Genomic DNA, 57671 nt, shown 5'->3' with positions numbered 1-57671 from the left:
TTTATGCCGTTATGGGATGGATTGTATTATTGGCGTTAGGGCCGTTGGCTTCCAATTTGGGCTCGCAGGGCTTTTCCTGGTTGGCAGCAGGTGGTGCAATTTATACCGCTGGAATTGTTTTCTTTGTGTTTGACGAGCGTTTTCGTCATTGGCACGGTATCTGGCATCTATTCGTGCTGGCTGGCAGCGCAGCGCATTTTTTTGCGATCTCCCAGTATGTCGTGACGTAAGGTGAAGTACAAAGATCGCTGAAACAATGGGGGACGGACTATCTGGATGAACAGCAGGAGAAAGCATCCCAAATAGCCATGCCCCGATTCATGCCCCCAAAATACCTTGGCGCAGCTTGGAACGCTGGGCAACAAAAAAGCCCCAAAGCATTGATCTTTGGGGCTTTTCTTGGCACAGCGTGGAGCTGTGTGCATGTATTCTGGTAGGCAGTACTGGATTCGAACCAGCGACCTCTACGATGTCAACGTAGCGCTCTAACCAACTGAGCTAACCGCCTGCGGTGAAGAAATGAAATAATAGATCTTCCCTATGGGGCTGTCAACACTATTTCGTGTTTTTCTATAAAAAAGATGATCTTTTTTTTATGGACTCTCTGCAAAATTAGCTCCTCAGGCCAAAGAAATCGTGCAATCCTTTGTTTTATAAGTACTAAACAAAAAAACAAGCAGATTTTCAGAAATTCACGCCCCGCCTGGCTAGGCAGAGCAATGAAACATATGGATACACACAATCTGTCTCCAGCCAGCATCAAGCTAGCCCATCACCACACGATTTTTCTATCCAAGTTCTTCGGGCAAAAATAAAATAATTGCTTTACGCCTGCAGATCATCGATCTCGTCTGAAACGGATCTGCGGCCGCTACGGGACACCTACGCACATGACTTGCTCTTCTCTCCCGCCTACCCCGACTCAACTGCTGGATTTACCTGGCGTTCAGGAAACCACACTGGAGACGGTGCTTTATACGCCTCCCAATGACGAGATTTTTGATGAAAACCCCTGTTTAAGCTGCGGCGTGTGCTGTTCACATTTTCGGGTCTCTTTTTACAGCGGTGAACTAAGCGGTGAAACGGGCGGTACGGTGCCGGTCGAGTTGACCACCCAGGTTGGTCCATTACGCGCCTGCATGAAGGGAACCGAGCAAGGTGAAGGTCGTTGTATCGCCTTGCGCGGAACGTTGGGCCAGCCCGGGATTCATTGCGCTATTTATCCGGATCGCCCCACCCCCTGTCGTGACTACCAAATCTGGGAGCTGGATGGCAGCCCCAATGTGGATTGCCAGCGTTTGCGCAGCAAGCACGGCCTACCTTTGCTGCCTAGTCGTCCTTTGCCTGCTCCACCTGCTTTGCCGGAGCATGATGAGGCGGCCTGAAATCGCTCAGTACTACAGTAGTGCCTCAACGCAAAACCATCGTAAATAACTTGCGATGGTTTTTTTATAAAGAATCAGTTCAATCAGCACACCGGCAAGCAGGCTAAATACGCTACCATGCACGGTTTGTAGGGCCGCCCGGCCCTGCGCTTTCGGGAGTCGAAGTAAATGAAATACCGCAAGCTGGGCAATACAGACCTGGACGTCAGCCTGATTGGTTTGGGCACCATGACGTACGGGGAACAGAACAGCGAGGCCGATGCGCACGCTCAACTGGATCTTGCCCTGGAACTGGGTGTGAATCTGGTGGATACCGCCGAGATGTACCCTGTTCCCCCCATGGCGGCCACGCAAGGTTTGACCGAGCAATATATCGGCACCTGGCTGGCTAAAACCGGCCGCCGCAAGGACATTGTTCTGGCCAGCAAAATTGCCGGTCCCCAACGTGACCCCAAGCGCCCTGGTCATATCCGCAATGGCGGCACCAGCCTGGATCGCAAGAATCTGGAGCAAGCCCTGCATGACAGCCTGCGTCGGCTGCAAACAGACTATCTGGACCTGTATCAATTGCACTGGCCAGATCGCAGTACGGTGACGTTTGGACAGCGTAGCTACCCGTGGAAAGAAGAAGACACCATCCCTATCGAAGAGACCCTCTCGGTACTGGACGAGTTTGTGCGTCAAGGCAAGGTGCGTCACATCGGTGTGTCCAATGAAACGCCTTGGGGTGTCTCACGCTTTCTGGAGTTGTCTCGCTCGCGCTCCCTGCCTTTGATTGCCACCATCCAGAACCCCTACAACTTGCTGAACCGCGTGTTTGAAGAAGGTCTGTCCGAATTTTGCCGTTATGAGGGCCTGGGTCTGCTGGCGTATTCGCCATTGGCAATGGGTGTGTTGACGGGTAAATATGACAACGGCGCTCGCCCCGAAAAAGGACGTTTGACCTTGTACAACCGCTTTACCCGCTACGATGCACCGCGTGCCCGTGAAGCCGCGCTGGCCTACAACGAGCTGGCTCGCGAATACGGTTTGACGCCCACTCAATTGGCCCTGGCCTGGGTGAATCAGCAAGCCTTTACCAGCAGCAATCTGATCGGTGCGACCACACTGGAACAACTGCGCGAGAACATCGCCAGTGCGGATGTTCAACTGAACGATGAGCTGATCGCCAAGATCAACGCGATTCATCACCACACACCGAATCCCGCGCCTTAACAGGATCTCCCCCTGCTTTGGGCACATAAACCCAAAGCAGGGCACCCCTCTTTTTTATTCCTCTGTTCCGTTCTTGCGCTTGCACAATGCTGATTTTTTATTTATGCTCAAAAAAAGCATAACAAGAGAGACATACGACTTCCCGTTCAGAAATTCCCATTTCCCATTTTTTTCATCTATTTATGCTCAAAATGAGCATCAAGGACAAACATGATACAGCGCTATCCCATTGATGTCTGCCAGCCGGACGCCAAGGACGCTTTGAGTCGTCAAATCACCTGGCATGACGTCCCTCCCAAACTCAGCGTGCAAAGCGATAAAGCCGCGCTGAAGCAAGCCTTAGCCAAGCAGTTGAAGGAGCAAGACGCCGTGCTGGTCGCCCACTATTACACGGACCCCGATATTCAGGATCTAGCCTTGGAGACTGGCGGCTGCGTGGGTGACTCCCTGGAGATGGCGCGCTTTGGGCAGGAGCATACGGCCAGCACAGTGTTGGTGGCCGGCGTGGGTTTCATGGCCGAATCGGCCAAGATTTTGAGCCCTGACAAACGTGTGTTGGCTGTACATGACGAGGCGACGTGTTCGCTGGATCTGGGTTGCGCCCCCGAGGATTTCAAGCAGTTTTGTGCTGCGCATCCAGACCGGGAAGTGGTGGTGTATGCCAATACCAGCGCAGCCGTCAAAGCACAGGCGGATTGGGTTGTGACGTCCTCCATCGCCCTGGACATCGTGCGGCATTTACACGCACAAGGGAAAAAGATTCTGTGGGCACCGGATCGTCATTTGGGCTCCTATATCCAAAAACAAACCGGCGCAGATATGCTGCTCTGGCAAGGCTCCTGCCTGGTGCATGACGAATTCAAGGCCGATGGTTTGAAGGCTGTGATGAGTGAGCACCCTGATGCCCAGGTTCTGGTTCATCCCGAATCACCCGCTTCTGTTGTTGCGCTGGCGAATGTGGTTGGCTCGACAACGCAGCTACTGCGCGCTGCCATCAATCATTCTGCCGACACCTTTATCGTCGCCACCGATCAAGGAATCTTGCATGCCATGCGCCAGCAGGCGCCGGGCAAAACCTTTCTGGCAGCACCAACTGCGGGCGAGAGTGCCACCTGCAAAAGTTGTGCCTATTGCCCCTGGATGGCGTTGAACAGTCTGGAGGCTTTGCGTCAACGTCTCAGTCAACCAGGCCCTGGTATTCAAGTGGCCTCGGATCTACGTGAGGGCGCACGACGCTCCTTGCAACGCATGATGGATTTTGCGGCTGCTCAGCAAAGCAATTTACGCGTCAGTGCGGACTTGGCCGAGCACAGCCAGCAATTCCAACATGTAGGAGCCGCTTAATGCAGTCAGGCTCAACACAGACGCAGGTGCTGATCATCGGTGCGGGGCTGGCAGGCACCAGTCTGGCCCTGTCCTTGCCTTCCTCGATGCATGTCACTTTACTCAGCAGCGCCCCCGTTCCTTGCGGGGCCAGCCCGATGGCCTTGGGCGGTCTGGCGGCTGTGCTCAGTGCCCAGGACAGCCTGGAACAACACATTGAAGACACACTGGAAGCCGGCGCTCGGCACTCGGATAAGGAGGCAGTACGCGGGATTTTGCAAGCCGCACCAGATGCAGTGCATTGGCTACTGGAAAGGCAGGTGCCTCTGGACAGAACCGAAGATGGCCAATTGCATCTGACCCGTGAGGGTGGGCACAGTCGGCGGCGCATCGTGCATGCGGCCGATGCCAGCGGCTACGCCATCATGCAGGCTTTGGCTCCTCAATTGGCTAAAGCCCCTCATGTTCAGCAGCGTACAGACTGTCTGGCATTGACTCTGCGCCGCAACGAACAAGGCGCAGTGGCTGGCGTGGATATTTACGACAAACACACCCACCGCTACGAAACCATTTTTGCGGACCATGTCGTGCTGGCAACAGGCGGGCTGGGCAGCCTGTATGCGCACAGCACCAATCCCGATAGCGCCTTGGGCGAAGGGGTTGCCTTGGCCTGGCGCGTAGGTGCTGCCATACGGGATCTGGAGTTTGTGCAGTTTCATCCGACCTGCCTGCATGCAGAGGGTCCAACCTTTCTGCTGACTGAAGCCTTGCGTGGTGAGGGTGGTCATTTATTGGACAAGCAAGGTCGCCGCTTTATGCCGGATTACGACGCCAGAGCGGAGCTGGCTCCACGCGATATTGTGTCGCGTGCTATTGCCGCACATATGCGGCAAGAAGGTAGTAGCCATGTCTGGCTGGATGTACGCCATCTTGGTGCGGATACCTTACAGCAGCATTTCCCCAAAGCCCTGGAAGAAGGTTTATGCCGGGGTCTGGACTTACGTCGGGACTGGGTGCCGGTTGCGCCTGCCGCGCACTACAGTTGCGGGGGAATTCAAACAGACATGTCAGGCCGCACGACGGTGCCTGGTCTATATGCCGTGGGGGAAGTAGCCCGCACAGGTTTACATGGAGCAAATCGCTTGGCCAGCAACTCCTTGCTGGAGTGCGTCGTCATGGGGCGGGCGGCTGCCGAGGCGATTGCTAGAAGCAAGAGGACCCAGCGTTCAGCTTTGGTCCCGGAGACAGATGCTGCAAATACAAGTTCGATTTCAAGTTCATGTTCATACACAAACTCAAATCCAAGCTCCAGTTCCAGCTCACAGGCTAGTGCCAGCCCCAATTGGGGTTTAAGTTTGAACTCTAGTTCAAGCTCGAATCCACGACCTTCCCTTATGACAGCCACGGCAGCTGATGCAGTGGAAAACGCAATCATCGCCAACAACGACAAAGCTTGCCAATATGACGGAAACAATAGCTATAGCAACGGCAGCGGCAACGGCAGCCATAAAAACCACAGCTCATCCACCAACAATCCCCCTTCTCTGCCCGCCTTGCGCAACTTGATGCAAGAGCATGTCGGCTTGCTACGCAATCACCAGGGACTGATCCAGGCCTTGCACACCCTGGACCATTGGCACGGGCAAATTAGCCTTCTGCCCCCCAGCCTGGATCAACGGACCCTCAGCCTACAACTGGACACCGCCTGGCTGCTTACCCGGGCCGCCCTGGATCGACCACGCAGTCTGGGTGCGCATTACCGCCTGGACTAAGTCCATAAAGAAACAAGCACCGCTCGGGAATCAACGACATGTCGGGCCCACATTAAGCGAAAAAGTAAGTAATAACTCGGTATCAAGGACCGGCAGTCTCAACAATTTTCCGGGCTTAGCCAACAATTGCATCTATCCATAGAAATCCCCCAAGCGCTGCATGCAGCTCCCGGTTTACCCTGATTGCAAACTTTTGTAAGCACAGCTACTGTAGTTGCGTCACTACAGGCGGTATGAAAGAGACCTGTTCAGTCAGGCGCCGACGGAGCAACCACCCCGGAATCTCTCAGGCAAAAGGATCGTACCAGCCCGACACTCTGGAGAGCGGCGCATGACGCCCACCGAAGGAGCCCAGCCTGAAACATCGGTTGGATAAACTCTCAGGTCACAGGACAGATGGGGTATTGCCACTACTCGGTGGTAATTCACCTGTCAGGAGCCTGTTATGTCGCATATTGCCGTCATTGGCGCCGGTATTTCCGGAATCACCACCGCCTACGCCCTCAGCCTGAAAGGCTATCAAGTTACCGTTATCGACCGCCTGCGCTACCCCGCCATGGAAACCTCGTTTGCCAACGGCGGGCAGTTGTCCGCGTGCAATGCCGAGGTCTGGAACAGCCGCAGCACCATACTCAAGGGCTTGAAGTGGATGATGCGCAAAGACGCCCCGCTGCTGTTCAACCCCAAGCCAAGCTGGCACAAATACAGCTGGATGGCGCAGTTTGTAGGCGCGATTTCCGGTTACGAGCGCAACACCATAGACACCGTCAAGCTGGCCATTACCGCCCGCGAGAATCTGTACCAATGGGCCAAGGACGAAAACATTGATTTCGACCTGGAACAGCGCGGTATTCTGCACATTTACCACACCCCCGGCGGCTTTGAGTCTGGCAAGAAAGTCAGCCAACTGCTGCAAAAAGGCGGTCTGGAGCGCCGAACCGTTACCAACGAGGAAATCCACCAGATTGAACCTGCCTTGCAAGGCACCTATTACGGCGGTTTCTTTACGCCTTCGGACGCCACGGGCGATATTCACAAATACACACGCGGTCTGGCCGATGCCTGCGCCAAGCGCGGCGTGAAGTTCCTGCAAGATACAGAAGTTCTGGGTATTGATTGTGGCCCACCACACCGTATCCAGCTGCGTACCGGTGAAGGCGCTGAAGCCCACACCCATACGCTGTCTGTCGATTCCTTGGTGGTGTGCGCTGGCGTAGGCAGCCGTCACTTGGCCCATATGCTGGGCGACTACATCAATATCTACCCCGTCAAAGGCTATTCGATTTCGGTGTATCTGGATACGCCCGAAGCCCAACATGCCGCCCCTTGGGTCAGCTTGCTGGACGAAGAAGCCAAGATTGTGACCAGCCGCCTGGGCAAAGATCGTCTGCGCGTGGCCGGTACGGCGGAATACAACGGTGCCAACAAGGACATTCGCGCCGACCGTATCGCCCCGCTGACCAACTGGACCCGCCGCAACTTCCACGATGCCGCGACCGATCGTGTTGTACCGTGGGCTGGTTTGCGTCCCATGATGCCGGACATGATGCCGCGCGTAAAAGCAGGCAGCCGCCCGGGCGTGTACTACAACACTGGCCACGGTCACCTGGGCTGGACGCTGTCAGCGGCCACCGCGCAGATCATTACCGAAGTGATTGCCCAGAACGAGCGTCAGTCCGCACCTGCTCAATTTGCCACCAGTCCGGCAGCAACTGCTGCACCCGCCGCTGCCCATAGCGCTCGTCCAGCAGATACACAAAACCTTGATCCTGTTCATCGCGAATCACACGACCCGCGGCCTGTGTAATCTTGCGTAGTCCCGGATACAGATAGGTATAGTCATAGGCCCGCCGCTCCCCAAAGAGCCGGGCCATGACTTGCCGCACAGACTCATTGGCCGGGTTGAATTGCGGCAAACCCAGGGTGGCAATAAAAGCACCGATCAAGCGTTTACCGGGTAAATCTACCCCTTCTGAAAACGCCCCTCCCAGCACTGCCAAACCTACTCCCTTTCCGTCCAGCGTAAAGCGGTCCAGAAACTGCGTTCTTTGCAGATCGCTCATGCCCGGCTGCTGATGCCAAAGCGGCATATCCGGCCAGCGCTCCTGCAAGGCCTGGCTAACTTGCTCCAGATAGTCAAAACTGCTCAAGAACAAAAGATAGTTGCCCGGCTGCTCCTGGTAGGCCTGCCCGACAATGTCGCAGACCCCGCCCAGGCTCTGGGCCCGGTCAGCATAGCGCGTAGACAGACCGGCATATTGGCGTACTCGTAGTTGCTCGGCCCGATACGGCGATGCCACGTTCAACTCAGCTGTACTTGGCGGCAAACCCAAGACATCACGATAAAACTGTGAGGGGTTCATGGTGCCGGAGAACAGCACCACACCGTGCGCGTCGCCATAGCGTTCAGCCAGAAACGGAGCAGGCACAATATTGCGCAGGTTCAGGAGCACACCATCGCGCTGCGCCAAAATATCGAATAAGGAATGCGAGCCGAACTGTCCGGCCAGGTCCACAAAGTACAGCAGCTCAAAATAAAACTGCAGCAAGGGGCTGTCTTGCGGCATGGGATTCTCAGCCACATAGGCCCCTAAGCGGGCTGCCAGATAGTCGCACTGTTCAAGCAGATCCTCCGGGATTTTTTCCAGCCCCCATTGATCGCCCCCTTCCTCGGGTATCAAATCCTCCATCAAGCGAGTCAACGGCGTGAAATGACGCTTCAAGGCCGAAGGCGCGGCTTTACGCGCCATGCGCAACTGCACTTGCGAGAAGGACGCGGAATACATGGAACGGGCGCGTTCTACCAAGTTGTGTGCTTCGTCCACCAGAACAGCGCTGCGCCATTGCTGAACCAGAGTCTGGCTATACAGCACCGCATGTGTGTCGAAAAAATAGTTGTAGTCACCCACAATGGCGTCCGCCCAACGCAGCATTTCCTGGCTCAAGTAATAGGGGCAGACCTGGTGTTCGCTAGCCACTTCTTGCAAGCGCTGGCTAGTTAGCATGGGTTGCTCCAGAGCTTGCTGACGGGCCGCAGGAAGCCGGTCGTAAAAGCCTTCAGCCAGGGGGCAGGATTGGCCATGGCAGGCTTTATCCGGATTGGGGCACTGCTTGTCGCGGGCCACCATTTCCAGCACCCGCCACGCGCCCTCACCTTCTGGGTTTAAACGCTGCAAGGCGTCCAAGGCCATTTGCCGACCCGAATTTTTAGCCGTCAGATAAAAGAGCTTATCCAGTCCCGCCTCCGGCATGGCTTTCAGGCCGGGAAATACGACTGCCAAGGTTTTGCCGATACCGGTTGGCGCTTGGGCTAACAGGCACTGTGCATCGCGCTGAGCCCGGAACGCGGCTACGGCCAGTTGCCGCTGACCCGCACGAAACTGATCAAAGGGAAATTGCAAAGCAGTACAAGCTTGATCACGCGCCAGCCGATGCTTTTGCTCCTGCCGCCCCCACTCAAGATACAAGCGGCATTGCTGCTCAAAAAAGGCCCACAGATCCGCGCGCCCCAGGTATTCAGAGACACTGGTTTCTTTGTGCTTGTCCACGTGGTAATACACCACGCTGACGGTCATTCCCGGCAAATCGCGCGCCTGGCAAAGCATGGCCGCATAGACTTTGGCTTGCGCCTGGTGCAGGCGTCTATGGTGCTCGGGAATGGCATCAAAAGCACCTCGATAGGTTTTCAGCTCTTCCAGACAATTGCTGACGGGATCAAACCCATCGGCTCGACCACGCACCACTAGCCCTTCCATCTCATAGGACAGCGGCACTTCGGCTTCATAGTGCTCGGGGCGACGCAGCTTTAACTGCTGGTGACCCAGAATACCTTCTTGCGCCGTGGCCGCAGGCGTAAAACGCAGGTCCAGATCCCCGCTGCGGGCGGTAAATTCACATAAGGCGCGTACGCCGACCGTCCAGGCTTTCATAGTGATTCAGGCCGAGTCACATAGCAGACACGCGCAGGGATGGCATGCTGCTCGAAATAACTGAGCCAACGCCGCTGGTTGTCCTGCAAGCGGTCTCCGGGACCTTTTACCTCAATCAATTCATAGCTTTGCTGGGCAGGCATGAAGCGCACCAAATCCGGCAGGCCGGAACGGTTGTCCCGCCAATCCTGCAAGATACGCTTGAACACCAGTTGTAAGTGCTGGGCGGGGATGCAATGCAAGGCCTGCTCGATCAAGGTTTCATCCAAGGCAGGCCAGATCAGCAAGGGGCACTGTATGCCACGCTTTTCCTGCCAGCGTTGCCAGATCACGGTTTTATAGTCTGCGCCGTCCAGCACACTCAAAGACTGCTCAAACAAGTTTTGCCTGCGCGATACAAAGTCCGGATTACCCCAATCGGCCGGACAAGCTTGATAGGGGTGGAAAAACGCACCAGGCAAGGGAGCGAAAATAGCCTCCCAGCTCAACAAGCCCAATAAGGCCGGGAACAAGGCATTTTCTACGTAAAACACAGGTGCCAAGGGGCTGTACCAATGAGCCAGCACCTGCGATTCGACCCGATTGCCGTCATCAAACAAAACCAGATCACTGCGTTGTGTGCGGCTTGCGGGTTTATTGGAAGGCGAGCTGGGCGGAGCGTCTACCGCCAGTTTGCGACGCATGCGAGGCAACATACGCAGCAACTTCTGGGTTTCGCTTTCATTTTCGGGCTGGTTCCACGCCTGACAAAACAAGGGCCAGGCACCTTGATGATTCTCCTGACGCTCCAATACCCGCAATTGGCGGTAACGGGCTCCCGGCCAGCTTGTCTGCAAATACGCTTGTTCGGCTAAGGCCCACCAATGTTGACGTTCGGCTTGCTGGCCTAGCTGGAACAGGGTTTTTGCCTTACGTCGTTGCAGCCAGTCGCTGTCAGTCTCAACTGCTTGAACGGCGGCAAAGCGCTGTATCCAAAGATCGGGGTCGGCCTCATCCTGTGCGTCTCGCAGCTCGGACAAGGTTTCATACAAGCGCACGTCCTCATTGTGGCGAAACGCCCGACTGGCCTGATCCAGAACCACGGTTTCGTAGCGATACAGGCCCAGATCGCTCAGCACAAACTCGGACCAGTCCTGATAATGGTTGCCAAAGAACAGCAACTGCAAACGCTGTGCCCAATGCATGACTTGCGGTGATAGGCGCAGTGTGGGAGCTTGCAGGACTGGATCGGCACACCACTGCATAAAAGGCCGAGCCTGTTCGCCGTGAGCCTGCCCAATCCATTCCAGATAGTCCGATTTGCGCCCGGCGGCTGGCAGATCACTGAACAAACGGCGCAGCTCAGGCACTGTATGGACGGCAAACAAGGTTTCCAGATCCAGCTCAGGATCGGTTTCTATTAGCTCGCAAGCCGCCAGCTCTTGCACTGCCGCATCCAGGTTTTCGATCTCGGCATAACGCAACTTGTCGATACGAAACACCGGGCCTTTACGCATCAGCAAGCGCACCAACAGGGCTTGTGCAGGCTGGGAAGCATGCACAAAACGATGGCCGCACTGGACGTGTTCAGGCTCCAGCAGGTCGGAACTGGTGTGTTGTACCCACTGCAAAACCTGATGGAAATTATGCAGATAGTAAAAAGGAGGAAGCTCGGGCGGGGTCATAAGCAGGCTGTGTATATATCCAGCTACTTTAGCATTCCTTCAAGCCTGGCGCGACTCCAACAAGCGCATCCAGTCGCGCAACAAGGTATCCAGACTTTGCCGCTGCGTGGGATCCAGACCTTCCAGCAAATTTTCTTCATTGGCCAAATGGTCCACCACAACCGCATCCACACAGGCCAGACCCGCTGGGCTCAAACGCACCAGAATACGGCGGGCATCTTCCGGGTCGGCAATGCGTTCGATCAAGCCCTGCTTTTCCAGGCCCTGCAAACGATGCGTCATAGTGCCGGAGCTGACCATCAAGGTGGAAAACAAGGCGGTGGGTGCCAAGGTGTACGGCGGGCCGGAGCGGCGCAGGCTGGCCAGCACATCAAACTCGCCCAACTGCAGGCCGTGACGTCTGAAGTTGTCGCTCATCTGTTTTTGGACCAGTTGGAAGCAGCGCGTCATGCGGCCCAGCAAGGCCATGGCGCCCAGATTCTGCAAATCTGGCCGTTGTTCGCGCCACTGATTGATGATCAGGTCTACCGCGTCGTGTTCTTCGCTCATGATTTCTCGATTTCGATATTTATCTTGATATTAAGATAAATCATCCCTACACTGGCATTTATCTCGATATCAAGATACTTTTATTATGAACCGTCTTTCTCTCTGGCTGGTGACGGCCTTGACCGCATTAGGCCCCGCCATCTGGGGTTCCACCTACATTGTTACCACCGAAATCCTACCGCCCGATCGCCCTTTCATCGCGGCCTTTTTGCGCTGCTTTCCCGCTGGCGTGATGCTGCTCTTGTGGAGCCGACGCATGCCTGCCCGAGGTGATTGGGGGCGTACCCTGATTCTGGCGGCCTTGAATATTGGCGCATTTCAGGCGCTGTTATTCGTTGCGGCTTACCGCTTGCCGGGTGGTTTGGCCGCCGTCGTAGGAGCAGCTCAACCCTTGGTGGTGATTGCCCTGGCCTGGGCGCTAGAAGGTAAACGCCCTGTCACCCTGGCCTTGGTCGCTTGTGTGATCGGCATCATCGGCATGGGTATTTTGCTACTTTCGCCAGAGAGCCAATGGGATACCTGGGGCATGGTCGCGGCCATTGTCGGGGCCTTGTGCATGGCCATGGGCACCTACTTGTCGCATCGCTGGCGTAGTGGCATGCCGATTCTGGCTTTCACGGCCTGGCAATTGATGTTGGGCGGTTTGATGCTTGCCCCTCTGGCTTTATGGCTGGACCCACCACTGGACAGCTCCTTGAGCGGCGTACAAATCGGCGGCTACCTCTACCTGTGTCTGGTCGGTGCGCTGCTGGCCTATACCCTGTGGTTCCGCGGGATTGCCGTCTTGCCCTCTGTGGCCGTGTCCTCGCTGGGCCTGCTCAGTCCGCTGACCGCCGTGATTCTGGGATGGCTGATTTTAGGTCAGGCCATGACAGGCTCCAGCCTGCTGGGCATTATTTTGGTGATGGGCAGTGTGCTGGCAGTACAGTGGATCAGCAATCGCCCGGCCAAATAAATATCTTGCGCCCATAAAAATAGCGCCCCTTTCAATGATCTGGATGGGCGCGTAAGAGAGTTCACTATCTTGCTACTCCGTTAGAAGCAGCAAGATAGTGACTAATAGCGTTCTTGCAGGACTTGGGCCAAATCTGTTGCAAAGCGCTGGGCGTCTTTGGCATTCAGATTCGCAAAACTGACACGCAAGCCTTGAGCAGGACTGCTCACACCAAAGACTTGTCCGGATCGCACCAGCCAGCCACGTGCAGCCAATCCCGCCAATACCGGCTCGGCTTCCCGATCCAGCGGAATCCACAGATTGAAGCCTTCCTCGCTATCCCAAAAAGGAATGCTCTGCTTTTTCAAGGCGTGCATCAAGTCGGCGCGAGCCTGCACATAGGCAGCTTGCGCAACACGAGTCTGCGCCTTGATCTCGGCATCCGTCAGCCCATGAACCACCATTTGCTGTAAAAGATGGCTGACCCATTGCGCCCCCGAAGCCAAACGTTGCGACAAGCGTTCGCTGGTTTGCAGATCCGACGCCACCAGAGCCACGCGCAAATCCGGCCCCAGACCCTTGGACACTGAACGAATCAAGGCCCAGCGCAAATGATCGGCAGGAATCACGTTTCGGTAAGAGCTGCTGGCCAGCATCCAGAAGTGGTCGTCAATCATCAACAGCAATTCGGGATACTGCTTCAGAATTTGCTCGATCTGCTTGGCACGAGCACGGCTCAGTGAGCATCCCGTGGGGTTGTGCGCACGTGGTGTCAAGATCAAAGCGCGCAGGCCATCCTCCAAAGCGGCTTGCAGCGAGGCCGGCACAATCCCCTCGCTATCAACCTCAATACCCACTGGCTTGTAGCCCAGCGTATGCACCGAGTTGATGCTGTTCAGATAGCCAGGATCTTCAATCCCAACTTTATCGCCCGCCAGCAAAAAGGCTTGCAGCAAACGCTCGATTGCATCGACCGCACCGTAGCTGACGTGATAATCGGTGTCTGACGGTGTGTCTTTATGAAACACCTGCTGGCACACGGCACGCAACTCAGGCACCAGAGGGTCCGCACCGTATAGAGCCTGGGTTTGACCGCGTACCCCAGCCGTCAATTGGGTGGGCGCAGGCAAATAGCCCAGCGCCGGATTGCCGCTGGCCAAATCCTGCAAGGCTGAGCTGGCGCCATGCCCTTCGCGTGCCAGCTCCCGGATCGCCTCACGGATCCGTGTGCCACGACGTCCTTGTGCATCGGCCACCCCGGCCGAGACCAGGCGCTTGTATGCCAGGGCTACCGTATTCCGGTTCAATCCCAGTGTTTGAGCCAGCTCGCGTACCGGCGGCAAAATCTGGCCCGGAGCAATTCGCCCCAGTGCCACTTGCTGTCGGATATCATCGAAAAGTTCCTTCGCGTTGCTTCCCTGGATATTCATTTTGACCTATGACATAATAGTTTATGCGCGACCCGCAGGGTCGAGTTTATCTTTTTTTTCTTCCTTACTGGTGCGCCATGTCCGAATCCGCCCCTGATCTACTTCACACCGAGCATTATCCCACCTCCACCAGTGTAGAGGCATTTCGGGAACGCATTGCCCTGGTACAACAAAGAATTGATGCTGCCTGCGTACGCTATGGGCGTGCTGCTGGCGATGTCCGTTTACTTACTGTCAGCAAAACCTTCGGGATTGACCGCATCCGCCTGGCCTACCAGGCCGGTTGTCGCTTATTGGGCGAGAACAAGGTGCAGGAAGCCGAAGGCAAGTACGAAGCGCTACGCGAAGAACTGCCAGATTTGGAATGGGCTGTTATTGGACACCTGCAAAGCAATAAAGCCAAGTCCGTTGCGCGCTTTGCCTCTGAATTTCATGCGTTGGACAAGCTCAAGACCGCTGAAGCGCTGGACCGCCGTCTACAAATTGAAGGCCGCAGCCTGGACGTCTTCGTGCAAGTAAACACCTCCAGCGAAGACAGCAAGTTCGGTTTGCCACCCGAAGAAGTACACGCTTTCGTGCGCGAATTACCACAATTTTCTGCCTTGAAAGTCAAAGGTCTGATGACCTTGGCTTTGATGGACGCCGATCCGGAGCGGGTACGGCCCTGCTTTGCCCTGCTGCGCAATTTGCGTGATCAACTGCGCAACGACATTGCCCACGCTGAAAACATTCGTGAACTATCCATGGGTATGTCGGGTGACTATGAAGTCGCCATTTCCGAAGGCTCCACCATTGTGCGCGTTGGACAAGCCATTTTTGGTGCACGCGCCACGCCCAACAACTTTTACTGGCCCGTCTCCGATACGGCAACAACATCATGAATCCATTACGCCTGATCCTGCGCCAAAACGGTAAAGAAGTCGGACATTTTGAATCCAGCCCCTGCTGCCCGCCCGAACAACTGATTGCCGTGGCTCGCCACCTGATGACGCTGCCTGACAGCGAGCTGGAACTGCAACAAGCCAAAGGCGAGCACCGTATTTTGGATAGCGGCCCGCACGGCTTGCGCGTTCTGAGCGCACAGGTTCTATACGAAACCGCTGATTTGCAAGCCTGGTTGCAGCAAGGCAGCAAGGTTTCTGCCTGATCCTGATCAGTGGTCGGCCACAAGCCCGTCACTGCGGTTCGTCAAAGCGGCGTTCTCAAGACGCCGCAACTATAAAAAACCATACCCGGCCAAGAGCCAGGTATGGTTTTTGTGTTTCAGCCTGCAGGAACAAACAGCAACTTAGCGGTTCACCTGTTTGGCAGGCAAGGCGTACGCCAACAAGCAGCTCACCATCAAACTACCGGCAAACAGCCACAAAGCGGCGCTGCCCGAACCGGTCAGGTCGGTAACCCAACCAATCAAGGAGTTACTGACCAGACCGGCAATATTGGCCAAGGAACATGCCAGCGCAAAACCCGTTGCTGCTGCAGTACCTTTCAAGAAGGTAGCCGGCAAGCTGAAAAACACAGGCACAGCACCCATAATCACAGCCGAGGCCACCGTAAAGGCCAGAACAGTCAACCAGGCGTGATGAGCCACAAAAGTACTGGCAACCAAGGCAATCGCACCGATGGTCAGCGGCACGATCAAGTGCCAGCGACGTTCACGGCAACGGTCCGAGCTGGCACCAATCATCAACATGCCTGCTACACCGGCCAGCGAGGGAATCGCCGTCATCAAACCAATCTGGAAGGGATCTTGCACACCGGCAGCACGAATAAAGGACGGCATCCAGAAACTGATGGAGTACGTGCCTAGCAGAATGGAGAAGTCAATCCCGCCCAGCATCCACACTTTCAGGTTGAAGAAACCATCTTTAAAGCTGTGCTTGACGCCCTTGCCTTCGGCATCGTCGGCAGCCAGATCAGCAGCCAGCCGAGACTTCTCTTCCTTGCTAAGCCACTGTGCAGATTGATAGTTGTTCGGCAAGGCCCAGAAAGTCAGAATACCAAGCAGCACGCTGGGAATCGCTTCCAAAAGAAACAACCACTGCCAACCACGCCAGCCGTTCATGTGATCAAAGTGACCGATAATCCAACCGGACAAAGGACCACCAATCACGCTGGACAGGGGCAAACCGATCATGAACAAGGCAATGATCTTGCCGCGTCGGTAGGTAGGAAACCACAGGGTCAGGTAGTACAGCACACCTGGCAAGAAACCCGCTTCTGCCGCACCCAGCACAAAACGCAGAATGTAGAACTGCGTAGGTGTGGTGACAAACATGGTCAGGCCAGACAAGATGCCCCAAGTAATCATGATGCGGGCAATCCACAGCTTGGCACCGACACGTTCCAAAATCAAATTGCTGGGCACCTCGAACAGGATGTAACCCAGAAAGAACAGCCCGGCCCCCAGGCCGTACGCTGTCTCACTCCATTGCAAATGATCGAGCATTTGCAGCTTGGCAAAACCGACGTTGATGCGGTCCAGATACGCTGCCAAATAACAAAAACACAGGAATGGGATCAGACGCCAGACGATCTTTTTGTAGAGATCTCCGTTTCCGTCCCGGCCTGCAGGCACCGCCGTGGGACTTTGGATGGATGAATGCACCTTGTATATCTCCAGATAATTATTGGTATGCCTGGTGAACCAGAAAACTGCCTAAAAACAGCGCCTGACAGAACACAGCAGGACCCTGAACACGTCCGCACTCCCCCCATTGGGCTGCAGACTGTTTACGGATGAGAAATGATGTATCAACAGTGACTCCCGACTGCACATGCCCAGCTCTATCCCTATAGAGAGGCCATGCACAGCGGGACCCGATCAGATTGATGCGCTGCACCCGGATCGCTCCCGAGTTCAGCGCAGCGCACGGCTTAGCTGGACTTCAGGTCCTGACCGTACAGGTCGTAGCCGTAAACCCAGGCCGGATCTTCTTGCGTGCGCAAGAAGGTATTGGCGTTGGACACGGACTGAACACGCGTCGCGCGCTCTTTGCGGTTGAGCTCGTACAGATCGAAGGCTGTGCGGAAATCCGACAAACCGGTCTCTTGCAAGCAGCGAGTCAACATGGCGGCATCTTCAATCGCCATGCAAGCACCTTGGGCCATATGTGGCTTCATGGGATGACATGCATCACCCAACATGACCAGACGACCACGGCTCCACAAAGGCAGCGGATTGCGGTTGCGCAATGGCCACTTGGTAATGCTTTCGGTCGATTTGATCAGGTTCTGAACCGTGGAATGATAGCCTTCAAATGCGGCCAGCATCTCTTCTTGCGAGCTGTCTACGTACGCCCCCTGAAAATCCCAGGCCGGATGTGGCACGCCAGTCACAAAATAGTACTCATCGCGCTTGCCAGTGGTGTAGTACACCATCATGTGACGGTCATCGGTCCACCATTTCACACAGTCCTCGAACTCATCGGCAAAACGGGCCAGATTCTCACCACGGATCAGGGCACGGTGGGCCACCCAGCCGCTGTAAATCGGATCTTCGACACCCAGCAGGGTTTCGCGGATCTTGGAGTGAATACCATCAGCCCCAATCACAATGTCAGCTGTCACGCTGGTGCCATCGGCAAACTCCAGCAGCACGTCGTCACCCCGATCCACCAGGTTTTGCAAACGCTTGCCAAAGTGCACGGTGCCGGGCTTGATGCTGTCAATTTGCAAAGCATGCATATCACCACGATGCACGGTGATGTACGACGCACCGTATTCTTTCTTGGCAAACTCGCCCAACGGAATACGGGACAGGTAGTCGCCCGTTTCACCATCACGGCTGAACCAGAAGTCCGGGTGCGAACCCATATCGTCCAGCGCTTTTTCCAAACCCATACGGCGGAAAATCTTCATCACGTTGGGGCCCACGTGGATACCGGCACCCAAACGCGAGAATTCTGGCGCCTGTTCAAATACTTCTACCTCAAAGCCAGCTTGCTGCAACAGAGTCGCCGCAGCGGCTCCGCCAAGACCGGCCCCTACAATCGCAATCTTGACTGTTTTTTCCATCGTTAGCTCCAAATCACGGCACAAATTAAAAGTGCTCACTACATGTTTTTTAGTAGTGTACACACTAAGTTTAAGCATGAAAACAGGTGATCGAGCTAGGGTTTATACCTACCATCAGCTATCGAAAAACTGCTTATAACCTTAGTTTTAAAACCAATTACCAGATTAAAATCAACAGCTTAAAACAAAAATTTAAAACAAAGGCAAGCCTTGACCATCGAAGCATAAAATTTATTTAATTTATGAATTTAACAGTGTGTAGACTTGTTTATTGCGGTGCACACCCTGAAACAGCAAATACTTTATATGCATAGCAACTGATCTGAATCAGGCGTGAACGGCTCCTTGGACAGGTATACTTTGCCCAGTTGTTACGCAACTGGCCTGCCCACTCCACAACAAGACAGAAAGACTATGCAGCCTACCTCCCCCGTTTCTGAGCCTCAAACCTTGTCCTACGATGTCACCGAACAAATCGGCCACCTGCTGCGCAAGGCTGGCCAACGGCACACGGCCATCTTTCAGCATTACGTGGGCGACACCCAGCTAACCGCTATTCAGTTCGTGACTTTATGCGCCCTGCGCGATCACGGCCCCAGCTCGCAAACCGAGCTGGTCGAAGCCACGGCGGTAGACCAGGCCACCATACGGGGCATTATTCAGCGCCTGAAGTCGCGCAATCTGATCGAACTGGCACCGGACAAAGATGACAGACGCAAGGTGATTGTGGAGCTGACCCAACAAGGGCAGGAACTGCTCGATCGCGTCATCCCGCGCGCCCATACCATCAGCGAACTGACCATGGGCAATCTGAACCCTGCAGAACGCGTGGCCATCGTCTATCTGCTGCGCAAAATGATCGATAGCACGCTGGATATGAGCGACAAGGAATAAGGCCAAACATCACTTGAAGAGACTATGTTTTATTCGGCCTTTAAGATATATTTAAAATACATCTTTTAACTGATCTGCCATGACTCCTTTAACTGCCTCCCCCGTCTCTACTCGCCCACAATGGCGCGCATTCCTGGAACTGGGGTTTCGACCCCTCTATCTTTTAGCCACGCTTTGGGGCGCGGCCAGCATTGCGCTCTGGCTCTATGCGCCCGGCTGGCTGGCCAATGCAGCCATCCCCTCCCTGTACTGGCATGCTCATGAAATGCTCTGGGCCTTTATCGGCACCATTGCCGTGGGATTTTTGTTGACAGCCAGTGCCACCTGGACAGGACAGCCCACCCTGCGCGGCTCCTCTTTGGGGGCCTTGTGTTTGATCTGGATTCTGGCACGTTTGAGCCTGTTGCTTCCCAACGGCTTGATCGCCGCCTTGCTGCTGGATGCCTTGTTCTTTGCTGTTGCCGCCGCTGAACTGGCCCGTGTGATTCTGATCGCTCGCAACAAACGCAATTACGGCATCCCCCTTGCCATGCTGGCCTTGGGCCTGAGCCATGCCCTGTTCATGTACAGCCTGCTGCAAGGGCAAGATCCCATGCCCTACTTCTACAGCGGTTTCTGGACCATGGGTTTGATCACCTTGCTGATTGCTCGCCGCATCATTCCCTTCTTTGCCATGCGTGCCTTGCCGGGTTTGAGCCTACCTGCTCAAACTCGTAGCGGTCATTGGCAAATGGGGTTGAGCGCCATCGCCATTGCTTTGTCACTGAGCCCCTGGCGCTTGGCTTTGGCTATGGTTCTGGCTGCGTTGGGCTTGATTGCCTGCTTTCAGTGGGTACGCTGGAAACCGTGGGCCAGCCGTCACACCCCCCTGTTGTGGATTTTGTACCTGGGCTATGCCGGTCTGGCTATCGGCTTGTTAAGTGCTGCTGCCTATGAAGCAGGCTGGATTCTACGCGCTGCCTGGCCGGTACATATTGTGGGCTTGGCCGGTTTCAGCATCATGATTATCGGCATGCTGACCCGTACCGCTCTAGGTCATTTGGGTCGCCCCTTGCGTGCCACGCCCAAAGTCGTGCTGGGTTACGGTTTTCTGATTGCTGCCTGCGTCTTGCGTTTGTTGGCCCTGATCCCCAGCAGTTGGAGCCTGCCTTTGCTGCATGTCTCTGGTCTGTGCTGGATTTTGGCCATGCTCAATTACCTGCATCAGTTTGCTCCCATGTTGATTCGCCCCAGACTGAACTGAGCGCAGCATCGGCGCCACACTTTAAAAAACAAAGTCCCTGGCGCCATGTATCTTTATTTTCTGCCTGACAGTGCCTGCTTATACTAAGCAGGCACGTTGTTTGCATCCTCTGCAAGCAACGCGGGACGGATCGTTCTGATCCTTGTTTATTCCGCGCACTCATCCCATGTCTCTTGCCTGTCTGGCTGGCCCCTTCTTGAATCGCATTCTGCTTGGCGGACTGTGTGCTTTGCTCTGGCCGCTCTCTACCCAAGCCGCGGATGCCTGTCATGGCAGTCGGGACCTGGTCGTTGTTGGCCATATGGATGACGACCTGCTATTCATGAACCCAGACCTGTCCAGCAGTATCCAGGCCGGTGCCTGCATGCAGGTTCTGTACCTGACCGCCAGTGAACGCAAAGGTGGGCTGGAGTATATGTACCGCCGCGAACAAGGTGTACGCGCCGCCTATGCCTTTATGGCCGGGCTGGTCAACGAATGGCAGCAAACCCGCTTGATGGTCGGCAGTGCCTCGATCACGCAATTTACCTTGCGGTCCAGACCGGGTATTCAGCTAAGCCATTTACGTCTGCAAGATCCCTGGCTGGGCCCAGGCTGGGGGAGTCTGACCCCGTTGAGCCGCGCAGAATCGGTACCTGGCCAAGCCGTACAAACACTGGATAGCCCGCAACAGACACTGAACCGCGAGCAGTTGGTCCAAACACTGGCCGCCTTGATACGGCTGTATCAGCCCACCAGTGTTCGCTATCTGGATGACACCAACCCCGTGCCTTACACCCAGCTGTGCTGGCGTTGTACCGGACACGGACACCCGGACCATATCGCCAGCGCCCGTCTGGTTCGGGAGGCCATGCTGGCGGCCCCCGGCAATTACGCACAAATTGGCTATGTGGACTATCCCATTCAAGAACAGGCTCGCAATCTGACCTTGAATGAAATCCACAGTAAAACCGAGATTTTCCGACGCTACGCCTGGCACGACCAACACGCCTGCAAAGGCCCCGCTGTGTGTCAGGAACCCGCCGGCCCCGCCGCCGAATGGGTACAGCGCAGTTACTACACTAGCCGTGCCGACTATCCGGCCAGCCTGTTAAGTGACAAGGAAGGCAAGCTCAGCTTTTTCGCCTCGGGCGAACAAAACGACGCCATCAACCAATGGGATGTGCAAGAACAACGCTGGATGACCTTGGGCGGACGCACAGCCGAAGCCTTAAGCGCCTTTCACTACGCAGACGGGAGCCCTGGTCTGTTTGCGCGTGATGCTACCGGACAGGTCTGGTTCAGCCGCTCCCCCGATGAGAACGATTGGCTGGCCTGGCAAAAAATACCCGGCCCTCGCATGTTGCATACCCCTATCGTCAGCCGCCGGGACAGTCAGGCGGTCGCCATGGGAACCGACGGCCTTTTTTATTGGAGCGCCGCGCGCCAGCCCGACTACGGTTGGGGGGCCTGGACAGCACTGCCTGCGCTGGAACATGCCGCCTACCCCGCCACTCTCAGCCTGGATAGACAAGGGCGCCCCCATATATTTGCCAGCAATTTGCAGGGCCAGTTATTCCAGACCTATCAGCAAAGCGACTTGACATGGCAGGACTGGCAAGCGATTCCTGCTCCTGCCAGTAGTGGCGGCTTGGCTTCTATCCTGAATGCACAAGGGCATATTGAGTTGTATCTGCGCGACCGTCAAAGCCAGCAGTTGCTGCGCCTGACACAAAGCGGCAAGCAAGGCTGGACGGCCCCCCAAAACCTGGGCTTGAACTATGTGGGAACACCCGCACTGAGCCTGGACGAGAAAGAACAAGTCATTGTCGCGGTTCAGAAAAACCCCGGCGGCGCGATTGTGCTGCTTGATCAAGGGCAGGAACGGGAAGTGGACAAACAGTCTGCCTCTCAGCCTGCGCTATACAGACTGAACGGCACCTTGTATCTGGCCAGCCGCCCGGTCGGTCCCGAGCAGCGCTATCGACTGCTGGAGCGCCGGCACGGCCAATGGGTGCAAGTTGCCCTGACCCAGCCCCCACCACCGGGGGGAGGACAGTCCTTTCGTGAAGCCCCCGCCTTTATCAAGCAGCCTTATGTGCAGCCTTGAGCTCCACGCTGCGTTTTAAAACGTAACAAAGTACGCTAAGACGGCCCTTGCTCCCAAGGTGGGGCCGGGCCAACAAGCGAATCCAGTTATTGATTCACGCCTCAGCAGTCAACCCGAAACTCCGGTCCAGTTCGTAACATATGATTACGACAGTGTGCGCTCATTGTCCTAGCTCCAGTACAATCGCCCGCTAACCATCGCCGGCTTATCGGTGCCTTACTCTTTTAGCTACTCTTCAGAGATCATGAAGCCAACTACCTTATTTGCAGCCCTGTTGGGCGTGGCCATCGGCGCCGGTGGCGCTATTTACTACGCCAAAAACGTACCCGTACCGACAAGCGGCCCGGTCAGTACCCCCAGCACCGTCGATGCTGCCCAAACCCTGGTATTGGGCCAATCTGTCTCTGGCGAACTAACCAGCAAAAGCTTTTTGAACCTGAGCGATGGCGTGCGCAGTAGCCTGTTTGATGTGAAAGCCGAAGCGGGCCAACTTATCAAGATCAGCGTCACCGGTCCCTTACGCCCACAAATCACTGTGCTGCGAAACGGCGAGCTGGTGACACGTACCCAGCGCTGTGAGGACTGCCCAGAGAGCGAAACCAAGGGTCAAGCCACCACACTGGGCTTCAAGGCTGATTTCAACGACACCTACCAGGTGGTGATCAGCGGCTTTAACACCAGCTCCTTCGGCCCTTTCCAAATTATGGCCGACACCTTGAAAGCCTACACAGGCGAGCCTTTGACCCCAGACCAGACTATTCATGACTGGGCATTGGGAGGTCAAAAACGCTACCGCTTGAATATTGACAAAGACGGCTTGTACAGCTTGGCCATGAAGGCCGAGCAAAACAGCCTGGATGCCTATCTGAAACTGATGGACCGTCGTGGCATGGAACTGGCTTCGGACGATGACAACGGTGGCGGCACCGATGCACGCCTGCAGGTTTACCTGAAAGCCGGTGAATACATTGTGCAGGCCAGCTCGGCCATGGGTTCGCAAAACTTCCAGGGTGGCTTCTCGCTGCAGATCAAGCCAGAGGAAATGACTGGCGAGGTCGAGCTGAAAAATGGCGATAGCCTGGTGCTGGACGGCGAAGGCAGAAGCGGCTTGTTTACCGGTGAGACCCAAACCTACAGCTTCACATTGCCCGAACCCAAACTGGTGACGGTGCTCATGGACGCCCAAGGCTTCCAAGCCACCATGGAAGTGGATTCCACCAGCGCCAACCAATACGGCGATGAAGCCGGCCAACAACGCGTCCGTGGCGTACTGGCTGCAGGCGAACACCAGGTGAAGATTTCTGGCGCCAATCAAGCCGGTTTGTTTGCCCTGTCCGCCGTGGCTGATGACGTCCCTGCCAATGCCGGCGGCGGCACCATCCGTGTAGGCGAACCCCGCCAGGCACTGATGCTGCAAGGCATCACCAGCGACAGCTACCAGTTGACCGTGCGCCAGCCTGGCAGCTACATCATTGATATGACTTCGCCTATCTTTGACACCTACCTGGTACTGCGCAAAGACGGCCAAACCGTTGCCGAAGACGATGATAGCGGCGGCGATATGAATGCCCGTCTGGAAGTCCAGCTGGAAGCGGGCGACTACGAAGTCAAAGCCATGTCCTTGGGCAGCTACGAGCAGGATATGGAATATGAGTTGTCAGTAAAACGTCGTTAAGACGATTCAGACAAACTGATATCAAGGCTGAACGCCCCCGGGCTTTCAGCCTTTTTTCTTGTCCTATAGCCGACGTGAACTTGATTTGGAACAAGCATCCGGGCGCTACAGGGTATACACCTAAACACGTCAACCAAGCCCGAAAAGCCGCAGCACCACTGGCTTCAGCGCCCCCGCCCTGCTCCTTTCCAACTGACGTTTGATCTGCTTACGATTTGCTTTTTGGATTTCCTTGATAATATAAATGCAAATCATTATCATTAATTTCATTATTGATGCGCTACCTTTTATCAGGAGCAAAGCATGCAGACCGTTACCCAACAGCCCCAACACGCTCTTACCCAACGCGACGAGCTCGCCTCTTGGCGTAGTTTGATTACGCAGGGAAACCAGGCCTTTCAATCTCGCAATTACACCGATGCCATCGCGCACTACCAACAGGCCCGCGCCTATGTAAAACCGCTGCTGTTTGGCGCTTGTGAAGGGGCCGACGCCACCATTGCCGCCTGGGTCATTGCCCATTTGAATCTGGCCGATGCCTGCGAACAGCTAGATCAAAGTGACGAACAAGGCCTGCTCTTGTGTACCGCGCACGAAACCTTGTGCTGGGCGGCGGCCAACACGCACCTGGCCGATGATTGGCGCATGGCCGCCTGGCAACACAGCCGACGCACCTATGCCGAGCTGGCGCGCTATGCGCGTCGCTACCCCCATCATGTCCCCACCTGCTCTGCCCTTTTCTTAGGAGCCGTCAGCCCGCAGGAACGCTCTTTTTCTCATTAAGTTTCAATCTGTCCCCCAGGCACCGCTGGCCGGGGGTTTATCGAGGAGTGCGTTTTGTCTTACACCTTACCTGCCCTGCCTTATGCCTACCATGCTCTGGAACCCCATATCGACACCCAGACCATGGAAATTCACTACAGCAAGCATCATCAGACCTATATCAACAATCTGAATGCGGCATTGGAAGCAGCCAACTTACCGTACCCGCCTATTGATGAGCTGATTGCTGGGCTGGACACCCTGCCCGAATCCGTACGCAATGTGGTGCGCAACAACGGCGGCGGCCATGCCAACCACAGTTTGTTCTGGACGGTGATGACACCGGATGCCGATACCACTATTCCCAAGGACCTGGCCCAGGCCATAGACCGGGATCTCGGTGGATTCGAACAATTCAAGGATGCCTTTACCAAAGCAGCAATCTCACGCTTTGGCAGTGGCTGGGCCTGGCTCAGTGTCACCCCGGAAAAGAAACTGGTGGTAGAGAGCACCGGCAATCAGGACAGCCCACTGATGCACGGCAACACGCCCATTTTGGGTCTGGACGTGTGGGAGCATGCCTACTACCTGAAATACCAGAATCGCCGGCCTGAATACATTGCCGCCTTCTTCAATGTGATCAACTGGCCCGAAGTGCTAAGACGATATCTGGAAGCCGTTAAATAAGACGGTTCTGCCGCCGGTCGTTTTACCACCTGCCCTAAGCTATCTCCCCGCCCGGAGATGGGCGGTATCAAGCAGTTTGGCTTGCCGCCTTTTTCAAGCAACCCTCCATTTCTGGAGGGTTTTTGCTTTGGGGATGCATCCATACTCGGAACCACTTCCAAGCCTGGGTTTGGCCCAATTGCGCTCTCAATCACCAAAGGCTATGTTGATTGTTAGCACCCTTACCATACTTATCCTCAGGCCCTGCCATGTTCAGTCTCGGCGATCGTATTCAATCCCTGCGTTCCCTGTTTCACTTCGATGCGGTGCAGCTTCTGGGGTGTGCACCGCAAAGCCGTGCCCATCTGGAGTTGCATTGCGAAGGTTATAACCTGAACTGCGCGTCGGCCTTGGGAACCGGCTTTCCACAAATCTACGCACCGGGCTTTACAGCACAGGCCTCTCCGCACGATTTGCTGCCGCCTTCTATTTCCGAGTGCTCGGACACCATGGATCCACCCTTTCGCAGTACTGCCATCTATACCGATGCCCTGCTGCGTGGCGGGTTTCAGGATGGGATGACGGTAGAACTACAGCACGGGGACTCGTATTTGGGAATGATTCACTTCTCTTCCCAACAAGCAGGATGCTTCAATCGCCATGTCCGCACACTGGCGCTGGGCGCGAAAATCTTGCTGGAAGAGGCCATGCAGAACATGGTCTCGCAAAACGGCATCGTCTTGCATCTGGTGCCACAGGCAGGCGGGCTGATCATGCGTGAGGACATGCTCCCTGACGCTTCCCAGTTCAGCCCCGCACTGGCTAAAGCCTTGTCCTTCATGAGCCAGGAAACCTCGACCTTGCAAGCGTTCTGGCTGGAAGGCAAACGAAGCTATCGACTGCAAGCGCAGCGCTTTCCCAAGGGCGATGTTCTGGTGCGACTGCTGCCCGCCCCCTTGCCCGCTGCGCTCAGTGCCAAGGAAATGCAGGTGCTGGGCTGGTTGGTAACGGGCTACACCGACCGGGAAATTGCCGCCAGCCTGTTTTTAAGCGAACGCACCGTGCATTCACATGTCACGTCTTTACTTCGCAAACTGGGCATTACCCGACGAACAGAAGCCGCTGTCACAGCGGCTCTGAATCATTGGTATGTGCCGGATACGCAGGGTGCGATCCTGGCGGCAGTGCCCGGACTGTGCCATTAAGAGACACGATCCGGGACGCCGCTTAACACTGGCACATCAGGAATTAACGCAGTCCGCTCAACAGGGCTGCGGCCTCATCGACGCAGGCGCGTTCCGCGTCCAATAGCGTGTCGCCACCCATCCCGCCCAGGAACTCCGCATAAGGATCAGCCAGCGTACGCACGCCTGTCAGTTCCTCAATCACGGCCTGACCGCAAAATGGCAGATAGTGCGGGCTATAGCCACCCTCCTGCACAAAGGCGATACGACCTTCGCAGACTTCCTCGGCGCAATCGACCACCTGACGCGCCATTTGCCGGAAACCGGAAGCCGTCACCATCATGCGTGCCAGCGGGTCCATCATGCTGGCATCAAAGCCCGAACCCACAATAATCAGCTGCGGTTTATAGGCGCGCAGCGCAGGTAACACCACTTTTTCCATGGCATAGAGGTAGGCGGCATTCCCGCCGCCAGGAGGCAGAGGGATATTCAAGTTGTAGCCCAGGCCTTCACCCTCACCACGCTCAGTCGTGAAGCCGCTATTGGCCGGAAAACACAAGTGCTGGTGCAAGGAGATAGTCAGCACCGACGGATCATTCCACCAAATATCCTGGGTTCCATTGCCGTGATGGACATCCCAATCCAGAATCGCGACACGATCCAGGCCCAGTTCCTCGCGAGCATACGCTGCGGCCACCGAGGTGTTATTGAAAATGCAAAAACCCATCGCACCGGCACGAGGCGCATGATGGCCGGGTGGATTCACCAAGGCATAGCCATTGCTCACTTCACGGCTGACCACTTTTTTGACCATCTCAATCGCGCCGCCGGCGGAAAGCATGGCGATTTCAAGTCCGCCATTCCCCATAGCGGTAACGCCATCACCTGTATCCCCCCCAGTTGGCAAGGCACTGACACGCTTCATGTTTTCCAGATGCTCGGCCGTGTGTACACGCAAAATATCCTTGTCGCGTGCAGGCTTGGCCTGGATGCTGCTCAGATGATCAATTTGACCGGAGGCACAAACCAGCTCGTGAAAGCGGCGCTTCGTATCGGGATGAGCCAGGTGGTGGCTGATCGGCTGTAAACGGGCACCCAGATTAGCCGAGGCAAGGCTGCCCGTACCGGTATCTACCCAGCCGTAAAGAGTGTTCCAAATATATCCTGTTGCCATGTCGTCTCCTTTGTTTTGGTTTGTTTGGCTTAACCATAGTAGGGATCTGGACAACTGAAAGAATCCGTAGGATTGCCGAATTTATGAACTGATCAGGAAACTACCCACAGAAAAAGAAGCAGAGGACGCTCGTTTTCCAAAGCGTCCTCTGCCTCTTTCTTGAAGCTGATTGACTGATAGATGACGGGCACTGCCCAAGGACTACACCAGCTCGGCAATATTGATGCTGTGTGCTCCACAGGCCTCTACCAATTCCGCATCGTGACTGGCAAACAGCACAACACGGTCTTGTGACCAAATCTGGAATTGCTCTGCCAAAGCGGCACGAGCCTGTGTGTCCAGGCCATTGCTGGGGCCATCGGCAATGATCACAGCCGGCGCACCCAAAGCCGCTGCCGCCAGAAACACCTTGCGGCGCGTTCCTGTGGACATCTGCTCAAAACGCTTGTCCAAGTGTGGCTCCAGGCCTAGCCGGTAGGCCAGATCCAGCGCAATGTCATCAACACGGGTTTTCTTTTCAGCGGCCACTTGCTCCAGCAACTGGCGGCCTGTTTGAGACGGAAACAGCAGGCAGTTATCGGGAACATAGGCCATACGGGCGCGGGCTTGTTGGGGCGCTTTCATCAGCGAATACCCGTCTATCCACACTTCGCCTGCATCTGGTTCGAGCAAGCCAGCAATAATGTTCAGCAAGGTGGATTTGCCGGTGCTGTCTTCTTCACAAAGCGCCACGCAGCCAAGCTGAAAGGTATGAGTCAGCCCCTTGAAAACGGGGTAGTCGCCATAGTTTTTACTGAGATTTTCTATGCGTAGCATGCTGGAAATCACTACTAAAGAAGCGCCTGGACAGATACAAGATGCTGTGCCGAGGCGGGATAAAAAAATAAGTTCGGGGCTGCCCCAAACAGGCGCCTTAGTATAGGTCTTTATTAACTGATGTTTGGGCTGCTTGCTGCGCCGTGACCATGCAGGGTTCAGCAGAAATAAAGCAAAAACCTTGTCGGGAACAATCTTGCCAGGCATTCATGCGCGGATCTACAGCCAAAGCCAAAGCCAAAGCCAAAGCCAAAGCCAAAGCCAAAGCCAAAGCCAAAGCCAAAGCCAAAGCCAAAGCCAAAGCCAAAGCCAAAGCCAAAGCCAAAGCCAAAAAAATAGCCTGAAACAAGACGAGCTTGTTCAGGCTATTTTTTTTGCGAACCTGCTTATCCTAAAGCAGTATCCAGCAACATCATCAAAACAAAACCGATCATCAAACCGCCGGTCGCAAAGGTTTCATGTCCTTGCCGGTGCGATTCGGGAATGATCTCGTGGCTGATCACAAACAGCATGGCACCCGCCGCAAAGCCCAGACCAAAAGGCAGAAGCACCAGCGAACTGCTGACTGCCACTGCCCCTAGCACCGCACCGACCGGCTCAACCAAACCACTGGCCATGCCCAACACAACAGAGAAAGTACGGCTGTAACCGGCGGCCAGCAAGGCCAGCGCCACTACCAAGCCTTCAGGCACGTCCTGAATGGCAATACCCGTGGCCAGCGCATTGGCGCGCACCCCTTCATTGCCCACATAGCCCACACCAATGGCCAAACCTTCTGGGAAGTTGTGCAGCATAATCGCGATCACAAACAGCCAGGTACGGCGCAGCTTGGTCGATGAGGCATTACCGGGCCCCTCGCGCCCTTTAATGAAATGCTCGTGCGGCAGGATGCGATCGAGCAGCATCAAGGCCGCGGCCCCCAGCAAGATGGAAAAGCCCACTGCTAAGCCCGCCCCCCAGGCACCACCGCCAAACACCTGCTGCTTTTCTGCCGCTTCCAGACCCGGCAAAACCAAGGAGAAGGCACAAGCGGCCAGCATCACCCCTGCCCCAAAGCCATACAGCGTATCCTGGGTGCGCTGCGACATGGTTTGAGAAAACATGACAGGCACCGTGCCCAGTGCCGTGGCCAACGCTGCGATGGAACCGCCTAGCAGGGCCTGCAAGACCACCGGGTGATCTTGTGCATATAGCCAGAACTGATGACAGAGCGCCCAGATGCCGCCCATGGAGATGATCAGTCCAATCCATAGACGCAGGTGTTGGTGCCAGTGAGGCGAAGTCCCTTTATTAGGTAAAAAGTAGTGGCTTGTTTTCGGTTTCATCGCCGTGCGCCCCCAGAAAATTACGCAATCCAGGTTTACCTAGTACAGACACCAAAAGCCGTAAAACGGCTCTTGGCTAAGGCGTGGATGCTATACAAACCATCATAGCGACTTCACCTTCGATTTAAAACACAAATATCGAAATGCTAACAATTCTCATTAGCATTTCAACAAATAAGCCACAATCCATGAAATCAGCTTGAGGTTTAACCGCTATCCAGCCGGTTTTCTGTGTTTTGCATGGCAATGCAAAACCGATTTAATGCTACCTCACGCCGCGTGCAATTGACGCTTGATCGCCTCCAAAGCCTGGGCCTGATCAGCCACAGCATTTTCCAAGCCAATCAGCTCCTGCTTGAGCTGTTCCAGGCTTTGCTCAGCCTGCTCCACTACCTGTTCCGCCAGCTCCTGAGCGCCATTCATCACCACGTCATTCAAGCTCATGTACAGGCGGTTGTAGTCGATCAGCGGCGCTTGCCCTTCCCCCTGCTCCTGGAACACTTCATAGCCAATATGAGCAGGCAGATTCAGTGTCGGCACGTCCGGCTGGGTCAGTTGAAAGTTGACCAGAACCGTCTGGCTTAGCTCTGCAAATGCCTTGCCTATGTTCTGTCCAAGCTCGGTACGTACAGCAGCCACATCCTGCTGGGCGGCATGCTTTTCCAGCACCTCGGGCAATTGGGGCACCACTCGCCGCCAGGTGCCTTCGGTCAGGACATGTACGGCTCCTTGCAAAACTACCGTTTGTTCTTCAATACGCTGACGCAATTGAGCAGCGCCCTGCTCCAGCGTTTGCATCAAAGGACTTAGAATCGCCTCTTCAATATGGTGCAATTGCAGCTCGGCAGGTTTGCGCTGCTTGTAGGCCAGGGCAGGCGTTAGCAGGTTCTGCACGGCCAGATACAAACGCTCGAAACCCGCCTGTTCCAAGCCCTGATCTTCGTCCTGCTGACTACGCGCCATATGCACGGACAAGGACAAAGCGGGTTTGAGCAAATCACGGCTCAATCCCCAATGGTTCAGAGCCTGCGCCGCCCGTGTCATCACGTCCTCTTCCTGCAACTGGCGGTTATCCGCTGTCTTATTACAAAGCACTTTGACGATCTCGTCGTCGGTCTCATCTTCTTCGATGCGATCGCTGCGGGTAATTACCGGCAGCAAGGGTTTGTTGCGGCGCAGTTCCACCAGCAAATCGCCCAGTTCCTGAACCTGCCCCGGTGCGCTGGAGCTGCTCAACCACAAAAGCGCATCCGTGCTTTCCAGAAACTGCTGTGTCAAAGCAGCGTTATGCGCATTGGCCGAGTGCAGACCGGGGGTATCCAGCAAAACCAGCTTCTCGCCCAGACATACCCCTTGCAAGGCAACGGTGGTTTCTGTTGCCCCTTCCTGAAAACCTTCAGGCATGGGCTGCATCTGCCCATCGGCCAGACGAAAAAAATCCACGCTATGACCCTGACGACGAAAGCGGTCCGCCAGGAAATTACACAAGGAGCTTTTACCGGCATTAAAAGAACCAAACACCAGCAACATGATGCGATCGCGGAAACGATCCGCCAACTCCTGCGCTGGTGCCAATGCCGACCAGGAAGCCGCCCAGGCTTCTCTTTGTGCCTGCAGTTGCTGATTTAATTGTTGAGCACTTTGCGCCAAGGTGCCCTGCTCGACCAAAGCCGTGCCGGACAAGGATTGCGCCACGGTCGTCTGGCCCAAATCCGCCAGCCACTGCTCCATCCTGGCAATAGCAGGCTGCCTATCCTGACTGGCAGGATTGAGCTGCGCAACCGCCTTGATAAACGTGCTTTCCACCGACATTAGGCATGCTCCAATGTGGACAGACTTTCCAAAGCCTGACGCGTTTGCTCAAGCTGGTTTTCAGTCGTTTCGATCTGCTTTTCCAAGGCCACACGGCCATCCGAGACGTCAAAATAATGGGTGAAGTCCTGAACCAGCTTGTCGCGCCCAGCCTGTTCGCAGAAGATGCGGCGCAGGTCAGCACGGTACTTCACCGACACGCCCATCACCGCAATCATGACGGTATCCATGCTGCGCACCGAGGTACGTTGCGCCGCTGGCAAGCCTACGGCACCGTACTCCACCAGGTGACCATTGATCGCAATACACGCACGCGAATAGGCAATCTGCAAACGGGCACGCTCTTGCTTGCCTGCCGTCATCTTGAAACCAAACTCGAAGGTATCCGGCACCAGAGAATGATCCACACCGGGCGCATTGACCACTGGCTCCAGATCCTTTGCGATGCCTTCCAGAATTTTGCGCAGACCTTCAACAAAATCAATGTGCTGCTGCTGTTGCGTCTGCTGCAGGCTGTGCAGGCTTTGCTCTTGCGTTTGCTGCAAGGCATTCAATTCTTGTGTCAGCTCGGTCAGCAAGGCTTCGCGCTCGAACTCGCGGGCTTGCGGCACACGCGTCAAGGCGGCTTCCAAAGAAGCCTGCAAAGCCGGAATTCCGCTTTTCTCCAGCATGCGCGGCTTGCCACCTTCACGCCCCTGGCGATAGCGGGTGCTGGACACCGGATGCAACGTCACACCGGCACACTGCTGCTGAATGGCGCCCAACACTTTCTCTTGCTGCTCGTCATCGGCCAACTGGTCAATCTGGCTGATGACCATCAGGTTCTGACGCTGCGAGCGCTGATGATCCGCAGCCAGCTCTTGCAGCAAATTGCTTTCCAAGGCGTCCAGCTCACCTTCTTTGGCAGCGTGGACGAACAGGCGAATATCCGCCTGCAAACCCATAGCTTCACGTGCCAGGGCATCATCCTGCAAGGCCACGTCTGCATACAGACCCGGCGCATCCAGCCAGCGCACGCCTTCATGCACGTGCTCGGCCAGCGCGACGGTTTCGCGACGGTCCGCCACATTGAAAACATCACTGCCCATCAACTCATTGAGCAGACGACTTTTGCCATGATTGTATTTACCAACTACGGTCACCGTTGGCGGCACATTCAATTGCAAGAGAACGCGCAAGCGATCCAGATCCCAACGGCGCTGTGGCAACACGGCCAGCACAGGCTCCAATATGTGATCAAGGGATAGTGCCAACTGATTCATGTCTCTTCCTTTTTTACTTATGTCTGGACCCAAGCAAGCGATACGCCACCAGGCCAAACACCACGCCCCAAAATGCGGCGCCCAGTCCAAACAGGCTCATACCGGATGCGGTAGTTAGAAATGTGATGACAGACGGCTCGATATAGCCGCTTTCGCTGACCATCACCCGCACATTGGCCACAATGGCCCCAATCAAGGCCAGGCCCGCCAAGGCTGCAATCAAGGAGGCGGGCAAAGCGGTGAATAAATACACAATCGAGCCGGCAAAGGTGCCACCCAACAGATAAAACACGCCATTGGCCATACCGGCCACATAACGCTTATCCGGATCAGGATGGGCATCCTTGCCCGTACACAAGGCAGCGGTAATGGACGACAGCACAATGGTGATGCCACCAAAACAGGCCACCAGCATCGAGGCCAAGCCGGTGCCTGCCAACACAGGACGCGATGGCGTGGGGTAGCCCGCCAACTGCAAGACCGCCATGCCGGGCAAATACTGCCCCGTCAAACTGACCAGCACCAAGGGTAAAGTCAGGCTCAATAAGGTCGCGATATTGAATTCCGGACTAACCCAAACCGGGCGGGCCAGCTCCAGCTTGAACGCTTCCATATGCACTTGGCCGGTGAGCATGGCCATCACAAATCCGGACAAGGCCACCAGCACAATCGCGTAGCGCGGCAAGAAACGCTTACCCAGCAAGTACACCGCCAACATGACCAGGACGGTGGCGGGCATGTCACTGCTGGACTTGAACGCCGCCATACCGAACTGAAGCAAAATGCCAGCCATCATGCCCGCAGCAATGCCTTTGGGGATGAAGGAAAGAATCTTTTCAAAACCGCCTGTCAGACCAATGACGACGATAATCAAGGCGGCGCTCAGATACGCCCCCACCACTTCAGGCATGGTGATGCCTGGAAACAGGGTCAGCAGCAAGGCCGTGCCCGGCGCGGACCAGGCCGTAATAATGGGCAGCTTCAGATACGCGCTCAGGAGCAAACCGCTCAAACCGGCGCCTATGGAAATCGCCCAGATCCAGGAGATCAGCTCTGCATCGGCAATTCGGCCTACTTGTGCAGCCTGAATAAAGATCAGCAAAGGCCCGGCATAGGCAATCAACACCGACAAAAACCCAGCCACCCAGACCGACGCCGATCCACTTTTCAATCCCATCGATTTGTCTCCCCAGTCTTGTTGTTTGAACTCTCAACTGTACTCGGTGCTCAGACTGCGCTGGGATCACAGCCTGAGTTTTTTTACCGCTGGGCCGCCCCAAGGGAAAAGCGGCCCCCTCAAGGATGAGCCGGGACACACAGTAGTCCATTGCGGACTGCTGTGTGCCTGGCGAATCCGAGCGGCATGCAGGCCGCGAGGTGGAGCGCAAGCCGAAGGCGCAGCGTGGGGGCCCTTTTCAGCGCCGGGCCGCCCCAAGGCTCGGCGCCCCCGGTAAAAAGCGCTCCCTCAGGGATGAGCCGGGACACACAGTAGTCCATTGCGGACTGCTGTGTGCCTGGCGAATCCGAGCGGCATGCAGGCCGCGAGGTGGAGCGCAAGCCGAAGGCGCAGCGTGGGGGCCCTTTTTACTTCTGTAAAACTTAAATAGCCGACGGGTGCGTTGCCAAGGGAGTCACGGAAATCTGCATATAAGGGAACAAAGGCAAAGCGCTAAGCAAATTGTGCAGCTCTTCATTGCTCTCGACATCGAACACGCTGTAGTTGGCGTACTGACCCACCACGCGCCAAATATGCGGCCACTTGCCCGAACGCTGCAGATCCTGCGAGTAGGCTTTTTCTTCGGCCTTGATACGGGCAGCCTCTTCGGCAGGCAGGGAGTCAGGGATATCAACAATCATGTGAACCAGATAAAGCATGGTGTTCCTTTCTAAAAACAAGCGCTCGGGCACTTAGGCCTGGGCTAAAAAATTCAGTATGGCGCGCTCGAAGGCTTCGGGCGCTTCCAGATTGGACAAGTGCGAGGCCGGTACAACAGCCACTTTGGAGCCAGGAATACTGGCTTGCATGGCCTGGGCATCGGCCACCGTCGTGACGGGATCCCACTCGCCGGCGACCAGTAAAGTCGGTGCCGCAATACGGCTGATCTGATCTCGCAGATCCGACTCGGCCAAGGCATCGCAGCAGGCGGCATAACCCAGTGGGTTCAGCTTGGCCAGACCATCCTGCATAGCTTTGACCAACTCCGGCGATTGCTGAATGAAAGCCTCCCCAAACCAACGCGAAGGGGCCGAGTCCGCCAGAGTACGCATCTGGGCGGCACCACTTTGACGCAACGCTTGGGCACGTTCCTGCCAGGCTTGAGCGGTACCAATTTTGGCCGCGCTATTGCACACGATCAGCGCATTCAAACGCTCCGGTGCATTCACCCCCAACCACAAGCCAGTGTGACCGCCCATGGACAAGCCGCAAAACGCAGCGCGTTCAATATCCAACGCGTCCAGAATCGCCAACACATCACGCCCCAAATCCTTGAAGCGATATGGGCCGGGAGTGACCGGGCTGCCACCATGACCGCGAGTGTCATAACGAATCAGACGGTAGGACTGGGCGAAACCGGCCACCTGCGGGTCCCACATTTCTTGGGTGGTACCCAAGGAGTTGCTCAGAATCAGGGCCGGGGCCAGCGGATCACCTTGCACGCTGACGCGAAACATGCCCCGCTCGGTATTCAAGGCGCTGGGGCTGACCGTCATTGGCCCTCTCCTTGCATTGCCACGGCAATGGGCAAACCAATCATTTCTTCCAGTGCTTCATGGGTCAAACCGGGCACCAGATCAATCAGTTGCAAACCCTCTGGCGTGCAAGCCAAGGTCGCCAAATCGGTATACACACGTTTGACGCAAGCCAAGCCAGTCAAGGGGTAGCTGCATTGTTCAACCAGTTTGCTGACACCTTGCTTGGTCAGTACATCCATCATGACCCAGGTCTGTTTCGCGCCAATCGCCAAATCCATAGCGCCACCCACAGCCGGAATCGCGCCAGGCTCGCCCGTGCTCCAGTTGGCCAGATCCCCGGTTGCCGACACCTGAAAAGCGCCCAGCACACAAATATCCAGATGGCCGCCACGCATCATGCCAAAGCTGTCCGCATGATGGAAAAACGCACCACCGGGCAGCAGCGTGACCGCCTGCTTGCCCGCATTGATCAAATCGTAATCTTCCTGCCCGGCTGCCGGAGCCGGGCCCATGCCCAGAATACCGTTCTCGCTGTGCAGCACCACTTCCACACCAGCGGGCAAATGGTTGGCCACCAGGGTTGGCATGCCAATACCCAAATTCACATAAGCGCCGTCATGGATGTCCTGGGCGACGCGCTGCGCCAATTCGTCTTTACTGCGGCGCTGATAAGTAAGCGTCATGCTGTCCCCCTTCATGCTCTGTCCGTTCATGCCTTGAACCCACCTGCTTCTGTGCGACTGCGTGGCACCACTACGACGCGGCGCACGTGAATGCCGGGCGTCACAATGGTTTCAGGGTCCAGCTCTCCCAGTTCTGCCAGCTCAAACACACTGGCAATGGTGGTGCGAGCCGCGGTCGCCATGACCGGACCAAAGTTGCGCGCCGCCATGCGGTAGGTCAAATTCCCCCAACGGTCCCCCCGCTCGGCCTTGATCAGGGCGACATCGCCATGAATGGGCTCTTCATAGACATGCCAGCGACCATCGATCAAACGTGTTTCCTTGCCCTTGGCCAGTTCTGTGCCATAGCCTGTGGGGCAGAAAAAGCCACCGATACCCGCACCGGCGGCGCGCAATCGTTCGGCCAGATTGCCTTGTGGCACCAACTCCAGCTCGATCTTGCCGCTGCGATACAAGTCATCAAATACCCAGGAATCAGCCTGACGGGGGAAGCTGCAAATGATCTTGCGTACCCGGCCTGTTTTAAGCAAAGCCGCCAGCCCCACATCGCCATTACCCGCGTTATTGTTGACGATGGTCAGGTCACGAGCGCCTTGCTCGATCAGGCCGTCGATCAACTCCGTGGGTATGCCAGCCGTTCCAAAACCACCGACCAGAATCGTGGCGCCGTCCTGCACATCCTGCAAAGCCTGTGCAACACTGCTTACCTGTTTATCGATCACTCCGTTCTCCGTATAAAGCACTGACGCTACGGATGGGCTTAGCCCTTACGTCAGGCACAGCAAAAACAAGTCAGCCCAGGGCCTGGTTTGACGAGGCAAACACAGGCGCTGGGCTACAGCAAGACTTAGGCAGCCAGACGTGGACGATTCACGATCTGGTTGTCCTTGCCATCGACCAAGGGGGTCAAGGAAATATCAAACACGATCTCTGCAAACGGACCATCCAGGTTTTCAGCAGCAATGCGGGCAGGATCGGTGTGCTCGGTCAGTGGTGGTACCAGACCGTCGCGAGTGGCGTAGGCGAAGTCGTCGTACACCAGCGGATCGCCGTCGATGTTGATCTGCGTGGTCAGCTTGCGGTGGCCAGGAGCGGTCACAAAGAAATGAATGTGCGCAGGACGGTTACCGTGACGGCCCAGCTCGTTCAGCAAGCCTTGGGTAGGACCATCCGGAGGACAGCCGTAGCCCTTGGGCACAATGCTCTGGAACTTGTAGCGACCATTTTCGTCGGTAATGATGGTGCGGCGCATATTGAAGGGCTGTTGCTCGCCAGTGGGGTCAAAGTGCGAATAAAAACCTTTGGTATTGGCGTGCCAGACTTCAACCTGGGCACCCGCGATAGGCTTGCCGTCAGCGCCGGCCACAACGCCGTGCATGATCAGGGTTTCGCCGGCGGTATCGGAACCATCGTCCAGGCGAACAAAACCTTGGGCCACAGGCGCACCCGATACGTACAAAGGACCTTCAATAGTGCGAGGGGTACCGTTGTCCAGACCCAGTTCCTTGTCCATGGCGTCCATGCGCATGTCCAGGAAACGATCAAAGCCCAGACCGGGAGACAGCAAACCGGCTTCGCTGGCCGTACCCAAACGGTTCAGGTAAGCCACGGCTGCCCAGTACTCGTCATTGGTGATTTCCAGATCTTCAATGGTCTTGAACAGATCGCTGATGATGCGGTGCATGATCTGCTTGACGCGTGGATTGCCACCGGGCTGATCCAGGCCAGAGGCCAAACGCAGGAAGTCTTGTACATCGGGGGTATCAAAAATTTTTACGCTCATTCTGTGTCTCCTAATATCCTGAAAAAAGTGTTCCAAGCAAAGCCGTTACGACTGGCTTCTTATTGCGCCTAGGCAGCCGAGCCAACACTGATGTGTGTCTTGTCGCGACGGAAATACTGGACACGATCCTCGTCCAGTACGATACCCAAACCCGGCCCTTGAGGTATCTGTAATTCAAAATTGCTGTAATTCAGTGGCTCTGCCAGAATTTCCTCGGTCAAGAGCAAAGGCCCGAACAACTCAGTGCCCCACTGCAACTGGTTCACTGTGGCAAACACATGAGCTGCCGCAATCGTACCGATCGCGCCTTCCAGCATGGTGCCGCCATACACTTCAATACCAGCCGCTTCGGCAATCGCGGCGACTTGCAAGCCCGCACGCAAACCACCGGACTGTTCAATCTTGATGGCGAACACATCAGCGGCACAGTCACGGGCCAGCGCAAAGGCAGAGGCCGGGCCGGTCAGGGATTCATCGGCCATCAAGGCAATCGGGAAGCGCCCCTTCAGATCGGCCAGCGCATCAGCTCGCCGCACCGGCTGCTCTACCAGGGAGCAACCTGCATCAACCAAGCCCGCCAAACCATGCTGAGCCTGCAAGGGGCTCCAGGCCATGTTCACGTCCACACGCACGTCGGCACGGTCGCCCAACGCCTTCTTGATGGCCGCCACATGAGCCACATCGTCCTTTACCGGGCGGCGACCAATCTTGAGTTTAAAAATACGGTGACGAGCCTGCGCCAACATGCGCTCGGCTTCATCAATATCCTTGGCGGTATTACCGGAAGCCAGCGTCCATGCCACGGGCAGGCTCTCGCGCATGCGGCCACCCAGCAGGTGCGAAACCGGCAGACCCGTACGCTTGCCCAAGGCATCAAACAGGGCCGTTTCCACTGCACTTTTGGCAAAACGGTTATCCTGAATCGCCGTATTCAGGCGGGCCATGATGGCAGGCACGGCATTGGCATTGGCGCCCAGCAACAAGGGGGTGAAATAGGTGTCGATGGCCAGCTTCATGCCTTCGGGCGACTCGGCGCCGTAGGCCAAACCACCAATGGTCGTGCCCTCGCCGACACCCACCGTACCGTCCGAGCAGTACAAGCGCACCAGCATCAAAGTCTGGCCTTGCATGGTCGTCATCGCCAATTGATGAGGACGGATCGTAGGCAGATCCAGCAGCAAAGTCTCCACCCGTTCGATCAGGGCCGGAGTTGCTAATAGTTGAGAAGATCGCGTGTGTTCCATGGCTTGATTGAACACGAAGCAGGCCCGTTATTTCCAAGACTAAATAGGTCTAGTTCTATACCTTATGGGTATAGTTTCTGATATAAATATTAAAAATCAAGAAACTAAACCCCATCAATTCAGCCTAGGTATGGTTTTCCCTTATGGATCTACGTCAGCTCAAATATTTTGTGGCCGTTGCCGAAACCCGCAACTTCACCCGGGCGTCCGAGCGCCTGCATATGGCCCAGCCCCCATTGAGCCGACAAATCCAATTGCTGGAAGAAGAGCTGGGCGTCACACTGCTGCTGCGCAATAACCGGCCCTTGCGGCTGACCGAAGCCGGACGGGTATTTTATGAACAGGCCTTGCAGATACTGAGCCGGGTGGATCAGTTGGTGCATACGACCCGACAGATCGGGCTGCATCAACGACAAACCCTGTCGATAGGCTTTGTGGCTTCTACCCTGTATGGTGGTTTGCCCGCCTTGATGCGCAAGCTACGCCACCAATATCCGGAAGTGGACTTGCAAACGGTGGAGCTGACCTCCATGCAGCAGTTGGAGGCTTTAAAGTCGGGACGGATTGATGTGGGCTTTGGGCGAATACGGTTAAATGATGCGTCGGTGCAAAGAACCGTATTACGGGAAGAGCAACTGGCCCTGGCCATTCCACCCAGCTCGGATCTGGCCGATTCGGACACGCCTTTGAGCCTGAAAAAAGTGCAAGGCCAAAAGCTGATTGTTTACCCGAAAGAGCCCCGACCCAGCTTTGCAGACCACGTTCTGCACCTGCTGCATGATCACAGCGTGCGCCCGGCGCAAGTCTATGAGGCCGGGGAAATTCAAGCCGCCTTGGGCCTGGTGGCGGCTGATTCCGGATTGTGCCTGATCCCGACCTCGGCACGCCTGCGCAACGATCTGCACTATCGCTTGATAGAAGAACCGCAGGCGACCTCACCAATTATTCTGACGCACAGGATGAATGATCAGGCTTGGTATATCGAGGCAATCAAGGGCTTGGCGGAAGGGATGTAAGGCCTGGCTGCCCCGTTGAGACTGGATTGATTCACTTCTCAGGCCACTCCGATATCGTTAACACCTTAACTAGAACCAGCAACAAGCATTCATCAGGTGATGATTCAACAAGCTGACAAAGCTATAACTCAGAAGGCTGAGCAGCCTGCCTAAGCGCCTGGCCTTGAATGTGGCCCGCACTGATTGGTCGATTAATCAAGTAGCACGGACCACCGCACACCGTTGACTGCTTACGCCTTGACCTCCTCAAATCGCGCCGCCGCATTCATGACCGCCATCACACTGGCCGTGATGATATTCGCGTGTTTGCCCACGCCAAATTTCGATCCAGGCACACCCGGCATGACCGCTTCCACAATTGCCATGGCGCAGGCGTCTGCGCCAGAGCCCAGGCTGCGTTCCTCGTAGCTGTCGATACGCAAAGGCAAATTCAAGGCTGCCACCGTCGCCGCAATCGGGCCATTGCCTGTTCCGGTATAGGTTTCAGTCTCGCCATTAGCATTCACGCATTGCAGCTCTATACCCTGCTGCCCTTGCGCCTCATCGAACAGACCATGGGTACGGTAGCTGGTGCTCCCTTGGCGCTGATTGGCTTGCAGGTAGGTGGTTTCAAACAGTTCCCAGATCTGCTGACTGTTCAACTCCGTTTCGCTGGAATCGGCAATCTGCTGAACAATGGCGCTGAACTCCACCTGCATGCGACGCGGCATCACAATGCCGTAGTCGCGTTCCAGTAGAAAAGCGATGCCACCTTTGCCGGACTGGCTGTTAACACGCACGATGCTGTCGTAGGTGCGGCCCAAATCCTTGGGATCGACCGGCAGATAAGGCACGCGCCACGGGGCATCTTCTTTCTGCACCGCAAAGCCCTTGGCAATCGCGTCCTGATGAGAACCGGAAAAAGCGGTGAAGACCAGATCACCCACATAGGGGTGACGCGGGTGGATGGGCAAGGAAGTCGCCTCTTCCGCAATACGGGCTACTGCCGAAATATCGGAGAAATCCAGGTTTGGCGAAATGCCTTGGGTATACAGATTCAATGCCAAGGTCACCACATCCAGATTGCCACTGCGCTCGCCATTGCCAAACAGGCAGCCCTCAACACGCTGTGCGCCAGCCAGCATGGCTTGTTCGGCGCAAGCAACGCCTGTGCCACGGTCGTTATGCGGATGCACCGACAAGACGATATGTTCACGTCTATCCAGATGGCGATCCATCCATTCAATCTGATCGGCAAAAACGTTCGCAGTCGTCACTTCCACCGTGGTGGGCAGATTGATGATCATGGGTCGCGTTGGCCCCGCGTCCCAGGCATCAATGGCCGCGTTGCAGACAGCCAGCGACACGTCCAGTTCTGCCATGCAAAAGGTTTCAGGCGAATACTGCAACACCCACTCCGTTTCCGGGTGCTGGGCGGTCAGGCGCTTGAACAGCTCCACATGGTGCCGCACCACGTTTATGATTTGCGGCACTTCCATACCAAAGACAATGTCACGAAACGCTGGTGCGATGGCATTGTAGAAATGCACAATCACACGACGCGCCCCCGCCACGCTACGTACCGTGGTTTCAATCAGATCTTCACGCAGTTGGGTGATCACCATAGGCGTGACGTCATTCGGGATCATGCCCTCGTCAATCAGTTGACGAACGATATCAAAATCCGTTTGCGAAGCAGACGGAAAACCCACTTCGATTTCCTTGAAACCAATGCGGACCAACTCCTGAAACAGGCGCAATTTGCGGTCGCGATTCATGGGCTCGAACAGGGCCTGGTTGCCGTCACGCAAATCGGTAGACAACCACACGGGCGCCTTGTTCAGGGTACGTTGTGGCCACTGGCGATCGGGCAAGTTGACGACGGGAAAGGGACGGTATTTGTGGGAAGGATCAGTCAGCATGAGAACCTCGAATATAGGGAATGACATACCTGGCTTCCCTGCTCCAAGGAGCTGGCTACAGTCGGGGTCTGGGGAAACCAGGATAGGACCATTCGCACACACAGGCGTACGGACCCCGACCGGATGTCAGGGCTAGTAGGCCTAGCGATAGCAAGTGCAAATAAGTCACAGCAGCTTCAATCCCAAAGTGCTTGATGAAGACGATAAAAGCACTTTAGACTGCAAGTCACTTGGCCTTCTATCAAAAAATAGTCATTTGTTTTATCTTTTTGGACATTTCTGAATATGGGCTACGCATCCCCTGAACGCGGTGGGCGGGCGCTGGACTTATCGCACTCCGATACCTCGCCCTTGCTGGTCAGCGGGGTTATCGAGCATTACCCGGCCGGGCATGAAGTGCCCCGCCATCGCCACCACCGTGGGCATCTTTTGTATGCCACTGAAGGAGTGCTACTGGTGCAGGCCGATACCGGCCAGTGGCTGGTGCCGCCTACTACGGCCGTCTGGTTGCGCCCCGGTGTGCCGCATCAGCTCAACGCCACCACCGCAGTGAATGTGCATGGTTTGTTCATTGATGAAATTCTGGCCGCGCAACTGCCGGACCATGATTGCGTGATCCATGTCACACCACTGGTGCGTGAACTGATTGCCGCGCTGGTGCAGGTAGTTCCGCAAGAGAACCCACCTTTACGAGACGCACTGCTGGGGCAACTACTGATCGAAGAGCTGCGCGTGCTCCATCCCCTGCCTTTTCATTTGCCCTGGCCGGAAGATGATTTGATGCGGCGAATTTGCGAAGACCTGGTGCGCTGGCCCGCCCAACAAAAAACGATGGATGAGGTGGCGCAGCAATATGCCTTGACGCCGAAAACCCTGCATCGGCGTTTTCTGAAAAGCACGGGGATGAATCTGGGGAAATGGCGGCAACAGATGCGGCTGATGGCCTCGATCCAGTTTCTGCTGCAAGGCAAGTCCATCACGCAGGCGGCGTTGGAAAGCGGCTATGAAAGCCTGAGCGCGTACTCAGTGGCCTTTAAAAAGACCTTTGCCTATCCGCCTTCAGAGTTTTTGGCGACCTTGAGCCAGTCTCCTGATAGGGAGCATGATACTGGCATGGTCTGAAGCCGATCTCTACGGCAAGAATGCTTGGCAGACTGCAGTAACTACTCAGTCCGCCAACCTGCTTCCTGCTTGATTGAATGCTCGATGTGGATATTCATCCGACTACCCCTAGGCCCATCTACAAGACCCATCACCCTCTTGAGCACTTCAAAAAACAAACCGCTCAGCAGAGACAAAAGTACGGCGCCAGCAGACTAGAACCGCGATAGCAACCAAGTATCATCAGCTCTTGCAGACTTCCTGCCGCAATTGCTCTGCCGAGAGCTTGATCATCTTGCCGTTCTCCACCAACACCACCGAGGTATTGGTTTGCATGGCCACAAAACGTGCCGACTGCGCGGCACGCTCCAAGGCGGCCAGGGACGCCCGCAAGTCCGGGTTCTTTGCTTTGGAAATATCTTCTTTATTCATCTTTCGCTCCCCACTCCAACAGGACTGGCGCACTGCCTGCGTTATCGTACAAACTCCAAAGCAGTTTTTCAGGCAATAAAAAAGCTCCTTGAGCAGGATAAACCTTCCCAAGGAGCAGGCGGGGATACCCCGCTATCAGGCAATAGGGGCTGACCTACTGACGCTTTTTCAGCGGGCAGGTGCTCAGACCCAGCATGGGGTACAAGGGGCAAAAACCGACCAGGCCCGTGATCAGGGGAATCAGGCCCAGCCAGCCCCACCAGCCGATGACATTCGTGACTGCCAGCGCAATCAGCACCACACCGACAAGGATACGGATAATACGATCTACACTACCGACGTTGCTTTTCATGGCTCATCCTCTCAACAAAAAAGTAAGGAAAAAACGGAGCGGGTGAAGGTACCTACACGCAGGATACTGATGCTGCCCAGCCCCCTAACACCCGCCGGTTCAGGGACAAAAAATATCCTTCAAGGTGCCAATCAACTTGGCGACGTTCGGGTCCTCAATCCGGTAATACAAGGTTTGCGCCTCGCGCCGGTAGCTGACCAAACCTTCCTGGCGCATGCGTGCCAGATGCTGCGACAAGGCCGAAGGGCTAAGCGTCACCATCTCGTTCAAGGCTCCCACACTCATCTCGCCTTGCTGAATCAACAGACACAAAATGACCAGACGCTTGGGATTACCTACCGCCTGCAACAAGGCGGCCGCCTGATCAGCACTTTCTTGCAAAAGCTCGATGTCGGATTTGCGTTGCATCATGGTTTATCCAACTTTTTTACGTATTAATTTAGATAAATCTTAATTTAGCATATACTGAATTAATGCAGTCAATAATTTCAGCATTTCTTTGCTTTTGTTAAGTACAAAGGACCTTACGCATGAGTGAAACCAGCTACAAACAATTAACCCACGGTATTTCCAGCAATCTGGCGCAACTGCGCCAGACACAACCCGATGTCATGAAGGGCTTTGGGGAAATAGGCAAGGCAGCCATGAGCGGTGGCGCTATTGATGCCAAAACCAAGGAGCTGATAGCCTTGGCAATTGGCGTGGCCACGCGCTGCGAAGGGTGCATTGGCTTTCACAGCAAGGCACTGGCGCACATGAACGCCAGCCTGGAGGAAGTCCATGACGCCTTGGGCGTTGCCATTTATATGGGCGGTGGCCCGTCCGTGATGTACGCCGCCAATGCGGTTGCCGCTTTTAATGAATTCAAGTCTTGAACCGGAAACAAGGAGAACTGTGATGCCTAAACCCGCTGCTTTCGTATCCACGCTGTTTCATGCACAGGGCAATCCCGACAAAGTGACCGTGGCTCTGACCATGGCGGTCAATGCCGTTCAGAAAGGACATAGCGCCTGCCTGATTCTGATGGCGGAAGGGGTCGCCCTGGGTGTACCCGGCGCCGCTGACCCGATCCGTATTGGCGAGCCTTTTGAACCGGCAGCAGATCTATTGAAGAAGTACCTGGAGCAAGGTGGACGTATCGCTGTGTGCAAGTCCTGCATGGTGCATAACGGTCTAAGCGCCGAGCAGATGGACCCACGCTTTGAAATTATTACCGCACCGGATGTGATCGACCTGCTGATGGGTGCAACAGGGTCCTTACAGATTTCCTGATTCGCTGCATCGCCCAATGCCAAGCAGGCCAACACCCTTTCTGTGTGTTGGCCTGCTTTTTCTGCACGACAGGATATTGCTACTGCGTACGGCAATCGTGCTTGGCATCCTCGTTTTATGGACCGGCCTTAGGCCAGGAAACGTACACCATCGATTTCGCGGCCCCCTCGATCACGCAAAGGGGCAAGTAACCGAACTATCAGTCCATCAAGCCAAATGCGCCAACAAAGCCTCCAGCAAAAAGAAGCTGGCGCAGGCCGACTCCACTAACTCCGACTGCCCCGGCGCAACCTTATAAAGATGCCCCACAAAACGCCCTGTCTCACTTAACTCAGGGGTCAGCAAGGCATCCAGATACAGGCGCGATTGCTCGTGCAGCCATTGTTGCTCCGGCAAAATCTGCCACAGCTCATACATAGCCAAAGAAGCAATCGCCCAGGCCGAGCGGTCCACCGGACTCAGTGGGGACTTCTGCCTCAAAAAACCATGTGCATATTTCCCCCAACGCTCGTGCCAATAGCGACAAGCCTTCAAAGCCGCGTGAGCATAGGACGCTCTGTCGTACAGACGCGTGGCGCTTGCCATGCCCAACATGGCCCAGGCTTGCCCTCGTTGCCAGGTTTGAGCGCCCTGCTCGGCCAGCACATCGTTCCCGCGTAGCAAGACGGTATCGCGCCAGGCTCCGCTACGCTTTTGCAAGTAACGCAGACAAGCATCCACATGCCATTGCCCAAATTGACGCGCCACCGGCCCACCCTGTGCATTCAACACCAACAGCGTCGGCGCCAACGCATCCACATTCAACATGTGATTACCTGATTCTCCGCCCCCCATCCCAGAACCCAGGGGCCAGAAGCCACTGGAGGCATCGAAACTGTTCAGCAAGGCTTGGGCAGCCAGATCTACATTCGCTTCCGCCTGCCTATTCCCATGCCAGATACTGCCTAAGCCAGCGCCATACCAGAACACAAAGCTGCGATTGATACTGGGCTCTTGCAGCCAGACTTGCAGCTTCTGGCTCCAGCGCAGCGCCTGGCGCTTGTCCTGCTCCCGACCGCTGATCAGGGCACGTCGCCACCATAATCCAGCCCAAAAGCCCCCCAACCAGGAGCCACGCCGCGACAAGGTCCATTGCTCGGACGAGGACTGTCTGAACAAGGGGAACTGCTCCCCACATTGCTCGGCAACCTGATCCATATTGGCAAAGATAGCCTGTATGCTGACTGATCCCAAGACATCGACAGACATTGCATCACTCTCCTTTCGCGATGCGACGCACCTGGTACAGAATCAGGCACAATAAGCTGGCGCACACCAAAATACCCATCAAAAACGGCCAGGCGGCGGCAAAGCCTTCAGGCGAGCGCAGCAGCACGCCAAACAAGGGCGGGCCAAAGGCGAAGCCACCAAAAAACCCGACGGACAAAAGCCCTGCCGTGCGGGCGGGAGCACCAAAGCGGGCATCACGCAACAACATACTCATGGCAATTGCATTGGTCGCAACCAGGGTCAAGCCAATCACCAAAACCCCTACCCCCAAGGGCCACAGCCTGTCCGCGGCGGCCATCATCATCAGCAACAAGGCCACAATCGGGATCACAAACAGGATGCCGAGCAGCAAGGTTTCATCGCCGAAGCGGGCGGCGATAGGCGTCAATAGAACGCGGGACACAATCCCCATCACCCCAAAGCCACTGACCAGCATCCCGATCCAGTACGGCGACACACCCAACTGCTGGGCAAAAACGCCCAGAAAAGTGATGAAGGACGACAGCACCAGCCCCGCGCACAACTGAATAGCCATCAACAGCCAAAGCTGTGGGCTGGGCCAAGGCAAACGCCAAGACATGCTGGCGGCGACGGTATTGGCTCTGGCAGGCAAAAGCTGCAAGGCAAAATAGGACAGGCACAACATGGCAGGCACCCACACCACAAACGCCCCCCGCCACCCCAGCTTGTAGGCCAGGGTGGGCAAGACCAGACCGGCCAGCAAGGCCGAAGCCTGCACGCCGGATTGCTTGATACCGACCAGCCCGGCCTTGCGCTCTGCCGGAACCAACTGGGCAATGGCCTGATTGGTCACCGGGTTCGCCAAGGACTGCGCCAGGCCGCACAAAAGCAAGGCTGTCAGCACGCCCCAGAAACCCGGCAATACCGCGATCAAACTAAAGGACATGGCCACCAGCAGGAACAGCAAAAACAAACCTTGCCGATTACCCATGCGCTGCACCAAGGCCCCCGCCCACGGCGAGAGCAAGGCAGCCAGACCAAAGGTGCTGGTGGTCAACCAGCCCAATTGTTCACGCGAGATGTCCAGATCCTGAATGATTTGCGGACCCAGGACGCCGATAGCGTAAAACACCATCATGGGCATGCCCATCGCCAGCGTCATCAAACTGGCCAGCACCCAGGGTGAACGACCTGCCCGTGTCGATAACATCATGCGACTGCCTTGTTCATCTCTACTGTCTCTTGAATGGCGGAGTGCGCTTGCAGCAAGTGCTTGCCAACCGTGCTGATCAAGGCATCGTCCGCCCCATCCAGAATATGCGTGGTGCGCGCTGCCCGGTAGATGCCGGACAAGGGACTCCAATCGGCCAAACCTTCGGCCCCCATGATCTGGATGGCGGAGTCTGCCGCCTCGCTGACCGCATCCGACGCCGCCAGCTTGGCCACATTCACCTCCACCGAATTGGGTAAACCCGCATCGAACTTGATGGCTGCTTCGCGCAGCAAGCAGCGGGCCGAGGTAATGGCGCGGTACACCTGATAGACCCGCGCCCGAACCAGTTGCTTGTCCGCCAGACGGGCCTGTTGTCCACGCTCTGAATGAATGCGCTCGCACATGATGTCAAAGCTGCGTTGGGCCAAGCCCAACCATTGCACGGATCGCAAAATGCGGCCCAAGGCCAGACGCTTTTGCATCAAGGCAATGCCCTGCCCGGCGCTGCCCAGAACATAGTCCTCAGGCACAGTCACATTGTCGAACAACAGCTCGTTTTGCCCCTGATAACGTCCCAGCAAGGGCAAGGGGCGTACGACTTTAAAGCCCGCTGCGTCTGTGGGCACGATCACCATGGACAAGGACTCATTCACTGGGCCATCCGCGCTACGCGCCACCACGGTCGCAAAGCTGGCCAGTTGCGCCCGGCAAATAAACCACTTGCGGCCATTCACATGCCATTGCCCGTCTTTCAGGCGAGCCTGACATTGCATGGTGGCGGGAATCGAACCAATGCTGTCCGGCTCGGACATGGCATAGCTGGACACCGCATCGCCCTTGAGCAAGGGTGTCAAAAAGCGCTGTTTGACGCTGGCCGAGCCATGATGACTCAACATATACGCGTCCAGCGTGGCATCCGCCCCGAAAATACCGGGGCCATATTCAGAACGCCCTTCTTGTTCAGCCACGGGCAAGTATTCGACCAAACTGGCGATTCGACCACCACGATGCATGGGGTAGAAACTGCCAAACAAACCGGCCTGTTGGGCGCGACGCGTCAGGTCCAGGGTCAGCTCGCGGGCCAGATTGTCCCCCTGAGCCAGAATGCCCTCGTTAGGAATGATCTCGGTATCCACAAACTGCCGCAGCTTGCGGCTCAAGGCCGCACTGGAAATAGCAAAGTGACTCATGCGGCCATCCCTGCTGCAGTCTTGGCCCCGGAACCTAAAGCGGCAGCGTCAGCAGCCAAGGCGCGCTTGTCAATCTTGCCCGCAGGCGTCAGCGGCAAGCTGCGGTAAAAACGCAGATACTCGGGCAGCTTGTTCACTTCCAGACCCTGTTCACGCAAGAAGTCGGTGATCTCTTTCAAGGAGAAACGCGGCACGCCTTCCCGCACCGTCACGCACAAGCAAATACGCTGGCCCAGGTCCGCATCGGGGACCGGCACGCACGCCACGGTAACCACATCCGGGTGAGCCATGACCAGCCCTTCAATTTGCACCGGACTGATATTGGCGCCACCACGAATGATGATGTCTTTCTTGCGACCGGCCAACACCAACTGCCCTTGCGTATTGATATAGCCCAGATCACCCGTTTTCACCCAACCCTGCTCGTCCCGATACTGCGCATCCAACTCCGGGGCATTCACATATTGCATGGGGCTCAAGGGACCGCGTGCAGTGATTTCGCCTACTTCACCTTGCGGCACTTCGGCACCCTCGTCATCAATCAGACGGATCTCGCACACTTGCGGATTGGGGGCCCCCACACTGCTCAAGACCACGTCGATGGGATCATCCAGCGTGTTGTGGCAGTTCACCCCATCAGCCGAGCCGTACAGGCTGATAAAGCCGCACTCAAACGCTTCCACGCAACGGCGCACGGTAGCTTCGTCAATGACGGAGCCGCCCACAATCAAGCCGCGCAAACTGGCTTTATCGGCTTTTTCCAGCTCGGGCGCTGCCGCAATACGCTGGAACATGGTGGGCACGCCCAGAATGAAGCTAGGCTTGAAGGCATTGATGGCGGCAATCGCACTAGGTACATCAAACTTGGGCAAGACCACCAAAGAACCACCTAACCAGCACAGCACGCCAAAGGTGGCCGTAGAGCCAAACGACGAGCCCAGCGGCACCAGATACATGCCCCGGAACTCCACATCGTTGGGGGAAATGCGTTGCAGGAATCGGCCGCGCCCGCCCACCAGGGCATTGTGCGAATACGCCACCAGCTTGGGCTCGGATTCGGTACCGGAGGACACCAGCAAACGTACCGGCGAATTGGGGGACACCTCGGGTAATTCGGACAAGGCCAAAGGCTCGCCCTCGAACAGGGAATCCAAGGTCAGCCAGCCCGGACGCGATGGGCCTTGCACGATCAGAACACGCAAGGACAGCAACGTCGGCCGCAAGGACTCGATCACGTCGCACAAATCAATGCCTGCATATTCATGCGGCACAATCACCGCCCGTGCATCGCAACGACGCACCAGCGATTGAATATCCAGCTTGCCCCGTCCGGGTGGGAAAGGCGCCACAATCGCCCCCAACGCGGCGGCGGCCAGGTCAATGGCGCAGCACACCCAATGGTTGCTAAGCTGATAGGCCACCACATCGCCCGCCATAATGCCCGCACGACGCAGATTAGCTGCCAGACGCAGGGCCGCATCCATCAAGGCGCTATAGCTGATATTGCCTTGTGGCGAGAGCACCGCCAGCTTGTCCGGATGCGCCTGGGCTTTTTCCGCGAACAGCGTAAAGACCGGCTTGTTCGGGTAGGTACCGTCCTCTATCCAGCGTTGGCGCAATGACGCGGGGACCAGATCGATGATGCCAGCGTGATTCATACAAACCTCCAGGGAGAATTAACAGACGAATAGCCCTTGTCATGGAAATGGGACGCCAGGCGTGGATCAGCACGCAGTTGCGCCAGATTGCCTGGGACGTGGCGGGCCGGTATGCCCAGCACATCCAGTTGCGCCTCCAGGCTCAGGGCAGACTGGGACAGAAGACGATCCGGCAAGACCGTCCAAACGGCATCGGGCGACACATTCAGCCACCCGGCCAGCGCGTGCAAATGCGTTTGATCCTGGCAGTCGATGACCATAAAGCCATCGCCCGTCTGGAACACCGCCGACACGCCGGTTTTACTAATAGGAGAGGCGGCCTGGGCCAGATGATCGGCCGTGGCCAGCAAGGAACTGTCTACCCGCAAGCCCGACCCGCTCAGGCCCCGGCGCAGCAAGGCGGCACTGATACCCAGCGCGGCCATCACGCCGCCCAGCACATCCAGCACCGTAAACAAAGACCCACCCCGTGCATCCGAGGTTTGAGAAATGGTGTGAGCAATGCCCGACCAGGCTTGCACCGTGAAGTCCGTGCCCGGTGCGTCCACTTGCTCCTGCCCCCAACCGCCCGCATAGGCGTAGACCAGATCCGGGCGCACCGCATGCAAGTCCTGAGCATCCAGTTGCAGTTCGGCCGCCTTGCCCGGCGCCCAGTTATGCAGGAACACATCGGACTGACTCACCAGCTCGTAAATGGCCTGGCGGCCTTGAGCCGACTTGATGTCCACTTCCTGCACCGTCTTGAGTTGATTGAGCGCATCAAAGCGCACCGAACAACCATCCACGCAAGGCGGCATAGCACGCAAGGGATCGCCACCGGGCGGTTCCAGACGGATCACTTCCGCCCCCAGGAGCGCCAGCAAATGACCGGCAATCGGCCCTTGAATCCGGCGGCAAGACTCCACTACCCGCAAACCGCGCAAGGGCAAATCGGCGTTGGACGGCAAGGCGCGCAAGAAGGAGTCAGACGCGGCATGAATCTGATGCTGCCACAGACCAGCCAAGGCCGCGTAATCACTATCGCTCTGGCGTTGAGGCGGTGTACGCACCGGCAAAATGGCCATTCCTGTTTGCACGGCCAATTCCTGCAAGCGGGCAAAGTTCAACGCTCGCAAACGGCGTAAACACGTCTCTGGCATAGGGCACACCGCCTTGGCATAACGCAGCAAAAAGGCTTTCCAGGCCTGACCAGCCAAATCAGCCGGTACGCCCACCGCTTCCCAAAAGGCGCGCCAGGGTCGGGGGTCCAGCGTTTCCAACTCGAAGATCACACCGTCTTGCGAGACAAAGGGCGGCCGCAAGCCGGGATCGTAGCTGCCTGCCAATAACTGCTCGGGATCCTGGGCCGCCGTTGCCCCGGCCAGATACTGACCGATACTGAGCAAGCCACAACCCAAGGGCGAGACCGACACCGTGGAGAAACGTCCGCCACGCAACTGGCCCAAGGCGGCTGCCAAGGTCGCCTGCAAGCTCATGGCTGAACTGAGTACAGCCAGATAATCCAGGCCCAAGGTACCCGACGGACCACTGGCGCGTCCATGCACGGACAAGATACCGCTGGCAGCCTGCATGCTCAGCTCGCTGATCGCGGCTTGCGTCATGCCGCCCGCCTCGGTTTCCAGACGCGTGCTAATCGTTCCAAAATCAGGCGAATGCAGGCTGAATGCTGCTTCGTCTTGCTGGCCTGCGGTTTGCTCGGACAAACCCAGCAATCGGGCCTGACGGCTCAAGGCAGCGGGCAAGCCCAGCCAGTACGGGGGCGGTGAGCCCATCTGCCAACGTAATCCGCAGCCATGTAGTAATTCAGACATAGTTCCAAACCAGAGTGATGCACACGCCAAGTGCTGATTACAGAAACCAGCACTTGCACCATGAAAATCCAGACCAGGCGGTCTTAGCCCCCTGCCACGGCAGGCAGTACGGTCAGGCTGTCGCCAGCGCAGGTGGCGGTTTTCAGGCCATTGCTGAAACGGATGTCCTCTTCGTTTACGTAAATGTTCACAAAACGGTGCAGGTCTTCGCCGCTCATCAGACGTGCCTTGATGCCGGGAAACTGACCTTCAAGATGCTCGATCACTTCGCCTACCGAAGTGCCCTGGGCCTGGACTTTCTTCTCGCCATTCGTCAATGGACGCAGTAAGGTCGGAATAGAGACTGAAATGGACATGCTTAAAACTCCTTTGAAATAGTGGTTTCCAACAGCCGGGACGCACGCCCCCTTAGGAGCGACGCTGTTCCCTAGACAATCACAATGGTTTCTTCGGTCACACCGCCATCGATAATCCGGAAGGATCGAACCGGCACCGTGGCCTGATCCCAGGTGGACACGATCAGGTAATGCAGTTCGGGATGGCCCGCAAAATCAATGTCGTCCTTGCTGGGAAAAGCCTGGCTGGCGGTATGAGAGTGGTAGATCACGCAGCACTCCTGATCGTCCTCATCCAGACGGCGGTAGACCTGAAATTGCTCGCGCGAATCGAACTGATAAAACACCTCCGAGGCCGCCCGGTTTTGCATGGGCAGCACACGTTCAGCCACCAGCGAGCCTTCCTGGGCGGCAATCAGTCCGCATGCCTCGATGGGGTGATCCTGCTTGGCATGATTCAGAACTTGTTCCAAGGCAGAACGACGAATCTGCAAGGCCATGATGTGCTCCTTCCCGAACTTAGTAAGACGCCAATTCGGGAGCGACCTGCTCTACCCAAGCCAGCACGCCACCTTCCAGATTCCGCACCTTGGGGGCATTCAACTTGATCAGCTCTTCGCACACGGCCTTGGAGCGCGCACCGGAGCGGCACGAGATCACCAGATCCGCATTCGGACCAAAGGCAGCCAGAATCTCGGCAGCGACGGTGGGAGACTTGGGCATCAGAATGGCGCCAGGAATGTTCACGATTTCCCATTCATTGGGATCGCGTACGTCCACCAGGACGGGGGCTTGCGCTTGGTCCAGCCGCTCCTTCAGCTCCAGCACAGTCATGACAGGCACGGGAATGGCTATAGCATCAGCAGGTGGGTTCAGGCCGCAGAAGGTTTGGTAGTCACCCAACTCAGTGACCGGCGTACGATTGGGCAGGCGACGGATAGGCAGTTCGCGGTAGCACATATCCAATGCGTCATAAGCGATCAGACGACCGATCAAAGGATCACCAATGCCGGTAATCAACTTGATGGCTTCGGTGGACATGATGGAGGCAATCGAGGCGCACAAGACACCAAACACCCCGCCCTGCGCGCAAGAGGGAGCCAGCTCGGGGGGTGGCGGTTCGGGGTACAGATCACGATAGTTCAAGCCTATTCCACCGGGCGCGTTTTCCCAGAACACCGAGACCTGGCCTTCAAAGCGGAAAATCGAACCCCAGACATAGGGTTTGTCGGCCAGCATGCACGCATCATTGACCAGATAGCGGGTCGCGAAGTTATCGGTGCCGTCCAGAATCAAGTCGTAGCGCGAGAACAGCTCGACCGCCATATCCGGTTCCAAGCGGTCGGTATAGGTTTCTACCTTGATGTGGGGGTTGAGCTTTTGAATCGCACGCTTGGCGCTTTCCACTTTCAGCTCGCCAATGCTGTCTACGGTGTGAATGATCTGGCGCTGCAGGTTGGATTCATCCACCCGGTCAAAGTCGATGATGCCCAGTGTGCCCACCCCGGCTGCGGCCAAGTACAGCAAGGTGGGCGAACCCAGGCCCCCCGCCCCGATGACCAGCACTTTGGCATTTTTGATGCGGCGCTGGCCTTCCATGCCCACATTGGGAATCAAAAGGTGACGGCTATAACGGTTCACCTCTTCGCGGCTTAAGGGCTCACCGGGTTCAACTAAAGGGGGCAAGGTCATCATGACTCCTGGTTAAATACATATAAATACGAACAAGACTTATTCTCAAATATGACTGAAAATGACACAATGGCCTTCGGGCTCTAATTTCTATGCAAAACGGAGCAAAAACGATGAACGCCAACGCAGCCTATGTACGCCGGCGTTTTCAGCAGAGGATTTACTGGCTGCGCAGCAACACTTCAGTGCTGGCACCAACGCTGTGGCGGACGCGCCAAGCCAGTACAAAGGCGAACAGAACGCCTAAGGTCAAGGCACCCAGCATGACGACTTGCCCGAAGCGGTCCAGCACAATGCCCGCCGCAATCGGGACAGCCATGCGCGCCAAGGTGAAGATGGTCGACTGCAAACCGTAGTCGGAAGCATTGCGCTGTCTACGGGTGAAAAACATAGTCAGGCCAAACAGCAAGGCCGACACCGCCCCCATGCTGGCAGCAATCAACAGGGCACTGCTGATCAGCCACACCGGGCCCAGCTTGGCCCAGACCGAGACCATCAGCAAAACCAGAGACAGCAAAGCCGCCAGCAGATAAATTGGAATGGCACGCGCGGCACCCAGGAATGAGGCCAAACGACCACCAATCAGGCTGAACACGGCACCGGTAATGCCACCAGCAATCCCGACCGTCCAGGCTACCTCTTCCAGGGGCATGCCCTGATCCAGCATCAAGGGTTTCAAGTAAAACCAGACGGCACCAATAAAGGGAAAGCTGGTCAGCAGCAAGCTGGTCCATTGCTTGGCCCCTTCCTGCCCAAAAAAACTGACCCAATCAGCGACAAAACCAGGCGGCGCCTGCTCGGCCTCTGCCACGTGCAAGCCTGCTTTAGAGCGCAGAAACACAAAGGGCAAACAACCCACAACCAGCCCCAGGCCCATCAAGGCGAACGGTGCCTGCCAACCCCAGCGGGCCTGCACCAGCACCATCACCCCTGCCCCAACAATCGCGCCCAGAAACAAGGCGGCAGAACGAATACTGCCCGCACGCAACTGTTCCTCGCGCGGCAGGTATTGCACGGCCAAGGCATTCAAAGGGATGTCCATCCAGGTCGCCACAATGCTGATGGCAAACGTCAGGGCAAACAGCAGGGTCCGCTGATCAATCAGATTCTCGCGGCCTATGCCTACATACAAAGCCAGCAACAAGACCGCCATCAACCACAGCCAATGCACAAAATGCCCGCCCCCCAGGCGAACGCGCTGCACCGGCATGGCCAGCACCAGCTTGAAAACAGCGGGCAAGGCCGCCAACTGAAACAAGCCTATCTCGGTGCCGGACCAGCCATGCTGGCGCATCACCAGGGGCAGGCCCAGCATCAAATAAATACTGGGGACAGCCAGCACCAGATTCATCCAGCCAAACAGCAGCTGTGCCCCCCACGCTTTCCACGTCTTCATTCTCATCACCCTTTGCACGCCTTGCGCGCAATCAATGCAGTGACGGGCGCAACCGGAAAGCGCACCTCATCAAACTGCTGAACCTCATCAAATCCGGCTTGTTCCAGCAACTGGGCCAACTGCCCTTCCGGCAGCACCTGGCGGCCTTGCATACGCATATGCAGGTAGTAATGCAAAATCCGTTTGGCCTTGCTGACTTCCTTATGCACTTCGGCGTGACAGCACACCAGCACCCCACCGGGGCGCAAGGCGCGATACAGACGGGCCAGCAAAGCGGGAATGTCCGGCACAAAATGCAGCACGGAGGAGCACCAGATCAGGTCGTAATCCGCCCCGAAATCGTCCACCAGCAGATCACCGGCCAAGGTGCTGACACGCGTTTCCAGGCCGGCATCAAGAATTTTTTGCTGAGCGACGGCCGCCGCTGCTTCGTACTCGAACACCACGGCATTCAAGTCCTGCTGCTCTTGTGCCAAGGCAATAGCCACCAGGCCCGGCCCACCGCCCAAATCCAGCAAACGTTGCGCCCGCCAGAACTGCGGCACGGCCCCAAAAATCTCACAGGCCACCTCAGCCGTTACCGCCGTTTGCTCCTGGGCAATTTGCGAGCGCGCCGCCGCTGCCCAACCCTGCTGAATCAGGGCCGGATCCGCCGGAGGAGATTTGCCATTACGCAGCAACTCTTCCAACTGATTGCCCACCTGGCGCAAAACGCCATGCCGAAACAGCAAGGCATCGCCACAATATTGCGCCGAACCCGGATTCAGATAACGCGCCGTTTGGGGCAGGCTGCGATAGCGTCGCGGACAGGTCCACTGACACTCCAGCAATTCCAGACTCCACAACAACTCCAGCAGATAAGCGGTGTTGTCAGCGTCCCACTTGAGCACAAGCGCCAACTCCTGGGCAGCGATAAACTGATCCAGATGCGCAAACACCCCATACCCCAAAGCCAGGTTCAAGGCATCGGCACTTAAGCCCGCCAATTGCGCGTCCCAACAGGCTTGCAGCGCATGCGACTGCAACAATTGCTCCGGCAAAACAACGTCTCCTTGCGATCGATCCAGCACTGTTTTTCCCTCCGTAAATTCCACAATGGCCCTTCCCTCTGCCATGACAGCTAGAAATGATATATATTTAATGAGAATTATTTGCATTAAGATCTATGCTGAACGGAGCAATTCATATGCGAGGCGCTTTTAGCAGGAGAAATGATGAGTACGCGCAAATGTGGCTATCGCTTAACCACGGATGAACCCAGATCATGCCGCGCTCTGAGCGATGGCCGAGTCCGGCTGCAACTTCCCGAAGAACTGGGCCACTGCTATTCCGAATGCGTGGAGCTAGAACACGGGTTTTTGTTAGGCCGTTTGCACTATCACCCCAGCCGATCGCTGGTTGAAGAAAGCAACGGCCCTCATGCGGGCCGTGTCATTGTGGTGACCGTGGGTCTGCAAGGACAGTCGGCCTATCAGGGACGGGAGAGTTCAGACCTGCTGTTCAAGGCAGGCCATACCACGGTGACAGCTTTCCGATCCCTGCGGGGGGAAC

At 56.3% G+C, this 57671-nt stretch carries 53 protein-coding genes, 1 tRNA gene, 1 pseudogene and 2 riboswitches (2 of these 57 running past the window's edge); of the genes and pseudogenes, 21 read left to right on the top strand and 34 right to left on the bottom strand.

All coding sequences use genetic code 11. The features are described from left to right. Positions 1-230: the 3' portion of a PAQR family membrane homeostasis protein TrhA gene (trhA, locus tag AB7E06_RS11215; protein WP_094196533.1), read on the top strand. The gene continues 391 nt to the left of window position 1, outside the view; 230 of the gene's 621 nt are visible here — the last part of the coding sequence; the start codon falls outside the window, past its left edge; it ends in the stop codon at positions 228-230. A 201-nt stretch (positions 231-431) separates the two neighbouring features. On the opposite strand, the gene AB7E06_RS11210 is transcribed toward trhA, so the two are convergent. Further along, positions 432-508, bottom strand: a tRNA-Val gene (locus tag AB7E06_RS11210). A 460-nt stretch (positions 509-968) separates the two neighbouring features. Here AB7E06_RS11210 and AB7E06_RS11205 point away from each other — a divergent pair. From AB7E06_RS11205 to AB7E06_RS11185, 5 genes are all read left to right on the top strand, one after another. Continuing rightward, positions 969-1385, top strand: coding sequence for a YkgJ family cysteine cluster protein (locus AB7E06_RS11205; protein WP_094196532.1), 417 nt, complete (start codon positions 969-971; stop codon positions 1383-1385). Between the two features lie 168 nt (positions 1386-1553). Further along, a complete protein-coding gene (locus AB7E06_RS11200) occupies positions 1554-2600 on the top strand; it encodes an NADP(H)-dependent aldo-keto reductase (RefSeq protein ID WP_108727397.1) in 1047 nt (348 codons plus the stop codon). A 210-nt stretch (positions 2601-2810) separates the two neighbouring features. After that, the gene (nadA, locus tag AB7E06_RS11195) at positions 2811-3944 is read left to right on the top strand and encodes a quinolinate synthase NadA (protein WP_427956988.1); all 1134 of its coding nucleotides are present in this window, start codon (positions 2811-2813) and stop codon (positions 3942-3944) included. Beyond that, positions 3944-5695: an L-aspartate oxidase gene (gene nadB / locus AB7E06_RS11190; protein WP_427956985.1), complete on the top strand. Its 1752-nt coding sequence runs from the start codon at positions 3944-3946 to the stop codon at positions 5693-5695. Before nadA ends, nadB begins: the two co-directional genes overlap by 1 nt. 224 nt (positions 5696-5919) lie before the next feature. Further along, positions 5920-6007, top strand: a riboswitch (glycine riboswitch). 4 nt (positions 6008-6011) lie between these two features. Further along, positions 6012-6092: riboswitch (glycine riboswitch) on the top strand. A gap of 48 nt (positions 6093-6140) precedes the next feature. Continuing rightward, a complete protein-coding gene (locus AB7E06_RS11185; RefSeq protein ID WP_094196528.1) occupies positions 6141-7502 on the top strand; it encodes a D-amino acid dehydrogenase in 1362 nt (453 codons plus the stop codon). Here AB7E06_RS11185 and AB7E06_RS11180 read toward each other — a convergent pair. From AB7E06_RS11180 to AB7E06_RS11170, 3 genes and pseudogenes are all read right to left on the bottom strand, one after another. Continuing rightward, positions 7447-8823: pseudogene (locus AB7E06_RS11180) on the bottom strand (ATP-dependent DNA helicase); the annotation flags it as partial. The gene AB7E06_RS11185 and the pseudogene AB7E06_RS11180 sit on opposite strands and share 56 nt — an antisense overlap. Before the next feature lie 797 nt (positions 8824-9620). Further along, positions 9621-11288 carry a VRR-NUC domain-containing protein gene (locus AB7E06_RS11175; RefSeq protein WP_427956982.1) on the bottom strand — a complete coding sequence of 556 codons (1668 nt, stop codon included), beginning with the start codon at positions 11286-11288 and terminating at the stop codon, positions 9621-9623. A gap of 39 nt (positions 11289-11327) precedes the next feature. Next, positions 11328-11837 (bottom strand): MarR family winged helix-turn-helix transcriptional regulator, encoded by a 510-nt coding sequence (locus AB7E06_RS11170; RefSeq protein ID WP_427956979.1) that lies wholly within the window; start codon positions 11835-11837, stop codon positions 11328-11330. An 85-nt stretch (positions 11838-11922) separates the two neighbouring features. On the opposite strand from AB7E06_RS11170, the gene AB7E06_RS11165 reads away from it, so the two are divergent. After that, positions 11923-12792 carry a DMT family transporter gene (locus tag AB7E06_RS11165; RefSeq protein ID WP_094196524.1) on the top strand — a complete coding sequence of 290 codons (870 nt, stop codon included), beginning with the start codon at positions 11923-11925 and terminating at the stop codon, positions 12790-12792. Between the two features lie 101 nt (positions 12793-12893). Here AB7E06_RS11165 and AB7E06_RS11160 read toward each other — a convergent pair whose 3' ends face one another. Next, complete coding sequence (locus AB7E06_RS11160; RefSeq protein WP_427956976.1) at positions 12894-14201, bottom strand: aminotransferase class I/II-fold pyridoxal phosphate-dependent enzyme; 1308 nt, start codon at positions 14199-14201, stop codon at positions 12894-12896. A gap of 77 nt (positions 14202-14278) precedes the next feature. On the opposite strand from AB7E06_RS11160, the gene AB7E06_RS11155 reads away from it, so the two are divergent. Beyond that, complete coding sequence (locus tag AB7E06_RS11155; protein ID WP_094198331.1) at positions 14279-15082, top strand: YggS family pyridoxal phosphate-dependent enzyme; 804 nt, start codon at positions 14279-14281, stop codon at positions 15080-15082. Continuing rightward, entirely contained in the window at positions 15079-15348 is a 270-nt protein-coding gene (locus tag AB7E06_RS11150) for a hypothetical protein (protein WP_094196522.1), read from the top strand. The genes AB7E06_RS11155 and AB7E06_RS11150 overlap by 4 nt, the downstream gene beginning before the upstream one ends. A gap of 141 nt (positions 15349-15489) precedes the next feature. Here AB7E06_RS11150 and AB7E06_RS11145 read toward each other — a convergent pair whose 3' ends face one another. Together AB7E06_RS11145 and AB7E06_RS11140 are read right to left on the bottom strand one after the other, a co-directional pair. Beyond that, positions 15490-16806, bottom strand: coding sequence for an MFS transporter (locus AB7E06_RS11145; RefSeq protein ID WP_094196521.1), 1317 nt, complete (start codon positions 16804-16806; stop codon positions 15490-15492). A gap of 269 nt (positions 16807-17075) precedes the next feature. Continuing rightward, positions 17076-18215, bottom strand: a complete 1140-nt coding sequence (locus AB7E06_RS11140; RefSeq protein ID WP_009454531.1) for an FAD-dependent monooxygenase — start codon at positions 18213-18215, stop codon at positions 17076-17078. Positions 18216-18629: 414 nt separating this feature from the next. Between AB7E06_RS11140 and AB7E06_RS11135 the strand changes: the two genes are divergently transcribed. The 7 genes from AB7E06_RS11135 (at position 18630) to AB7E06_RS11105 (ending at position 26749) form a co-directional block, all read left to right on the top strand. After that, entirely contained in the window at positions 18630-19109 is a 480-nt protein-coding gene (locus AB7E06_RS11135; RefSeq protein ID WP_094196520.1) for a MarR family winged helix-turn-helix transcriptional regulator, read from the top strand. A 79-nt stretch (positions 19110-19188) separates the two neighbouring features. Further along, positions 19189-20352 (top strand): NnrS family protein, encoded by a 1164-nt coding sequence (locus AB7E06_RS11130; protein ID WP_094196519.1) that lies wholly within the window; start codon positions 19189-19191, stop codon positions 20350-20352. Between the two features lie 166 nt (positions 20353-20518). Further along, positions 20519-22441, top strand: coding sequence for a PIG-L family deacetylase (locus AB7E06_RS11125; protein ID WP_427956969.1), 1923 nt, complete (start codon positions 20519-20521; stop codon positions 22439-22441). A gap of 244 nt (positions 22442-22685) precedes the next feature. Beyond that, positions 22686-24116: a hypothetical protein gene (locus AB7E06_RS11120; protein WP_108727389.1), complete on the top strand. Its 1431-nt coding sequence runs from the start codon at positions 22686-22688 to the stop codon at positions 24114-24116. A gap of 303 nt (positions 24117-24419) precedes the next feature. Then, the gene (locus tag AB7E06_RS11115; protein WP_094196515.1) at positions 24420-24899 is read left to right on the top strand and encodes a hypothetical protein; all 480 of its coding nucleotides are present in this window, start codon (positions 24420-24422) and stop codon (positions 24897-24899) included. Positions 24900-24953: 54 nt separating this feature from the next. Then, complete coding sequence (locus AB7E06_RS11110; RefSeq protein ID WP_108728702.1) at positions 24954-25565, top strand: superoxide dismutase; 612 nt, start codon at positions 24954-24956, stop codon at positions 25563-25565. A 248-nt stretch (positions 25566-25813) separates the two neighbouring features. Continuing rightward, complete coding sequence (locus tag AB7E06_RS11105; protein WP_427956965.1) at positions 25814-26749, top strand: helix-turn-helix domain-containing protein; 936 nt, start codon at positions 25814-25816, stop codon at positions 26747-26749. A gap of 43 nt (positions 26750-26792) precedes the next feature. On the opposite strand, the gene AB7E06_RS11100 is transcribed toward AB7E06_RS11105, so the two are convergent. The 13 genes from AB7E06_RS11100 to AB7E06_RS11040 all read right to left on the bottom strand — a co-directional run bounded on the left by AB7E06_RS11100 (position 26793) and on the right by AB7E06_RS11040 (position 39521). Continuing rightward, the gene (locus tag AB7E06_RS11100) at positions 26793-27902 is read right to left on the bottom strand and encodes a class II histone deacetylase (protein ID WP_427956962.1); all 1110 of its coding nucleotides are present in this window, start codon (positions 27900-27902) and stop codon (positions 26793-26795) included. A gap of 201 nt (positions 27903-28103) precedes the next feature. Next, on the bottom strand, positions 28104-28718 hold the full coding sequence (locus AB7E06_RS11095) for an ATP-binding cassette domain-containing protein (protein ID WP_094196511.1): 615 nt from the start codon (positions 28716-28718) through the stop codon (positions 28104-28106). 97 nt (positions 28719-28815) lie between these two features. Further along, positions 28816-29049, bottom strand: coding sequence for a hypothetical protein (locus tag AB7E06_RS11090; RefSeq protein ID WP_427956958.1), 234 nt, complete (start codon positions 29047-29049; stop codon positions 28816-28818). A 55-nt stretch (positions 29050-29104) separates the two neighbouring features. Next, a complete protein-coding gene (locus AB7E06_RS11085) occupies positions 29105-29947 on the bottom strand; it encodes a ZIP family metal transporter (protein ID WP_230018805.1) in 843 nt (280 codons plus the stop codon). Between the two features lie 366 nt (positions 29948-30313). Then, the gene (locus AB7E06_RS11080) at positions 30314-31855 is read right to left on the bottom strand and encodes a GTPase (RefSeq protein ID WP_094196510.1); all 1542 of its coding nucleotides are present in this window, start codon (positions 31853-31855) and stop codon (positions 30314-30316) included. Next, positions 31855-33117, bottom strand: coding sequence for a GTPase (locus AB7E06_RS11075; RefSeq protein WP_094196509.1), 1263 nt, complete (start codon positions 33115-33117; stop codon positions 31855-31857). Before AB7E06_RS11075 ends, AB7E06_RS11080 begins: the two co-directional genes overlap by 1 nt. Positions 33118-33130: 13 nt before the next feature. Continuing rightward, positions 33131-34294 (bottom strand): benzoate/H(+) symporter BenE family transporter, encoded by a 1164-nt coding sequence (locus AB7E06_RS11070; protein ID WP_094196508.1) that lies wholly within the window; start codon positions 34292-34294, stop codon positions 33131-33133. 422 nt (positions 34295-34716) lie between these two features. Further along, positions 34717-34992, bottom strand: coding sequence for a muconolactone Delta-isomerase (gene catC, locus AB7E06_RS11065; protein WP_009454559.1), 276 nt, complete (start codon positions 34990-34992; stop codon positions 34717-34719). A 33-nt stretch (positions 34993-35025) separates the two neighbouring features. After that, on the bottom strand, positions 35026-35829 hold the full coding sequence (pcaD, locus tag AB7E06_RS11060) for a 3-oxoadipate enol-lactonase (RefSeq protein WP_094196507.1): 804 nt from the start codon (positions 35827-35829) through the stop codon (positions 35026-35028). Further along, complete coding sequence (locus tag AB7E06_RS11055; protein WP_199827888.1) at positions 35826-36494, bottom strand: 3-oxoacid CoA-transferase subunit B; 669 nt, start codon at positions 36492-36494, stop codon at positions 35826-35828. Before AB7E06_RS11055 ends, pcaD begins: the two co-directional genes overlap by 4 nt. 26 nt (positions 36495-36520) lie before the next feature. Beyond that, positions 36521-37216, bottom strand: coding sequence for a 3-oxoacid CoA-transferase subunit A (locus tag AB7E06_RS11050; RefSeq protein ID WP_094196505.1), 696 nt, complete (start codon positions 37214-37216; stop codon positions 36521-36523). 125 nt (positions 37217-37341) lie between these two features. Further along, on the bottom strand, positions 37342-38277 hold the full coding sequence (catA, locus tag AB7E06_RS11045) for a catechol 1,2-dioxygenase (RefSeq protein ID WP_094196504.1): 936 nt from the start codon (positions 38275-38277) through the stop codon (positions 37342-37344). A 68-nt stretch (positions 38278-38345) separates the two neighbouring features. Then, positions 38346-39521, bottom strand: a complete 1176-nt coding sequence (locus AB7E06_RS11040) for a muconate/chloromuconate family cycloisomerase (RefSeq protein ID WP_199827887.1) — start codon at positions 39519-39521, stop codon at positions 38346-38348. A 143-nt stretch (positions 39522-39664) separates the two neighbouring features. Between AB7E06_RS11040 and AB7E06_RS11035 the strand changes: the two genes are divergently transcribed. Then, the gene (locus tag AB7E06_RS11035) at positions 39665-40537 is read left to right on the top strand and encodes a LysR family transcriptional regulator (protein WP_094196502.1); all 873 of its coding nucleotides are present in this window, start codon (positions 39665-39667) and stop codon (positions 40535-40537) included. 230 nt (positions 40538-40767) lie between these two features. On the opposite strand, the gene AB7E06_RS11030 is transcribed toward AB7E06_RS11035, so the two are convergent. After that, positions 40768-42438 carry a 2-isopropylmalate synthase gene (locus tag AB7E06_RS11030; protein WP_094196501.1) on the bottom strand — a complete coding sequence of 557 codons (1671 nt, stop codon included), beginning with the start codon at positions 42436-42438 and terminating at the stop codon, positions 40768-40770. Positions 42439-42723: 285 nt separating this feature from the next. Here AB7E06_RS11030 and AB7E06_RS11025 point away from each other — a divergent pair, with 285 nt between their 5' ends. Beyond that, positions 42724-43560, top strand: a complete 837-nt coding sequence (locus tag AB7E06_RS11025; protein ID WP_094196500.1) for an AraC family transcriptional regulator — start codon at positions 42724-42726, stop codon at positions 43558-43560. Positions 43561-43782: 222 nt separating this feature from the next. Here the strand turns inward: AB7E06_RS11025 and AB7E06_RS11020 are convergent, their stop codons facing one another. The 3 genes from AB7E06_RS11020 to AB7E06_RS11010 form a co-directional block, all read right to left on the bottom strand. After that, on the bottom strand, positions 43783-43971 hold the full coding sequence (locus AB7E06_RS11020; protein ID WP_009454580.1) for a hypothetical protein: 189 nt from the start codon (positions 43969-43971) through the stop codon (positions 43783-43785). 154 nt (positions 43972-44125) lie between these two features. Continuing rightward, a complete protein-coding gene (locus AB7E06_RS11015) occupies positions 44126-44323 on the bottom strand; it encodes a YgaP family membrane protein (RefSeq protein ID WP_094196498.1) in 198 nt (65 codons plus the stop codon). A 99-nt stretch (positions 44324-44422) separates the two neighbouring features. After that, on the bottom strand, positions 44423-44734 hold the full coding sequence (locus AB7E06_RS11010) for an ArsR/SmtB family transcription factor (protein WP_094196497.1): 312 nt from the start codon (positions 44732-44734) through the stop codon (positions 44423-44425). A gap of 119 nt (positions 44735-44853) precedes the next feature. Here AB7E06_RS11010 and AB7E06_RS11005 point away from each other — a divergent pair, with 119 nt between their 5' ends. Together AB7E06_RS11005 and AB7E06_RS11000 are read left to right on the top strand one after the other, a co-directional pair. Continuing rightward, on the top strand, positions 44854-45198 hold the full coding sequence (locus tag AB7E06_RS11005) for a carboxymuconolactone decarboxylase family protein (RefSeq protein WP_108727377.1): 345 nt from the start codon (positions 44854-44856) through the stop codon (positions 45196-45198). A 22-nt stretch (positions 45199-45220) separates the two neighbouring features. Then, complete coding sequence (locus tag AB7E06_RS11000; RefSeq protein WP_094196495.1) at positions 45221-45595, top strand: DsrE family protein; 375 nt, start codon at positions 45221-45223, stop codon at positions 45593-45595. A gap of 207 nt (positions 45596-45802) precedes the next feature. Here the strand turns inward: AB7E06_RS11000 and AB7E06_RS10995 are convergent, their stop codons facing one another. From AB7E06_RS10995 to AB7E06_RS10950, 10 genes are all read right to left on the bottom strand, one after another. After that, a complete protein-coding gene (locus tag AB7E06_RS10995) occupies positions 45803-46843 on the bottom strand; it encodes a hypothetical protein (RefSeq protein WP_230018464.1) in 1041 nt (346 codons plus the stop codon). 4 nt (positions 46844-46847) lie between these two features. Next, complete coding sequence (locus AB7E06_RS10990) at positions 46848-48038, bottom strand: CynX/NimT family MFS transporter (RefSeq protein ID WP_346548731.1); 1191 nt, start codon at positions 48036-48038, stop codon at positions 46848-46850. Further along, positions 48035-49228: an acyl-CoA dehydrogenase family protein gene (locus AB7E06_RS10985; protein WP_094196493.1), complete on the bottom strand. Its 1194-nt coding sequence runs from the start codon at positions 49226-49228 to the stop codon at positions 48035-48037. Before AB7E06_RS10985 ends, AB7E06_RS10990 begins: the two co-directional genes overlap by 4 nt. Beyond that, positions 49225-50886: a class I adenylate-forming enzyme family protein gene (locus AB7E06_RS10980; RefSeq protein ID WP_346548732.1), complete on the bottom strand. Its 1662-nt coding sequence runs from the start codon at positions 50884-50886 to the stop codon at positions 49225-49227. Before AB7E06_RS10980 ends, AB7E06_RS10985 begins: the two co-directional genes overlap by 4 nt. Further along, positions 50883-52697: a CoA transferase gene (locus AB7E06_RS10975; protein ID WP_346548733.1), complete on the bottom strand. Its 1815-nt coding sequence runs from the start codon at positions 52695-52697 to the stop codon at positions 50883-50885. The genes AB7E06_RS10980 and AB7E06_RS10975 overlap by 4 nt, the downstream gene beginning before the upstream one ends. 83 nt (positions 52698-52780) lie before the next feature. Further along, positions 52781-53053 (bottom strand): MoaD/ThiS family protein, encoded by a 273-nt coding sequence (locus AB7E06_RS10970; RefSeq protein WP_094196490.1) that lies wholly within the window; start codon positions 53051-53053, stop codon positions 52781-52783. A 71-nt stretch (positions 53054-53124) separates the two neighbouring features. After that, positions 53125-53532 carry a Mov34/MPN/PAD-1 family protein gene (locus tag AB7E06_RS10965; RefSeq protein ID WP_003801262.1) on the bottom strand — a complete coding sequence of 136 codons (408 nt, stop codon included), beginning with the start codon at positions 53530-53532 and terminating at the stop codon, positions 53125-53127. 19 nt (positions 53533-53551) lie between these two features. Then, the gene (moeB, locus tag AB7E06_RS10960) at positions 53552-54724 is read right to left on the bottom strand and encodes a molybdopterin-synthase adenylyltransferase MoeB (protein ID WP_346548828.1); all 1173 of its coding nucleotides are present in this window, start codon (positions 54722-54724) and stop codon (positions 53552-53554) included. 160 nt (positions 54725-54884) lie between these two features. After that, positions 54885-56120, bottom strand: coding sequence for an MFS transporter (locus AB7E06_RS10955; RefSeq protein ID WP_230018474.1), 1236 nt, complete (start codon positions 56118-56120; stop codon positions 54885-54887). Positions 56121-56125: 5 nt separating this feature from the next. Then, a complete protein-coding gene (locus AB7E06_RS10950; RefSeq protein WP_240631588.1) occupies positions 56126-57190 on the bottom strand; it encodes a class I SAM-dependent methyltransferase in 1065 nt (354 codons plus the stop codon). A gap of 144 nt (positions 57191-57334) precedes the next feature. Between AB7E06_RS10950 and AB7E06_RS10945 the strand changes: the two genes are divergently transcribed. Then, positions 57335-57671: the start of a helix-turn-helix domain-containing protein gene (locus tag AB7E06_RS10945; RefSeq protein ID WP_125277847.1), read on the top strand. 641 nt of this gene lie beyond the right edge of the window; 337 of the gene's 978 nt are visible here — the first part of the coding sequence; its start codon is at positions 57335-57337; its stop codon lies off the right edge, out of view.

This window comes from Alcaligenes sp., assembly GCF_050255915.1.
GTDB classification, from domain to species: Bacteria; Pseudomonadota; Gammaproteobacteria; order Burkholderiales; family Burkholderiaceae_B; genus Alcaligenes; species Alcaligenes aquatilis.
Note: the sequence above shows the minus strand (reverse complement) of the source record. Positions and strands in the feature narration are given on the sequence as shown.

What these genes read in the sequence shown, in the direction of transcription:
- AB7E06_RS11200 (WP_108727397.1), top strand. Translation starts at nt 1,554, where the DNA reads ATGAAATACCGCAAGCTGGGCAATACAGACCTGGACGTCAGCCTGATT.
- nadA (WP_427956988.1), top strand. Translation starts at nt 2,811, where the DNA reads ATGATACAGCGCTATCCCATTGATGTCTGCCAGCCGGACGCCAAGGAC.
- nadB (WP_427956985.1), top strand. Translation starts at nt 3,944, where the DNA reads ATGCAGTCAGGCTCAACACAGACGCAGGTGCTGATCATCGGTGCGGGG.
- AB7E06_RS11185 (WP_094196528.1), top strand. Translation starts at nt 6,141, where the DNA reads ATGTCGCATATTGCCGTCATTGGCGCCGGTATTTCCGGAATCACCACC.
- AB7E06_RS11175 (WP_427956982.1), bottom strand. Translation starts at nt 11,288, where the DNA reads ATGACCCCGCCCGAGCTTCCTCCTTTTTACTATCTGCATAATTTCCAT.
- AB7E06_RS11170 (WP_427956979.1), bottom strand. Translation starts at nt 11,837, where the DNA reads ATGAGCGAAGAACACGACGCGGTAGACCTGATCATCAATCAGTGGCGC.
- AB7E06_RS11165 (WP_094196524.1), top strand. Translation starts at nt 11,923, where the DNA reads ATGAACCGTCTTTCTCTCTGGCTGGTGACGGCCTTGACCGCATTAGGC.
- AB7E06_RS11160 (WP_427956976.1), bottom strand. Translation starts at nt 14,201, where the DNA reads ATGAATATCCAGGGAAGCAACGCGAAGGAACTTTTCGATGATATCCGA.
- AB7E06_RS11155 (WP_094198331.1), top strand. Translation starts at nt 14,279, where the DNA reads ATGTCCGAATCCGCCCCTGATCTACTTCACACCGAGCATTATCCCACC.
- AB7E06_RS11150 (WP_094196522.1), top strand. Translation starts at nt 15,079, where the DNA reads ATGAATCCATTACGCCTGATCCTGCGCCAAAACGGTAAAGAAGTCGGA.
- AB7E06_RS11140 (WP_009454531.1), bottom strand. Translation starts at nt 18,215, where the DNA reads ATGGAAAAAACAGTCAAGATTGCGATTGTAGGGGCCGGTCTTGGCGGA.
- AB7E06_RS11135 (WP_094196520.1), top strand. Translation starts at nt 18,630, where the DNA reads ATGCAGCCTACCTCCCCCGTTTCTGAGCCTCAAACCTTGTCCTACGAT.
- AB7E06_RS11130 (WP_094196519.1), top strand. Translation starts at nt 19,189, where the DNA reads ATGACTCCTTTAACTGCCTCCCCCGTCTCTACTCGCCCACAATGGCGC.
- AB7E06_RS11125 (WP_427956969.1), top strand. Translation starts at nt 20,519, where the DNA reads ATGTCTCTTGCCTGTCTGGCTGGCCCCTTCTTGAATCGCATTCTGCTT.
- AB7E06_RS11120 (WP_108727389.1), top strand. Translation starts at nt 22,686, where the DNA reads ATGAAGCCAACTACCTTATTTGCAGCCCTGTTGGGCGTGGCCATCGGC.
- AB7E06_RS11115 (WP_094196515.1), top strand. Translation starts at nt 24,420, where the DNA reads ATGCAGACCGTTACCCAACAGCCCCAACACGCTCTTACCCAACGCGAC.
- AB7E06_RS11105 (WP_427956965.1), top strand. Translation starts at nt 25,814, where the DNA reads ATGTTCAGTCTCGGCGATCGTATTCAATCCCTGCGTTCCCTGTTTCAC.
- AB7E06_RS11100 (WP_427956962.1), bottom strand. Translation starts at nt 27,902, where the DNA reads ATGGCAACAGGATATATTTGGAACACTCTTTACGGCTGGGTAGATACC.
- AB7E06_RS11095 (WP_094196511.1), bottom strand. Translation starts at nt 28,718, where the DNA reads ATGCTACGCATAGAAAATCTCAGTAAAAACTATGGCGACTACCCCGTT.
- AB7E06_RS11085 (WP_230018805.1), bottom strand. Translation starts at nt 29,947, where the DNA reads ATGGGCGGCATCTGGGCGCTCTGTCATCAGTTCTGGCTATATGCACAA.
- AB7E06_RS11080 (WP_094196510.1), bottom strand. Translation starts at nt 31,855, where the DNA reads ATGTCGGTGGAAAGCACGTTTATCAAGGCGGTTGCGCAGCTCAATCCT.
- AB7E06_RS11075 (WP_094196509.1), bottom strand. Translation starts at nt 33,117, where the DNA reads ATGAATCAGTTGGCACTATCCCTTGATCACATATTGGAGCCTGTGCTG.
- AB7E06_RS11070 (WP_094196508.1), bottom strand. Translation starts at nt 34,294, where the DNA reads ATGGGATTGAAAAGTGGATCGGCGTCGGTCTGGGTGGCTGGGTTTTTG.
- catC (WP_009454559.1), bottom strand. Translation starts at nt 34,992, where the DNA reads ATGCTTTATCTGGTTCACATGATTGTTGATATCCCTGACTCCCTGCCT.
- pcaD (WP_094196507.1), bottom strand. Translation starts at nt 35,829, where the DNA reads ATGACGGTCAGCCCCAGCGCCTTGAATACCGAGCGGGGCATGTTTCGC.
- AB7E06_RS11055 (WP_199827888.1), bottom strand. Translation starts at nt 36,494, where the DNA reads ATGACGCTTACTTATCAGCGCCGCAGTAAAGACGAATTGGCGCAGCGC.
- catA (WP_094196504.1), bottom strand. Translation starts at nt 38,277, where the DNA reads ATGAGCGTAAAAATTTTTGATACCCCCGATGTACAAGACTTCCTGCGT.
- AB7E06_RS11040 (WP_199827887.1), bottom strand. Translation starts at nt 39,521, where the DNA reads ATGGAACACACGCGATCTTCTCAACTATTAGCAACTCCGGCCCTGATC.
- AB7E06_RS11035 (WP_094196502.1), top strand. Translation starts at nt 39,665, where the DNA reads ATGGATCTACGTCAGCTCAAATATTTTGTGGCCGTTGCCGAAACCCGC.
- AB7E06_RS11030 (WP_094196501.1), bottom strand. Translation starts at nt 42,438, where the DNA reads ATGCTGACTGATCCTTCCCACAAATACCGTCCCTTTCCCGTCGTCAAC.
- AB7E06_RS11025 (WP_094196500.1), top strand. Translation starts at nt 42,724, where the DNA reads ATGGGCTACGCATCCCCTGAACGCGGTGGGCGGGCGCTGGACTTATCG.
- AB7E06_RS11020 (WP_009454580.1), bottom strand. Translation starts at nt 43,971, where the DNA reads ATGAATAAAGAAGATATTTCCAAAGCAAAGAACCCGGACTTGCGGGCG.
- AB7E06_RS11015 (WP_094196498.1), bottom strand. Translation starts at nt 44,323, where the DNA reads ATGAAAAGCAACGTCGGTAGTGTAGATCGTATTATCCGTATCCTTGTC.
- AB7E06_RS11010 (WP_094196497.1), bottom strand. Translation starts at nt 44,734, where the DNA reads ATGATGCAACGCAAATCCGACATCGAGCTTTTGCAAGAAAGTGCTGAT.
- AB7E06_RS11005 (WP_108727377.1), top strand. Translation starts at nt 44,854, where the DNA reads ATGAGTGAAACCAGCTACAAACAATTAACCCACGGTATTTCCAGCAAT.
- AB7E06_RS11000 (WP_094196495.1), top strand. Translation starts at nt 45,221, where the DNA reads ATGCCTAAACCCGCTGCTTTCGTATCCACGCTGTTTCATGCACAGGGC.
- AB7E06_RS10995 (WP_230018464.1), bottom strand. Translation starts at nt 46,843, where the DNA reads ATGTCTGTCGATGTCTTGGGATCAGTCAGCATACAGGCTATCTTTGCC.
- AB7E06_RS10990 (WP_346548731.1), bottom strand. Translation starts at nt 48,038, where the DNA reads ATGATGTTATCGACACGGGCAGGTCGTTCACCCTGGGTGCTGGCCAGT.
- AB7E06_RS10985 (WP_094196493.1), bottom strand. Translation starts at nt 49,228, where the DNA reads ATGAGTCACTTTGCTATTTCCAGTGCGGCCTTGAGCCGCAAGCTGCGG.
- AB7E06_RS10980 (WP_346548732.1), bottom strand. Translation starts at nt 50,886, where the DNA reads ATGAATCACGCTGGCATCATCGATCTGGTCCCCGCGTCATTGCGCCAA.
- AB7E06_RS10975 (WP_346548733.1), bottom strand. Translation starts at nt 52,697, where the DNA reads ATGTCTGAATTACTACATGGCTGCGGATTACGTTGGCAGATGGGCTCA.
- AB7E06_RS10970 (WP_094196490.1), bottom strand. Translation starts at nt 53,053, where the DNA reads ATGTCCATTTCAGTCTCTATTCCGACCTTACTGCGTCCATTGACGAAT.
- AB7E06_RS10965 (WP_003801262.1), bottom strand. Translation starts at nt 53,532, where the DNA reads ATGGCCTTGCAGATTCGTCGTTCTGCCTTGGAACAAGTTCTGAATCAT.
- moeB (WP_346548828.1), bottom strand. Translation starts at nt 54,724, where the DNA reads ATGACCTTGCCCCCTTTAGTTGAACCCGGTGAGCCCTTAAGCCGCGAA.
- AB7E06_RS10955 (WP_230018474.1), bottom strand. Translation starts at nt 56,120, where the DNA reads ATGAAGACGTGGAAAGCGTGGGGGGCACAGCTGCTGTTTGGCTGGATG.